This is a genomic window from Mucilaginibacter sp. P4_E8, from assembly GCF_056401495.1.
In genome coordinates, this window is the sequence record NZ_JBFUJG010000026.1 from 1 (window position 1) to 57,671 (window position 57,671).

At 42.7% G+C, this 57,671-nt stretch carries 37 protein-coding genes (1 of these 37 running past the window's edge); 12 read left to right on the top strand and 25 right to left on the bottom strand.

What is annotated here, in order from left to right:
- Nucleotides 1-425 (top strand): DinB family protein (locus AC1DRQ_RS12720; protein ID WP_477424869.1); only part of this gene is annotated, 425 nt, incomplete at its 5' end.
- An 18-nt stretch (nt 426-443) separates the two neighbouring features.
- On the opposite strand, the gene AC1DRQ_RS12725 is transcribed toward AC1DRQ_RS12720, so the two are convergent.
- Nucleotides 444-1,172 (bottom strand): esterase family protein, encoded by a 729-nt coding sequence (locus tag AC1DRQ_RS12725; protein WP_477424871.1) that lies wholly within the window; start codon nt 1,170-1,172, stop codon nt 444-446.
- 35 nt (nt 1,173-1,207) lie between these two features.
- Nucleotides 1,208-1,819 carry a GDSL-type esterase/lipase family protein gene (locus AC1DRQ_RS12730; RefSeq protein ID WP_477424873.1) on the bottom strand — a complete coding sequence of 204 codons (612 nt, stop codon included), beginning with the start codon at nt 1,817-1,819 and terminating at the stop codon, nt 1,208-1,210.
- A gap of 159 nt (nt 1,820-1,978) precedes the next feature.
- On the opposite strand from AC1DRQ_RS12730, the gene AC1DRQ_RS12735 reads away from it, so the two are divergent.
- Nucleotides 1,979-3,091 (top strand): metallophosphoesterase family protein, encoded by a 1,113-nt coding sequence (locus AC1DRQ_RS12735; RefSeq protein ID WP_477424875.1) that lies wholly within the window; start codon nt 1,979-1,981, stop codon nt 3,089-3,091.
- 63 nt (nt 3,092-3,154) lie between these two features.
- Here AC1DRQ_RS12735 and AC1DRQ_RS12740 read toward each other — a convergent pair whose 3' ends face one another.
- The gene (locus tag AC1DRQ_RS12740) at nt 3,155-4,246 is read right to left on the bottom strand and encodes a phosphatidylinositol-specific phospholipase C1-like protein (RefSeq protein ID WP_429393014.1); all 1,092 of its coding nucleotides are present in this window, start codon (nt 4,244-4,246) and stop codon (nt 3,155-3,157) included.
- 463 nt (nt 4,247-4,709) lie between these two features.
- Here AC1DRQ_RS12740 and AC1DRQ_RS12745 point away from each other — a divergent pair, with 463 nt between their 5' ends.
- The 3 genes from AC1DRQ_RS12745 (at nt 4,710) to AC1DRQ_RS12755 (ending at nt 8,814) form a co-directional block, all read left to right on the top strand.
- Nucleotides 4,710-6,860 (top strand): xanthine dehydrogenase family protein molybdopterin-binding subunit, encoded by a 2,151-nt coding sequence (locus AC1DRQ_RS12745; RefSeq protein WP_477424878.1) that lies wholly within the window; start codon nt 4,710-4,712, stop codon nt 6,858-6,860.
- A gap of 34 nt (nt 6,861-6,894) precedes the next feature.
- Nucleotides 6,895-7,770, top strand: a complete 876-nt coding sequence (locus AC1DRQ_RS12750) for a nucleoside phosphorylase (RefSeq protein ID WP_429393018.1) — start codon at nt 6,895-6,897, stop codon at nt 7,768-7,770.
- Between the two features lie 144 nt (nt 7,771-7,914).
- Nucleotides 7,915-8,814 carry a glycerophosphodiester phosphodiesterase family protein gene (locus tag AC1DRQ_RS12755; protein ID WP_477424880.1) on the top strand — a complete coding sequence of 300 codons (900 nt, stop codon included), beginning with the start codon at nt 7,915-7,917 and terminating at the stop codon, nt 8,812-8,814.
- A 112-nt stretch (nt 8,815-8,926) separates the two neighbouring features.
- On the opposite strand, the gene AC1DRQ_RS12760 is transcribed toward AC1DRQ_RS12755, so the two are convergent.
- The gene (locus AC1DRQ_RS12760; RefSeq protein ID WP_477424882.1) at nt 8,927-10,120 is read right to left on the bottom strand and encodes a threonine synthase; all 1,194 of its coding nucleotides are present in this window, start codon (nt 10,118-10,120) and stop codon (nt 8,927-8,929) included.
- A 53-nt stretch (nt 10,121-10,173) separates the two neighbouring features.
- On the bottom strand, nt 10,174-11,808 hold the full coding sequence (locus AC1DRQ_RS12765; RefSeq protein WP_477424884.1) for a M28 family peptidase: 1,635 nt from the start codon (nt 11,806-11,808) through the stop codon (nt 10,174-10,176).
- A 554-nt stretch (nt 11,809-12,362) separates the two neighbouring features.
- On the opposite strand from AC1DRQ_RS12765, the gene AC1DRQ_RS12770 reads away from it, so the two are divergent.
- Genes AC1DRQ_RS12770 through AC1DRQ_RS12800 form a run of 7 tightly spaced genes read left to right on the top strand, consistent with a single transcriptional unit; the run spans nt 12,363 to nt 22,011 of the window.
- A complete protein-coding gene (locus AC1DRQ_RS12770; RefSeq protein ID WP_477424886.1) occupies nt 12,363-13,529 on the top strand; it encodes an iron-containing alcohol dehydrogenase in 1,167 nt (388 codons plus the stop codon).
- Between the two features lie 6 nt (nt 13,530-13,535).
- A complete protein-coding gene (locus AC1DRQ_RS12775; RefSeq protein WP_477424888.1) occupies nt 13,536-14,468 on the top strand; it encodes a dihydrodipicolinate synthase family protein in 933 nt (310 codons plus the stop codon).
- Nucleotides 14,465-15,511, top strand: a complete 1,047-nt coding sequence (gene pdxA, locus AC1DRQ_RS12780; RefSeq protein ID WP_477424890.1) for a 4-hydroxythreonine-4-phosphate dehydrogenase PdxA — start codon at nt 14,465-14,467, stop codon at nt 15,509-15,511. The genes AC1DRQ_RS12775 and pdxA overlap by 4 nt, the downstream gene beginning before the upstream one ends.
- Nucleotides 15,508-16,665 (top strand): four-carbon acid sugar kinase family protein, encoded by a 1,158-nt coding sequence (locus AC1DRQ_RS12785; RefSeq protein ID WP_477424893.1) that lies wholly within the window; start codon nt 15,508-15,510, stop codon nt 16,663-16,665. The genes pdxA and AC1DRQ_RS12785 overlap by 4 nt, the downstream gene beginning before the upstream one ends.
- Nucleotides 16,666-16,678: 13 nt before the next feature.
- On the top strand, nt 16,679-18,280 hold the full coding sequence (locus tag AC1DRQ_RS12790) for a sodium:solute symporter family protein (protein WP_477424895.1): 1,602 nt from the start codon (nt 16,679-16,681) through the stop codon (nt 18,278-18,280).
- Nucleotides 18,264-19,697 carry a sialate O-acetylesterase gene (locus tag AC1DRQ_RS12795; RefSeq protein ID WP_477424897.1) on the top strand — a complete coding sequence of 478 codons (1,434 nt, stop codon included), beginning with the start codon at nt 18,264-18,266 and terminating at the stop codon, nt 19,695-19,697. Before AC1DRQ_RS12790 ends, AC1DRQ_RS12795 begins: the two co-directional genes overlap by 17 nt.
- The gene (locus tag AC1DRQ_RS12800; protein WP_477424899.1) at nt 19,615-22,011 is read left to right on the top strand and encodes a DUF5703 domain-containing protein; all 2,397 of its coding nucleotides are present in this window, start codon (nt 19,615-19,617) and stop codon (nt 22,009-22,011) included. The genes AC1DRQ_RS12795 and AC1DRQ_RS12800 overlap by 83 nt, the downstream gene beginning before the upstream one ends.
- Nucleotides 22,012-22,189: 178 nt before the next feature.
- Here the strand turns inward: AC1DRQ_RS12800 and AC1DRQ_RS12805 are convergent, their stop codons facing one another.
- The 20 genes from AC1DRQ_RS12805 to AC1DRQ_RS12900 all read right to left on the bottom strand — a co-directional run.
- Nucleotides 22,190-24,226: an aceric acid hydrolase gene (locus AC1DRQ_RS12805; RefSeq protein ID WP_477424901.1), complete on the bottom strand. Its 2,037-nt coding sequence runs from the start codon at nt 24,224-24,226 to the stop codon at nt 22,190-22,192.
- Between the two features lie 10 nt (nt 24,227-24,236).
- The gene (locus AC1DRQ_RS12810; protein WP_477424903.1) at nt 24,237-27,638 is read right to left on the bottom strand and encodes a glycosyl hydrolase; all 3,402 of its coding nucleotides are present in this window, start codon (nt 27,636-27,638) and stop codon (nt 24,237-24,239) included.
- Nucleotides 27,639-27,642: 4 nt separating this feature from the next.
- Entirely contained in the window at nt 27,643-30,930 is a 3,288-nt protein-coding gene (locus AC1DRQ_RS12815) for a glycoside hydrolase family 2 TIM barrel-domain containing protein (protein ID WP_477424905.1), read from the bottom strand.
- Nucleotides 30,931-30,939: 9 nt separating this feature from the next.
- Nucleotides 30,940-33,135, bottom strand: coding sequence for an alpha-L-rhamnosidase-related protein (locus AC1DRQ_RS12820; protein WP_477424907.1), 2,196 nt, complete (start codon nt 33,133-33,135; stop codon nt 30,940-30,942).
- A 2-nt stretch (nt 33,136-33,137) separates the two neighbouring features.
- Nucleotides 33,138-34,739, bottom strand: a complete 1,602-nt coding sequence (locus AC1DRQ_RS12825) for a sodium:solute symporter family transporter (protein ID WP_477424909.1) — start codon at nt 34,737-34,739, stop codon at nt 33,138-33,140.
- Nucleotides 34,736-35,815, bottom strand: a complete 1,080-nt coding sequence (locus AC1DRQ_RS12830) for a Gfo/Idh/MocA family protein (RefSeq protein WP_477424911.1) — start codon at nt 35,813-35,815, stop codon at nt 34,736-34,738. Before AC1DRQ_RS12830 ends, AC1DRQ_RS12825 begins: the two co-directional genes overlap by 4 nt.
- Before the next feature lie 84 nt (nt 35,816-35,899).
- Nucleotides 35,900-36,607 carry an L-rhamnose mutarotase gene (locus AC1DRQ_RS12835; protein WP_477424913.1) on the bottom strand — a complete coding sequence of 236 codons (708 nt, stop codon included), beginning with the start codon at nt 36,605-36,607 and terminating at the stop codon, nt 35,900-35,902.
- Nucleotides 36,604-38,526, bottom strand: coding sequence for a hypothetical protein (locus tag AC1DRQ_RS12840; protein WP_477424915.1), 1,923 nt, complete (start codon nt 38,524-38,526; stop codon nt 36,604-36,606). Before AC1DRQ_RS12840 ends, AC1DRQ_RS12835 begins: the two co-directional genes overlap by 4 nt.
- 4 nt (nt 38,527-38,530) lie before the next feature.
- Nucleotides 38,531-39,382 (bottom strand): sugar phosphate isomerase/epimerase family protein, encoded by an 852-nt coding sequence (locus AC1DRQ_RS12845; protein WP_477424917.1) that lies wholly within the window; start codon nt 39,380-39,382, stop codon nt 38,531-38,533.
- 44 nt (nt 39,383-39,426) lie between these two features.
- The gene (locus AC1DRQ_RS12850; protein WP_477424919.1) at nt 39,427-40,827 is read right to left on the bottom strand and encodes an acetylxylan esterase; all 1,401 of its coding nucleotides are present in this window, start codon (nt 40,825-40,827) and stop codon (nt 39,427-39,429) included.
- Between the two features lie 11 nt (nt 40,828-40,838).
- A complete protein-coding gene (locus AC1DRQ_RS12855) occupies nt 40,839-41,975 on the bottom strand; it encodes a sialidase family protein (protein WP_477424921.1) in 1,137 nt (378 codons plus the stop codon).
- 13 nt (nt 41,976-41,988) lie between these two features.
- On the bottom strand, nt 41,989-42,705 hold the full coding sequence (locus AC1DRQ_RS12860; protein WP_477424923.1) for a DUF3826 domain-containing protein: 717 nt from the start codon (nt 42,703-42,705) through the stop codon (nt 41,989-41,991).
- Nucleotides 42,706-42,728: 23 nt separating this feature from the next.
- Nucleotides 42,729-45,482 carry an alpha-L-rhamnosidase gene (locus tag AC1DRQ_RS12865; RefSeq protein WP_477424925.1) on the bottom strand — a complete coding sequence of 918 codons (2,754 nt, stop codon included), beginning with the start codon at nt 45,480-45,482 and terminating at the stop codon, nt 42,729-42,731.
- A gap of 3 nt (nt 45,483-45,485) precedes the next feature.
- Nucleotides 45,486-48,284, bottom strand: a complete 2,799-nt coding sequence (locus AC1DRQ_RS12870; RefSeq protein WP_477424928.1) for a glycoside hydrolase family 2 protein — start codon at nt 48,282-48,284, stop codon at nt 45,486-45,488.
- A gap of 7 nt (nt 48,285-48,291) precedes the next feature.
- Nucleotides 48,292-49,728 (bottom strand): sialate O-acetylesterase, encoded by a 1,437-nt coding sequence (locus AC1DRQ_RS12875; RefSeq protein WP_477424930.1) that lies wholly within the window; start codon nt 49,726-49,728, stop codon nt 48,292-48,294.
- A gap of 29 nt (nt 49,729-49,757) precedes the next feature.
- A complete protein-coding gene (locus tag AC1DRQ_RS12880) occupies nt 49,758-51,596 on the bottom strand; it encodes a sialidase family protein (RefSeq protein WP_477424932.1) in 1,839 nt (612 codons plus the stop codon).
- Between the two features lies 1 nt (nt 51,597).
- Nucleotides 51,598-52,542 (bottom strand): glycoside hydrolase family 43 protein, encoded by a 945-nt coding sequence (locus AC1DRQ_RS12885; protein ID WP_477424935.1) that lies wholly within the window; start codon nt 52,540-52,542, stop codon nt 51,598-51,600.
- A gap of 19 nt (nt 52,543-52,561) precedes the next feature.
- Complete coding sequence (locus AC1DRQ_RS12890) at nt 52,562-53,947, bottom strand: glycoside hydrolase family 140 protein (RefSeq protein ID WP_477424937.1); 1,386 nt, start codon at nt 53,945-53,947, stop codon at nt 52,562-52,564.
- Between the two features lie 6 nt (nt 53,948-53,953).
- Complete coding sequence (locus tag AC1DRQ_RS12895) at nt 53,954-57,049, bottom strand: DUF6298 domain-containing protein (RefSeq protein ID WP_477424939.1); 3,096 nt, start codon at nt 57,047-57,049, stop codon at nt 53,954-53,956.
- An 89-nt stretch (nt 57,050-57,138) separates the two neighbouring features.
- A protein-coding gene (locus AC1DRQ_RS12900) for a pectate lyase family protein (RefSeq protein WP_477424941.1) crosses the window boundary here: on the bottom strand, nt 57,139-57,671 show its final stretch. Its footprint extends 1,120 nt past the window's final position; the window shows 533 of its 1,653 coding nt (coding positions 1,121-1,653); the start codon falls outside the window, past its right edge — the gene reads right to left on this strand; it ends in the stop codon at nt 57,139-57,141.

Sequence of the window (57,671 nt, forward strand, 5' to 3'; positions counted from 1 at the left end):
AGCATGAAACAATCAGTGAGATCATTTTTGATCTTGATGAACAACAATTATTTAAAAAACTTCAGCCCGATAAATGGAATATACATGATAACATAGCGCATTTAACAAGATATCAACTTGTGTTTATGGATAGGATCAATAAAATTTTATCTACAGAGAACCCTTCATTTGGCCGCTACAAAGCGGAAGATGATCCGGAATTTGAAGGCTGGAGAACCAGGCCCACAAAAGATCTGATTAAACAGATCAAATTAAACCGTCAGGATATACTCCAATTAATTGAAGATATTTCAGAAACAGAGTTGAATAAAACAGGCACCCACCCGGTTTACGGAAATTTGAATATCTTGAAATGGATCGAATTTTTTTTACTGCATGAAGCCCACCATCTTTTAACTATTTTTCAACTGGCTAATTATAAATGAGCTCTATTTTGCTGAAACCTATAAATAATTAATTACCATTTGGCGCCATGCCCGGGCCTGATGTGCTTCTTTATCCCAGATATATAATGAGCTGTTTATCCCCTTTTCCGATAACATCCTGCATAACGTACGGTTATTTTCCAGCAATACATCCTCTTGCCCAATAGCTATTACAATGTGCATTTGTTTTATATTAAACAACCGGTCTTCATCCATTAAATTAGGAATATATTGCAGGGGCATGTTAAAATAAACATTCTCATCCCAGTAACCTTCTAACAGATCTTCATAATGCCCAATTTTACTTGCAAGGTCATATCTGCCACTCATACCAATCACCTTATTAAATACATCAGGGTGCCGCAGTGAGATATTTACAGCATGATAGGCCCCAAGGCTGCAACCGGCGGCAATTTTAAATGAACCGGGATTTTTCTTATGCATAAAAGGCATAACTTCCTGCAGAATGTACTGTTCATATTGAATATGGCGCATTACTTTTGCCGATGGATGGAATCCTGAGCTATAAAAACTTTCGCAATCGCAGCTGTCAACACAATAAACCTGAATATAGCCCTTTTCAATCTTATCACGCATGGACTCTATTACCCTCCAGTTTTCGTAATCATAAAACCTTCCCATCCTGGTTGGGAAAAATAAAACAGAGGCTCCGCCATAACCAAAAATAAGCATCTCCATATTTTTTTGAAGAGAAGGGCTATACCACTGAATATATTCTCTATTCATATTGTGCATTGCAAGATGAGGCTATCGTATGACCTTTATATTAATTCTGCATGAAAATTTTCTAAAAGCCTGGCATACACCAGTTGTTTCCACAATGCATATCCTTTAGGACTTAAGTGAAGTCCGTCCTGCAGAAAATAGTCTTTTTCAGGAGATCCATCCTTATTTAACATCTTGTTATATATATTGATGAATTTCCAGTTATTATCCCGCTTTATGATCTCGTTTTCAATTATGTTATTGGCATACTTTAGTGAGTTGATCAGGTCCCAACGGGCAATGCTGGGTTTAATAGAAATAAAATAACAGGGAATATCACCAAACCGGTTGGAAATTTGGCTGGCTAACTGCTCAAAAAAAATAAATATCTCTTCAGGATGCCTTCCATCTCCCAGATCATTATCTCCTGCATAAATCACGATGGATTTAGCATCATAGGGAGCAACAATACGGTTAAAAAACCAGGAACATGCCGCAAGTGTAGCCCCTCCAAAACCCAGGTTAACCGGTTTAAAGGGCCTGAAATCATCAAATAGTTTATCCCATAGCCTTATAGACGAACTTCCATAGAACAATGTTGATGGCTCATAGGTTAATTGCAACCTTTCCTTTTCGAGTCCTTTAACCTCTTCTTCGTACCAAAACATACAATACTTATAATATAATGCTAAAAGTAGAAAATTATGGGGTAAAATAGAGAACCATTGCATGTTTCCTATTACATCAATTAAATTTTCAGGGTAATTATGATGTCAACTTTCATTTATTTAATCAAGGCTTAATACCCGTTTGGTATTTTTGACAACATGACAACATTTAACACTTTGCAGGCAAAACCGGTGTTTAAACTGGATCAGCCTGATGATACCTATAAATTTCAACCTTTACCTTCCCCTACTGGTTTGTACCCTTATCATCTATCTATAAATAAAATACTGCCCGGAGTTGATGACCAGAAAATAGTTTTCCACATGGTTGGCGATACCGGCAGTGTACGCCACCCTGAAAATATTGAGTTAGTTGCCGCAGAAATGTCTAAACAATGTGAAATGGCAGCAATAACTGATAAGCCCCAGTTCCTGTACCATTTAGGCGATATTGTTTACAATCATGGTGAATCAGCCTGTTATAACCAACAKTTTTTTTCACCGTATAAAAATTATCCGGGGCCTATTTTTGCAATCGCGGGCAATCATGATAGCGATGTAAACCCGGCCAACCCGGTTCCTTATCATAGCCTGGACGCTTTTACTAAAGTATTTTGCGACACGGTTTCAAACCCGGTTAATTTGGGTGGAGATACTGATAGAATGAGCATGATTCAGCCTAATATATACTGGACATTAAAAACGCCGCTCATCAATATTATCGGTTTGCACAGCAACGTACCTAAATTTGGTGTTATTACGGCCGAACAGCGGAAATGGTTTGTAGAAGAGCTTAAAGCCAATGACCAGGAACGCCCGCAGAAAGCTTTATTGCTTTGTTTACATCATGCCCCCTATTCTGCCGATATTAACCACGGTTCGAGCCTCCCTATGATTGAATTACTGGAAGGGGTATTTGAAGAAACGGGCATAAAACCCGACATGGTTTTGAGCGGCCACGTACATAACTACCAGCGATTCAATAAGGTATATTCAGATAATAAAGTGTTGACCTATATTATTGCAGGAGCAGGCGGCTTTGATGAGTTGCATGCCGTAGCGCAGCCCGATGATGAACGGTTTACCAATAAAGATCCGTTATTTGATCATATTCAGCTGGTAAACTATTGTGATTCCAAACATGGTTTTTTAAAGATAGCTGTAGAAAAAACCACTGAAGGATTAACCATAACCGGTCAATATTACGCGTTAACCGCTCAGGACGATCAAGCCACCTTAACCGACCAGTTTAGCCTTAATATTACTAACTGATATACTTGCGAAAGTATGCAATATTACAAGGGACCGCTGTTTAGCAGTCCCTTGTAATTATCCTTAATTGCCAGTACCGTTGTTTACTATGCTATTATTAAGTACAGGATTTAAGCGGAAATATTTGTTTCCTCCATCAAAGTTCACCACATAATCAGACTTAAAGTGCGTGCTTTTTAAATAATAATCTGTAGTTATAATTTGCGCACCGGAATTACAGGCTGCTGTAAAATCTGTTTTATCATTGGCACGGGCTTGTTCGGTATCTGAATCGGCCCTGGTTCTGATGATGTATCCTTTTTTAACCAGCTCTTTTATATCCGGATTTTGGGGATTGTTCAGGATCATCATGGCAGCCTCAGGATTGCCAGGATCAGTATTAGTAAACAATACCCTTCCTTTTAAAGATGGATGCCCCTGAATGTAAAGCGCCCGGTCTTCCTTGTTGTTATCCATTATAAATATAAACTTACCTTTTGCAGCTTTTAAAGTTGGCCAGTTGCCATGCAGCACAGCGCTTTCAAGGGTAGCATATTTACCCCTAACCATATCAGGTGTAATGATAGAATTACCTAAACCATCTCTGATATCCTGATCAAGTTCATCAAGCGTTTGCGTGGTAAATTTTTCAGGAACGGTAAGCTTGGGATCTTTGGGTTTTCCATCTTTAGGCTCTAAAGTAATAAAGATGGGATTATGATCAGGATGGGCATCTGACCATGTTTTTAATTGTTTTAAACCATCTTTAAAAGTTAAACAATGGCTCCTAAAATCAAGATCAACAATGTGAAATACTTTAAAACCAGGCTGTTTCATTTCACCATCCGGATCAAATGGTGGCTGATCTTTTACCCAATCCAAACCTTTGGGGTGCGCGTATTTGCCTCCTTTTGAATCTGCATAAACATCAATTTCAAGATTTAGCAAGCCCATATTAAGCTGATCTGTAAGACTGATGTGTTCATAATCAATTTTTTCGGCGGCCTCAGGATTTTGTTTTTGAAAAACTTTAAACAAAGCTGGGTCAATAGCTTCTTTATAGCTGTTGTGCGAACCTATTACCTGGATCTTATTAATTGGCAGATCATCATTATCACCACTCCACTTATAGCATGGTAAAGCCAGTATTAAAATTACGCCTAAAAGAGTTTTCATATTTATTATCATTATTATAGTTCAAAAGTATTAATTAAAATGCCTGGGAAATATGATATTTCTGATACAAGAGATGGAAATAAAACATACAACTTGAATCATTGTTGATCATAATATTATTAAAAGCGGGCGTTTGCTCAAGATTACATGTAATAAAGAATCAATTACATGTTAAATAGAATACTATAAACGCTTTTAAAAATTGTTGCAAAATTGCGCCTCGAATGTTGCATTTAGGTTAACTACCTATTAAGAATAATATCAACCCGGTAACTTTTCAGTTGCATAAGATCGGTTATCCTGGTAAAAACGATTGTTTTTACCAACACATGAAATTATAAAATATAACGATATATACATTACCGATATTTGATGACAGAATTATTAAAATAACAATGTGGTTACACACTGCTTTTTTAATATTCAATTGTTAACTTAATGGCAGTATTTTAAATTTCATTCTATGGAAGAGATACAATTAAAAAACGATGGTGCGGTTACCACTTTGAGCCGTGTAGATGGCCGATTGAAAGTAACTGGCGCAGCAAAATATTCGGCAGAATATAAAGTACCTGGCTTAACTTATGCGGTGTTGGTACCCGCTACAATTACAAGCGGCACCATTACTGATATGGATACAAAAGCTGCTGAACATGCTCCGGGGGTGCTTGCAGTAATGACCTATCTTAATGCGCCGCAAGTGCCTGGCTATCAACCTGACCCATCCAAGCCGGTAAGAAAAAGTTTAAAATTATTCATTGACAATAAAATATTTTTCAATGGCCATCCCATAGCACTGGTAATAGCCGATACTTTTGAACGTGCCACCTATGCCGCATCCCTGGTTAAAGCAACCTACCAACAGCAGGCTTTTGAAACTGATTTTAATAAAAACATTGATAAAGGCGTTACACCAGGGGGAGGCCGCTATACTGATTATGTACGCGGTGAAGCCGATGCTTATAAAAATGCACCTGTAAAAGTGGAACAGGAATATACACTGCCATCAGAAATGCATAACCCAATGGAATTACACGTTACCACTGCTATATGGGATACGGCTGATAAAGTAACCGTGTATACAAAAACCCAGGGAGTTAAAAATACCCAAAGGGCCATTGCAGACGCGTTTAAACTGGATATAAATAATGTGCAAATCAACTCGCGGTTTGTTGGTGGCGCATTTGGTTCGGCTTTGCGTACATGGCCGCATGAAATTGCAGCGGTTCAGGCCGCTAAAATGGTTAATCGCCCGGTAAAATTGGTATTTACCCGTGAGCAGCAGTTCACGCTGGTGGGATACAGACCGCATACCGTTCAAAAAATTGGCTTAGGCGCCACCCCTGATGGTAAATTAGTTGGCATCACCCATGAATCACACTCTCAGACAGCGGTTTATGAAGAATTCACAGAGGGCTCTGTTAATGTGTCCAGATTTTTATATGCCAGCCCCAATGCCAATACCCGTTATAAGGTAGTCCCTCTGAATGTAGGGGTACCAGCTCCAATGCGTGGCCCTGGTGAAGCAACCGGGTCTTTTGCCCTGGAATCGGCCCTTGACGAACTTTCTTATGCTTTAAATATTGACCCCATAGAATTAAGATTGCGTAATTATGCTGATACAGATCTTGAACGGAATTTACCATGGTCAAGTAAATATTTAAAAGAATGTTACCAATTAGGGGCCGAACATATTGGCTGGGATAAACGCCCCACCAAACCCGCTTCTATACGTGATGGCGAATGGCTTGTAGGTTATGGTATTGGCTGTGGAGCTTTTGGCGCCCACCGGGGTAAGGCTTTGGCAAAAGCTAAACTAATGCCCGATGGTTCTGTAAATATTCAAAGTGCGGCAAGCGATATCGGGCCGGGTACTGGCACAGCTATGGTACTTATTGCATCAAATGTTTTAGGTATCTCCCCAGGCAAAATTACTTTTGATCTGGGCGATTCATCTTATCCCCAAGCTCCAACACAGGGTGGATCAGCCACGGTATCTACAGTAGGATCAGCAGTACATGATGTTTGCATTGCGCTTAAACAAAAGCTTAACATATTAGCAGGCAAACCCGAAGGTGATACTGCACCAATTGCTTATGATAATGTATTAAAACAGCTTAATTTGCCATACCTGGAAGTGACCAAAGATTCACAAGGTGGAGATGAGGGCCAAAAATATTCCATGTATTCATTCTCCGCACATTTTGCACAGGTTCATGTACATCCGGCAACAGGTGTTGTTAAAGTAAAAAAAGTAGTTGCCGTTGTTGATGCCGGTAAAATTGTAAGCCACAAAACAGCCAGCAGCCAAATGATTGGCGGAGCCGTTGGGGGCATTGGAATGGCACTCACAGAGGAAATTCTATTTGACGACCGTTATGGCCGGTATGTAAATAATAATTTTGCCGATTACCACGTACCCGTTAACGCGGATATACCCCAAATGGAAGCCATCTTTATTGACAAACCAGATCCATATGTTAATCCGTTAGGAACAAAAGGTATTGGCGAAATATCACTCATCGGGGTAGCCGCGGCAATTGCCAATGCGGTTTATAATGCCACTGGAAAAAGGATAAGAACGTTGCCTATCACTCCTGATAAATTAATTTAAGTATCGGTAATATACCCCAAATCAACATAAACTATTGGAAAGAATTTCAGAAACCGACCTCATCTTAAATGAGGACGGCAGCCTTTATCATTTAAATTTGCATCCTGACGATATAAGCGACCTTGTTATTCTGGTTGGAGATCCGGACAGGGTTGCACGGGTAAGCAAATTTTTTGATCATATTGAAATAAAAAAAGGTAAACGTGAATTCATTACACATACCGGACGAATCGGTAATAAACGCCTGACTGTTATCTCAACCGGCATCAGTACAGACAATATTGACATTGTATTAAACGAATTAGATACCCTTGTAAATATTGATCTTAAAACCCGGCTCCCCCATTCAAACCTTCGTAGTATTGATATTATCCGCATTGGCACTTCCGGCGCATTGCAGCCAGAGATCCCGATTGATAGTTTATTGATCTCGTCTGCCGCACTTGGCATGGATTCGCTCATGCATTTTTATGAGTATTCAATAACTTTAAAAGATCAGCAACTTTTATCAGAATTCCGCTCATCCATTCCGGGTGGCTACAACCTTGATCCTTATTTAGCATCTGCCAGCAATAAGTTACTTAATCAATTTAACTATATGGCGCCACTTGGTTTAACCCTTACTGCTCCCGGTTTTTATTCACCCCAGGGCAGGCAGGTAAGGGCAAAGTCATCAATGCCCCAACTGTTATCCATACTTTCTGCTTTTAAATCGTCAGGAGGAGAAAAAATCACCAATCTTGAAATGGAAACCGCTGGAATATACGGCCTTGCCCAATGTCTTGGTCATCATGCGTTATCTTTTAATGTTATCCTTGCTAACCGGTCAACAAATAAATTTAGTGCAAACCCGGCCAAGGTAATGGATGGTTTTATACAATCTATCTTAACCGGATTATCCGCCAAATAGTTCATTAAATTTATCAATTTGATAATAAACCTCCAAATCCAACTTAACAACCCTACCCTACTTTCGCCCCTGATTAACTACATTACAAATCAAGCAAAATTTAAGAAAGTTAATTTTTAAATAACCAGTCATCAAAATTTATCTATGAAATATTTATTTGTACCCTTGTTCAGTTGTATTATATCTTCAGTTTTTGCACAGCAAAAGTTAGATGTGGAAGGCCATCGCGGCGGACGCGCCCTAATGCCTGAGAACACCATTCCGGCCATGCTTCATGCCGTTGACCTGGGAGTTAAAACGCTGGAGCTGGATTGTGTGATCTCAGAAGACAAACAGGTAGTTGTATCGCACGATGTTTATATGTCGTCCGATTTTATGCTCAAACCTGATGGCAGTTTGATCAGCAAAACCGAGGAAAAACAATTTTTATTGTACAGGATGCCTTACGATAGTATCAGGCGTTTTGACGCGGGTACTAAACCACACCCTCAATTTCCTGAACAAAAAAAAATGAAAACATATAAACCGTTACTGTCAGCATTGATAGATAGTGTTGAACAATACGTTAAAGTTCATCATTTGAAGGCCGTATATTACAATGTAGAAATTAAAAGCTCACCTGCGGCTGATGATATCGCGCATCCACAACCTGCGGCTTTTGTTAAGCTGGTAATGGATGTTTTAAAGAAAAAAGGCGTTCAAAAAAGGGTAATCATCCAGTCGTTTGATACCAGACCGTTAGTATTGCTGCATCAAAAATATCCTAAACAACCGCTGTCATATTTAGTACAGAATAAAGACAGCTTTGATGATAATATTAAGAAACTTGGCTTTTCTCCGGCAGTCATCAGCCCTAATTATGCTTTAATAGATGCTGATTTTGTAAAAAATGCCCATCAAAGCAATGTTAAAGTAATACCGTGGACTGTTAATGATGAAGCCTCCATGCAAAAAATGGCAGAGTGGCAAGTAGATGGTATTATCTCCGACTATCCTGATAAGTTGGTAAACTTGTTTGGAAGCTTTCAGGATCAGATTAAATAGAGCATATTTTCATCAATATTGTGGTGGATTCTTATTCTATAAGATACAAAAAAGTCGTTTTGTAAAGAAAACGACTTTTTTTGCACCCTCTTAAACCCGAAAGACAAGAGACCTATATATTAATGTTCTCCAGATATTTATATCCGCTCCCTGTATTAATAAGCAACACTTTTTCTTCGGGCTTTATCCATTGAGTGGCTTTCAATTTTTTATAGGCTTGCCATAACGCGGCCCCCTCAGGCGCTATAAGCATACCTTCATATTTCGCAATTTCTTTTAATGCAGTGCTCATTTCTTCATCGCTAATGGTAAGGGCAAATCCTTCACTTTCGCGTAAAACCTTCAGAATAACTTTATCAGCATAAGGTTTGGGCACGCGCAAACCATTAGCTATGGTAAATCCGCCATCGGCAAATTCAGAAACATACCGCCCTGCATGAAATGCCTTTACAATACCATCACAACTTTGCGATTGTACAGCCACCATGCGCGGTCTTTTGCTGCCTATCCAGCCTAATTGCTCCATCTCATCAAATGCTTTCCAGATCCCGATAAGCCCTGTACCGCCGCCTGTCGGATAAAATATTACATCAGGCAATTGCCAGTTAAACTGCTCGGCTATTTCATAACCCATGGTTTTTTTGCCTTCCAACCGATAGGGTTCTTTCAGCGTTGATACCTGGAACCAATTATTTAACAGGGCATGTTCATTTACCAATTTACCGCAATCACTTATATTGCCGTCAATCTCCACCAGTTCGGCGCCGTATAAATGGCACTCATCTTTAAAAACCTTGGGTGTTTGTTTGGGCATATATACAACCGCTTTCATTCCCCCGCGGGCCGCGTAAGCAGCCAATGCGCCCCCGGCATTTCCGGCGGTAGGTGTGGCAATTGTCTGGATGCCCAGTTCTTTAGCTTTGGATACGGCTGCGCTTATGCCCCGCGCTTTGAATGAACCAGTTGGGTTACCAGATTCATCTTTCCAGAACACTTCATTATTACCAGTAAATTGTTTTAAATTTTCAATTGGTATTATAGGGGTAAAACCTTCTCCAAGCGTAACAATATGTCTTTCATCAGTAACAGGTAAAAATTCCTTATACCGCCACATTGTTGCCACCCTTCCCTGTAAAACAGCTTTGTTGATACCCGTACTTAAATTATACTGCGCAAATAAGGTAGATCTGCAGGTTTCATTAATACAAACCGTATTGATAACCGCAGCATTATGTATAGTGCCGCATTCGGGGCACTTTAAATTTATTAACAAGGAAGTTTCTGTCAATTCAATATTATTAACCATTAGATATGATAAAGTTATTAAAACCTAAACTGCGAAAAGTAATTTCCGGGTAATTACTTCTGCTCAAATATATCCCCTGCGTTCCATGTTGGCCGGGCAACATCCTGCGCTACAAGATAACCTATCAAAAAATTAAGCTGGGCGTATTTCTTTCCGGCTTCAAAATCAAATATCCCATTTATATCATCCTGTGGTTTATGGTAATATTTTTCGCGCCATGATGCCACTATTTCGTTCATATTATTTTTACCATCGGCTGTCTTACTCCCGTATTTAATATGCAAGGCCGGAATACCCTGCAAAACAAAGCTATATTGATCGCTCCGTGTAAAGCGGGCTTGCTTAGGTTCGGGGTCTGGTTCCACACTTAAATAGCCCAGATGATCTGCTGCCTCAGCAACCTGGTTAGCCAGCGATGAATGTTCGGCCCCTAAAGCTGTAATTGATAATAAGGGAGCAATAATAGTAGGCATGTCAGTATTTATATCTGCAACCATACTTTTAGCAGGTACTGTTGGATGTTTGGCAAAATAACCAGATCCCAGATCGCCTAACTCTTCGCCGGTTACCAATACCATAAGGATAGAGCGTTTAGGCTTCAGTTTAATACCTTTATATATCTTAGCAATGGCTAATAGGCTGGCTACACCCGAGGCATTGTCATGCGCCCCATTATAAATGGAATCGCCCTGTACCGGTGTGCCGATACCCAGGTGATCTAAATGGGCACTGTGCACCACATATTCAGTTTTCAGGTTAGGATCTGTGCCCGGTATTTTTCCGATAACATTATAGCTGGTAATATCCTGGTAAGTTGAGGTATACGAAACTTTAGCACCTACATTTAATGAAAATGAATAAGATTGACCCGCTTTTAAATGGCTCATAACTTCCGGCAGGGATCTACCTGAATTACTAAGCAACAAATTAAACAACGCATAGTTCATATTACCAAACACACTTATCTGATCAGAATAATAAACGCGTGAAACAGCAACTTTGCCTTCGTTATCCATTACACTGTAAATGCCTTTACTGACATTGTTCAAACGAGCTGTAGAATCGGCCAAACCAATAATAACACCTACTGCCCCATGTTCTGCCGCTACTTTTAATATCTGGGCGGAGTTCATGGTATGCGCGGCAACCGAGGATGAAAATTTTTCAGGAGCGCCCCGGGTAATCAGTACGATCTTTCCTTTTACATCCAACCCGGCATAATCATCATAACCAAGGCTGGGTTCACTGATACCATATCCGGCAAATACCAAATCTGCAGAGGTTTTAACCTCAGGGACAGAAGGATTAGGGTAAATTACATAACCATCGTCTCGTACAACCAAATTTTTTAACTGGCCACTATTTAAAGATAAAACAGCATTATTGGTAAATGCTTTGCGCAGCTTTACCTGTTGCAGCCAGGTATTATTTTCGCCGGCAGGTTTAACATCAAGTGATTTTAGCCGACCAATAACATAGTCAACCGCCATTTGATAACCTTCCGTTCCTGGTGCACGCCCTTTTAACTTGTCATCAGCCAAATATGTAATATCTGTTTTTATTTGTTCGGGGCTAACCTGTTTTAATGACTGTTCCACATTTGCGCCTAATTTAATTTGTTGCGCAAATACAGTACTGGCAAGTGAAATAATTGAAACGAGAAATAAGAACCGGCAAATTTTAATCATTACTTATATGGATTAATAACATACAAGCCCGCAAGTTATTAACTAACGTCTTTACGAGCAAGTTTTTATCGATAATGTTACCTTGTGCCCCTAACATTAAAGACTTTTGTATAACAAAAACAGCTTATTTCTCTATAATAAATTGTCCTGATATTTAATTGCCTTCCTATAAATGTTTATACCCTAATAATGAAGTAAGTGTTAAATTCAGATATAGTGAGCAATAAAATATGGTTGGTTGCTAATCCTGTCTGCATACATAGGGCTTTAGATAATATCGTACAATAATTTGATAACACATAGGTAAAAACGAGGTGTGTCTTTGCACATCTTTGTTCATATCAACCAATTGACCAAACCTCTATTCTATTCATTATAAAATATATGCAGCTTAAATCTATTTATTCTTTAAAGTTTACAGGAATATTTAACCCAGGACTAATTAATAACCTGTCCCCCATGTCAACAATACCGGTAAAAAATGAGGCTTCGGTTAAAGAAGTTAATAGAAACACTGCAATGAGATTCATTTTAAAAGATCGCATTTAATATATATGACACAAACAGATATTGCTTACCGGGATATCACTGTCAGATTTCCTGCTCAAATAATTATCGGGAAAAACTCGTACCTGAAATTAGCTGATGAAGTAGCTGCAGCTGGATATTCCAATGTATTGATCGTTACTATAAATGTGCTTTTAACAAAGCTTGATCCCCTTATACAACAACTTAAAACACAAGGCATAACCGTTAACGTAAATACAACTATAGTTCAGGAGCCATCATTCTGTGATTTTGATATTTTGATAAATTCTGTTGCTGATAAACCAGCTGATGTGGTTATTGGCATTGGCGGTGGCAGCGTGCTCGATGTAGCCAAACTATTAGCGGCACAAATTGATAATGACCAAACTCTAAATGATATAACAGGCATTGGTCTGCTCAAAAAACGCAACATCAAATTAATATGTGTGCCCACTACAGCAGGTACAGGCAGTGAGGCATCACCTAACGCTATATTGATTGATGATGCTGATAACCAAAAGAAGGGTATCATAAGCCCTTACCTTGTTCCTGATATGGTGATCATTGACCCGGCCCTGACCTATAACCTGCCGCCTGAAATAACCGCAGCAACCGGACTTGATGCATTAACACATTGTTTGGAAGCATATACGAACCTGTTTGCACATCCATTTATTGACATGTACGCCTATGAGGGCATGCGGCTTATAGCAGCAAATCTGATTAAAGCAATTAACAACGGAACCGATGAAAATGCCCGTACACAGTTGGCCATAGGCAGCCTGTTAGGCGGGTTTTGTTTAGGCCCGGTAAATACAGCTGGCGTACACGCTTTATCATATCCATTGGGTAGTATGTTCCATATGGCACACGGTTTATCAAACGCGCTGCTGTTACCTTACGTAATGGAATTTAATATACCATCGGCGCCTGCGCGTTATGCTGATGTTGCCCGTGCATTGGGTTGTAATAGCGGAAAAACAGATGTTTACACAGCGTATGCCGGAGTTGATAAGATCAGGGAGCTGATTGAAAAATGTGGTATCCCTTCTCGGCTTAGCGAGGCTGGTATAAACAAAGAAGCTATACCGGCTATGGCGGCCGATGCCATGAAAATTGCCCGACTACTTAAAAATAATCCACGTCAGATAAATCTTAGCGACGCTATCTACATTTATGAAGCAGCTTATTGAAATAAAATGAAAATAAAAAAGAAATATAATGGTTTGGTGGTGCCATCAATTACACCGCTAACAGAAAATTATAAGTTGGATCATGAAGCTGTTGAAAAGATTTTTGACAATATCTTTAATTATGGAGGCGTCCCGTTTATCCTGGGTACAACAGGCGAAGCATCTTCATTATCAAATGATGTAAAGCTCGATTTTATTAAACTGGCCACAAAACTTAAGCAACCAAACAAATTGCTTTATGCGGGCATTTCATCTAACTGCGTGGCAGATTCAGTGGCTATAGCCAAACTGTGCGCTGATGAAGGGGTTGATGTAGCGGTGGCCCATTTGCCGGCATATTTTACATTAACTGAACAGGAAATAAAGCAGTATTTTGAAGCCCTGGCCGATGAGATCCCGCTGCCGTTAATCATTTATAACATACCGGCAACCACCCATACTTCTATTGATTTGTCCTTATTGAATGAATTGAGCTTTCATGATAACATTGTAGGCACTAAAGATTCTGAACGTAATCATGAGCGTTTAAAACAATCGCTGGGTTTGTGGGCCAACCGGTCTGATTTTAGCCACTTTTTAGGATGGGGGGCGCAATCTGCCCACGCTTTGTTTACAGGTGGCGATGGACTTGTACCAAGCACCGGCAATTTATTTCCTGATATTTATTATAAAATGCTGGTAGCTGCAGATAATAATGATGAGCAGGCTGCATTGGCCTTACAAAGACATTCTAATATGCTGGGTGATCTTTACCAAAGCAAACGTTTATTAGGCGGATCATTGGCAGCGCTCAAATCATTAATGGAAAGTGCAGGTTTATGCCAGTCATACATGATGCCGCCACTGCAACAGGTATCACAACCCGATGCAGCCGAACTCAGACAAACCCTGCAAAGTATCATTACTCAGGAAAATCTTAACTTGCCTATATACCAATGATAACAAAAAAACCAATTATAGGGATTACCATGGGCGACCCGGCCAGCATTGGACCGGAAATAGCTGTAAAAGCACTGCTTACCCAACAATTGTTTGAAATATGCAACCCGGTGATTATTGGCGATGCAGCTGTTTTTAATGATATTGTTAAAAGATTAGGATTTAATGCCCGGATCAATCCCATAAAAAACATACAGGATGCAAGGTTTATTTATGGCGAGCCCGATGTATTTGATCTGCAAAACGTGGATATGAGCGAGTTGCGCTTTGGTGAGATATCAGCAATGGCAGGTAATGCATCATTTGACGCAGTAAAAAAAGTGATCGATCTGGCACTTGCTGGCGAGGTTGACGCTACAGTTACGGGACCTATTAATAAAAAATCAGTTAATGAGGCCGGGCATCATTTTGCCGGCCATACGGAGATATACGCCCACTTCACCAACACTAAAAAATATGCTATGCTGCTGGTGGAAGAAAACATGAGAGTGATCCATGTATCAACCCATGTTTCGTTAAGGCAGGCCTGTGACCTGGTGAAAAAAGAAAGAATTATAGAGGTGATTGAACTGCTGCATAACGGATTGATCCAGTTAGGTGAAACAAATCTGAAAATTGGCATTGCCGGGTTAAACCCTCACGCTGGTGATTCAGGGTTATTTGGTACCGAAGATGATCAGGAGATATTACCTGCTGTACAGGAAGCACTGAAAGCTGGCTATGATGTGGAAGGGCCTATTCCTGCCGATACCTTGTTTTCTAAAGCTTCAACTGGTTATTATGGTGGCATAGTAGCCATGTACCATGATCAGGGACATATTCCTTTTAAACTTACCGGCTTTAAATGGAACGCCCAAAAGCAGCAGATGGATAGTGTAAAAGGCGTAAACATCACCATGGGATTGCCTATCATCCGCACATCTGTTGATCATGGGACTGCTTTTGAAATAGCCGGGAAAGGTGTGGCCAGCAGCGATGCTATGATATTGGCTATTGAATCGGCTGTAAGGCTTAGCAAAACCAGGTTAAATCAAAATATATGATAGCGGTAATTGCAGATGATCTTACAGGAGCGGCCGAACTGGCCGGTATTGGATTAGATTATCAGCTAAAAACCGAAATTAATACCATTGTTGAACCGGATTGCAAAGCTGATCTGCTGATCATCGCAACGGATACGCGTTCGCTGCCCGTAGCCGAAGCCGTAAGAATAACCTATGAGCTAACTCATCAGTTAATGGCCCTTAAACCAAGGGTACTATTTAAAAAGATCGACTCCGTATTGCGAGGACATATTTTAGATGAAGTTAGCAGTCAAATGAAAGCATCCGGGTTAAAAAGGACATTGATCATCCCGGGGAATCCTCTGCATGGCAAAAAGATTATTAACGGCATTTATTATTTTAATAATGTGCCTGTGCATTTAAGCAATTACTCAGTTGATCCGGCGTTCCCGGTAACGTCGTCAGATGTAAGGCACATGCTCAGGGCTGATGATGATCTACCTCTGCTAAAAACCCATGAAAAACTACCAGATACGGGTATAATGATATGTGAAGCGGCAGATGAAAACGCCCTCACACACTGGATTAAACTTGCTGATGATAACACCATTATTGCCGGCGCATCAGGTTTATTCAATTGTTTACTTAATCGTTTAATCCCGGCAAAGCCAGCTGTTGACACTACTATTATTTATCAAATTTCGCCTTCCCGCTTATTTGTATTCGGCAGTACATTTCATCAGGACATACACTATAATCATAACGGTTTTATTAATGATATCCCTGTGGTTTATATTCCTTCGTCCATCATTGATAGTGATGATCCACAGACTTCCGAATATGAGTGCTATGCTAACAAGGTTGTTCAAACGCTTACAGAACACCACAACGCTATAATGGCCATACATCCTGATACTACTAAGGGACTTAACATTGATCCCGTTCTGCTTACTCATAAAATGGGTACCATTGTAAAATATATAAACTTAAAAACACATCTGCACGAACTGCTGATTGAGGGTGGCGCTACCGCGTGGGCAATATTAGCACAGCTTAATATTTCAAAATTATATCCCCTGGAACAAATGGGCCCCGGGGTTATCCGTATGAAAATAGCAGGCAATAATCAATTATATTTAACTTTAAAACCCGGCAGTTATGACTGGCCAGCATTTGTTTGGACAACCAATTAATATATAGCTATTTATGAGACATGAAACCCTGCACCTGGCAGATTATATTATTATAGCAGTAGCATTGGCTACTTCATTAACCATCGGCCTAAGGTTTTCAAAAGGACAAAATTCAACCAAAAAGTATTTTGTATCGCGTGGATCTATACCGGCCTGGGCCATTGGCATGTCGCTCATGGCTACGCTCATCAGCAGTGTAACCTTCCTGGCCTACCCCGGGGAAGGTTTTTCATCAAACTGGATATTGCTGGTACAAGGGCTTATGGTGCCCATAGTATTGCTCCTGATGGTATGGTTCATTGTACCCCTATACCGCGAGGTAATTGGTGTAAGTACTTACGAGTATTTTGAAAAGCGTTTTGGCACATTTGCCCGGTTTTACAGCTCCATTAGTTTTGTGTTGACCCACTTTTCAAAAATGGGTACTGTGTTCTTTCTGTTGGCCCTCGCGCTGGCCAACATGACCAATACCAATACTTATGCCATTATCTGGATCATTGGTTTTGTAATTATTGTGATTACGCTGATAGGTGGTATCGAGGCCGTGATCTGGGCCGATGTGGTTCAAGGCTTCCTGCTGATAGGTGGCGGTATAGTATCATTCGTTATCCTCATTTTTTCTATAAAAGGTGGTTTCCCTGAGCTTTGGCATATTGCCACCATTAATCATAAAAATAACTTCGGCCCTTATTCGTGGGATTTTAAAAAGCTCACATTTATTGTGATGGCTATAAACGGCGTTTTTTATGCCATACAAAAATACGGTACCGACCAAACCATGGTACAACGTTACCTTACCGCCAAAACGGATAAGGCAGCGATCAGGGCCTCCATAATGGGTGTGGCCTTAACTGTTCCTTTATGGGCGCTTTTTATGTTCATAGGCACCGCGTTGTTTGCATTTTACCAACAAAACCCTTTGCCCACCGGTATTAAAGCTGATGCTGTTTTCCCTTATTTTATCATGAGCAAACTGCCTACCGGTGTGGTAGGTTTGATACTGGCGGCATTAATATCGGCGGCTATTTCAAGTCTTGGCGCTGATTTGAACTGTTTGTCGGCCATTGGCGTGGAGGATTATTATAAGAAATTCCGTCCCAATAAAACGGATGAAGAATATTTAAAAGCTGGCAGATGGATAGTTGTGGCTGCTGGCCTGGGTGCCATACTTATTGCTACGCTGTATCTGTTGGCCGGTGACGAAGGGGCATTGGGTATTGTATTTACTTTATATGCTATATTTTCGGGTGGTATAGCAGGTATCTTCCTTTTAGGGTTATTTAGCAGCCGCGCTAACAGGCAGGGTGTTAACATTGGCATTACGGCTTGTATCATATTCACCGCTTATGCCTTTTTAACCTCCACAAAAATTGGATTGGGGGATCAAAAACATATATTGCTTGATCTGGGTAAATACAACTTTAACCAACACAAATACATGCTGGGTGTTTATAGCCACCTGGTAGTAATTATTGTTGGTTATGGTAGCAGCTTGTTTTTCCCGAAACCAACGCTCAATAAAAATTTACTTTTCAGCGGATGGCTCGAAGCCAAACGCGCCAATAAACTGAATAAATTAATTAGTGTAGATGAAATTAATGCAGATAAAAATTAAATCACTGACCTTATTAACATGCAGCCTGCTTTTTAATATTGCTGTGCATGCACAAGTAAAATTAGCATCAATATTTACCGATAACATGGTATTGCAGCAGCAAAGCCAGGTGCCGGTTTGGGGCTGGGGTAAAGCAGGTAAAAACATCACTGTAACTACTTCGTGGAATAAAAAAAGTTATAATGTAAAAACAAATAGCGGTGGTAAATGGCTGGTAAAAATAGCTACTCCGGTTTATGGCGGCCCCTATACTGTAACTATTAAGAGTGACACTACCATTAAACTGCATAACGTGTTGATAGGCGAAGTATGGCTTTGCACGGGACAATCAAATATGGAAATGCCAATGAAGGGTTTTAAAAGTCAACCGCTTGTTGGTTCAACTGATGCCATATTGAGATCGGCCAACAATAATATACATATCTATACAGTTCCACGCTCATCAATAACCGAAGCGCAGGAAAACAGCAAACCATCTGAATGGCATGTGGCATCGCCTGAATTTGTTGCCAACTTTAGTGCTACAGGTTATTATTTTGGGCGGTTATTAAACGAAATGCTGCATGTGCCCATCGGATTAATCAGTGATTGTTACGGAGGCTCAAGCGCCGAGGCCTGGATGGATCCGAAAGGATTAAGTGACTTCCCCGAAATAAAAATTCCAGCAAAAACAGATTCCCTTAAAGTTGTATCGCGCACCCCTACTACTTTATATAATGGTATGCTCTATCCGGTTATTAGTTATGGTATAAAAGGTTGTATCTGGTATCAGGGCGAATCCAATTATGAACATCCCGACCAATATGAAAAACTATTCCCGGCTATGGTAAAACGCTGGCGCGAATTATGGGGACAAGGCAATTTCCCTTTTTATTATGCACAGATAGCACCTTATGATTATACACAGTCCCCTCCCTACAATTCGGGTGGTAAATATAACTCGGCCTACCTGCGCGATGCACAGCGTAAATCATTAACCGTAATACCCAACAGTGGTATGGCCGTATTGCTTGATGTTGGTGAGCAAACCACCATACACCCTCCGCGTAAAGAACCTGCGGGAACCCGCCTGGCCTATCTGGCCCTGGCACAAACTTACGGTATTAAGGGTTTTGATTATGCCAGTCCAATCTACAAATCCATGACCATTGAGGGCAGCAGAGTTTCTATCAGGTTTGATCATGCCGAAAACGGATTAACCTCCTGGAACAAACCTTTACAAAGCTTTGAAATAGCAGGGAAGAATAAAATGTTTTATCCGGCGCAAGCCATGATCTCAGGCAGTACAGTGGTGGTATCATCCCCGTTGGTTCAGGAACCTGTGGCCGTTCGTTATGCTTTCAGGGATTTTGTGGTGGGCGACCTGTTCGGCACAAATGGCTTACCAGCTTCATCATTCAGGACTGACGATTGGTAATATGAAACTTACGCTGCTGCTGTTAGTATCCTTGTATTGTGCCTCCTCCCTTGCACAAACCAATAATATAGAGCAATATAATGTAACCTGGACAAGCCAGAGCAAAAACTCAGGCGAATCCATGCCTTGCGGCGGCGGCGATATTGGGCTCAATGTATGGGTGGAGAAAGGCGAACTGCTTTTTTACATAGCCCGCAGCGGTACATTCGACGAAAACAATGCCATGCTCAAACTGGGCCGCGTAAGGGTTAGGCTCTCCCCTAATCCATTTGACGGTAATGATTTTAAACAACAGTTAACCCTGCAAAACGGGGCTGTGCTCATCAACAGTAAAAATGGTGATATCACTGGGCAAATTAAGCTTTGGGTTGATGTTTACAGACCGGTGATTCATCTCAGCATCAAAAGCAATAAAGCCATAAAAACCGAAGCTGCCTTTGAAAGCTGGCGATATCAGGACAGAGTGGTAAAAGGTACTGAGAACAATCAGGGCTCCTGGAAATTTGCTCCACAAGGACCTGTAAAAACATTGAAGGATGAAATCGCCTTTAAGAACGATGGGATCCTGTTTTATCATCACAACCTTGATTCTACCATATTTGATGTAACCGTAAAACAGCAGGGTATGGATGCGGTGAAGCAGCAAATGTTTAACCCGCTTAAAAACCTCACTTTCGGTGGCCTTATGCGCGGCAAAAACCTAAAAGCTGCAGGTACTTATACCGGTAAATATTTAGATACTGATTTTGAGGGCTGGAAACTGCAAAGTATCAGGCCTGCCCGTGATCAGGATATTGAGATCTACCTGAACACCGCACAGGTTGCTTCTATTGATAAATGGCAAAACGGACTTAACAAAATCATTCAGGAAGCCCATACTTATCAAAAAATGGCCTGGCAAAAAACTGCTGATTGGTGGAAACAATACTGGGAAAGAAGTTTTATTTATATCAACCCCGATAAGCCCGAAGCCGACATAGCCGCGTGGCAAACCGGTAAAAACTATCAACTATTCCGGTATATGCTGGGCTGCAATGCATATGGAGAATACCCAACAAAATTCAATGGAGGCTTGTTTACCTACGATCCTGTTTTTGTAAATCCTAAAATGAACTACACACCCGATTTTCGCAATTGGGGTGGCGGATTAATGACGGCCCAAAACCAACGACTGGTGTACTTTCCAATGCTCAAAAGCGGTGATTTTGACATGATGAAACCGCAATTTGATTTCTACCTGCGCTCTTTACGCAATACCGAACTTCGCAGCGGGGTTTACTGGGAGCATAAAGGTGCCAGCTTTACGGAGCAGGTAGAAAACTTCGGTCTGCCTAACAGTGCCGAATATAACTGGAAACGTCCGGCAGGTTTTGATAAGGGCGTGGAATACAATGCATGGCTGGAATATACCTGGGATACCGTATTTGAGTTTTGCCTGATGATGCTGGAAACAGAACGTTATGCTGATAAAGACATTCATCAGTATATCCCGTTTATTGAAAGCTGTCTGACTTTTTTTGATGAACACTATCAATACCTGGCCCGCCAGCGTAGCAGTAAAGCGCTTGATGGTAACGGATATTTAGTTTTATACCCCGGCTCGGGGGCCGAGACTTTTAAGATGGCTTATAATTCCAACTCCACTATCGCGGCTTTGCAAACTATAACCCAACGCATGCTGGCCTTGCCGGATGCTTATCTGAGTAAGGATGAGCGTTTGAAATTGGCAGGCTTATTAAAACGCATCCCTCCTATTAGCTTTGGCGAAATAGATGGTCATAAAGTACTTACCCCTGCTAAGTCATGGGAACGTGTTAACAATGTAGAAAGTCCGCAGTTTTACCCGGTATTTCCCTGGGGAATTTATGGCATTGGTAAGCCCGGATTGGATATAGCCCTCAACAGCTGGCAACTGGATACTCTTGCCATTAAATTCAGAAGTGGCATAGGCTGGAAGCAAGACAATATATTCGCGGCCCGTTTAGGCTTAACTAAAGAAGCTGCCGAATTGACCACTTTTAAACTCAAAGACTCCGGCAGACGTTTCCCTGTCTTTTGGGGGCCGGGTTTCGACTGGACGCCCGACCATAACTGGGGAGGCTCGGGCATGATCGGTCTGCAGGAAATGCTGCTGCAGGTTGATGATAAAAAGATCTACCTGTTCCCCGCCTGGCCAAAGGATTGGGATGTACACTTTAAGCTCTATGCACCTTATAATACCACTGTTGAAGCCACATTGAAAAATGGAAAAGTGGAAAATTTGAAAGTATTACCAGAGGAAAGAATGAAGGATGTGGTTAATATGTTAAAATAAGAAAAGTGTCATCCTGAACTTGTTTCAGGATCTCACAGGATGCTTCTGGCATGTTGGTATACCTTGAATATTGCGACCTTGCAAGTGGGATCCCGAAATAAATTCGGGATGACTTATCAATTAATGATTTACTGATTTATAGGAATGGGCCTATTTTACCTTTTGCTTTTAGCTTCCCCTACCTATCCAGCGGTATCCAGGTTTCCATATCCACATGGCCGCGGTTGCCCCAGGCATAATAAGGGATCAGCCTTATATCAACAGCATTTCGCTTTGGGGTAGATACCTCTTTATACAATTGGTTTTTCCAGCTGGCTTCATTACGTACATCTGCTTTACCGGTAAGGCTCATGATGTTGCTGTTGTCTATTTTAATCATTTCAGGCTTCAGTTCATTTTTAGATGACAAGGCAATATTGAACACCCTTTGCCCTTTAGCCAGATCAGCAGATTCCAGGCAGTAAACAACCGGGCCGCGTTTAACGGCTACCTGATTTCGGGTTTCCTCTACCAATGGATTAGCTTCCATCATTGTTACTGGCATAGGCAGGTTAAGTTCTATTTTATCTCCGGTTTTCCACTCACTGTTAATTTCTGCGTAATCGCCTGGTGATAATATAGTAGTAACTGCTTTCCCATTAATTGTCAAAACCGCGTTTTTGCTCCATCCAGGTATCCGGAAAAACATGGAAGTTGCTTTGCCCGGCGCCTGATCAACATTGATACTGATCTTACCATCCCAGGGGTAATTGGTTATCTGTGTAAGTTTTATTGAAGAACCATCTTTCAATTTGGTCGACAGTACATTACCACCATACAGGTTAAACCAAATTCCCTTATCAGACACACTATAAGCATAATCACTGATCTCGGATATCGTTCGCACCACATTGGGCGGACAGCAGTTAGACAGTTTGATATATCCCACCCTATCCTTTGACCATCGTTGGCTAAAAGGCTGATCGTCCGAATAACTCAGCGGATTGGTGTACAGAAAATCACGTCCGCTTAAACTGATCCCGGAGAGTACACTGTTGTATAATGCCAGCTCCATAACATCGGCATACTGCGCTTTACCGGTAATTTGCAGCATGCGCCAGTTCCAAAGCACATTACCAATATTGGCGCAAGTTTCATTATGCGCGGTAAAATTAGGCAGCTGATAATCGCGCCCGTAGGCCTGGTGCACTTTCTGCACATCATTTGGGTTATATGATGTACCATCGGGCGATACCCCATCATACAATGAGCCACAGCCACCTGTTATGTACATTTTCCGGTTCACCACATCGTTCCACATCAGGTTGAGGGTATGCATCAGGGTAGTATCCCCAGTTTCGGCATAAACATCGGCCGCGCCGGCAAAAAGATAATTGGCCCTCACGGCATGCCCCATAGCCTGGGTTTGCTGCCTGAAGGGGATGCGGTCCTGGTTATCATCAGTCCCGTTTTCCATCAATCCGCGGATATTGATCAGATTTTTAGCAAGTTCCAGATATTTAGGATCACGCGTTGTGCGGTACATTTCTACCACCCCCATATAATGTGAGGGACAAATGGCATTCCGTGCCAGTTCTGGCGATGCTGTCTTATAAAAATTGTATAAATAGTCCGTTGCTTTTACAGCTACTTTCAATAGGGTAGTTTTACCCGTTGCGCGGTAATGTACACAGGCGGCCGTCATTAAGTGGCCCAAATTATAGGTTTCAAAATTCAGACGATCATTAAACGCTTTTTCTTTACCCGTATTTTTACGTTCCTCAATAATGGTTGGGGTATGAATATAACCATCTGCACGCTGGGCTTTGGCAATCACCGCAATAGTTTTATCCATCAGGGCATCCAGGTTAGGATCATGAGTGGATGCATACATACTGGCCACGGCTTCAAACAGCTTATAAAAATCGCCATCATGAAACGGTGGTCCTTCATGCGAACCGGTATCCAACCCGGCGGCAATCTCAAAATTACGATAAGCGTGACTAATTTTAGGATCTGTATAAATCCGCCATAAATTAGGGATCATGGTATCGCGGCAAACTTTAAAGCGATCAGCCCAAAAACCGTTCGTCCAGGTCACATTACCCATATCCACACTACTCAACTTGGCGTAGGTGCTTTTGCCGGTATTCACTAACGCTTTATTCTGGGCATTAACGTTACCTATTACTAATACTATACTAACGGCTAACAGTTTTAAAGTTTTACTCCACATATCTTTTCAGTTATTTATAATTAAGTCTGATTAATTTGACAGGCCCTAACAATCCGGCAGGCAATAAAGGTTTACCCTCGAGTCGATAAGGCGCATTGGTCCAGGTAACGCGCTCTTTTTCAGGTAGTGCACGATCACCTATTAGCCGGTTGGCCCAGGTATTGCTCACTTCTATTTTTAATTGATTAGTGCCCTTTTTTAGTGCTTTGGTAATGTTTACCCGATAAGGCCAGGTCCAGGCTACGCCACAGTTTATACCATTTACGTATACTTCGGCCAGATTCTCCACTCTGCCCAAATCAAGCCAGATCTCTCCCTGTATGATATCGTTCCATGTAAAAGTTTGGCTGTAACTGGCCGTACCCGAATAGTATTTAATACTGCTTTCCCCACGTTTTGACCAATCATCTAATTGATTAAAAGTGATTGCGTCTTTTGGTCCGCCATATTTGGGATCAAAGTTCACTTTCCAAGTTTGGGCAAGCGTTTGAACCAGATTCTCAACCGGCCGGTTTTTACTTTTCCTATCAGTGATCGTAGCTTTTTTACGGAGAATAATAAACACAGAACCATTTGGCGCTAAACTAACCGGCAATACTGTACGCCCTGATATTACCTGCCAATCATTTATAGCATGAATTTCACCAGTAAGCGGATTCCAAAGCTCAGGCACATAACCCGTAGACCTTAACGATAAATTGATAGTACGCTGTTCGGCCTGCTGATTAGATATAAAATACAATTCAAAAGCTGGTGATTTGCGATGTGTCCAGGCAATGTCTTTTGCTATTTGCCCATTCTCCCGGCTTATAAAATCCCTTGCTATACCCAGCTCATCAAATGTGTCTTTTTTATATGGCCCGATAATGACTTTGCCCTTTTTACCAGCATCAGCAAAAAGCTGCTTGCCAGCCTGTACAACGTCTGCATCATTGGCCATGCCGGGTACCCGCATGGGTTGATTATTAATTAACACAGTAGCCCCATCACTAACCAATCGCTGCAACTTCTTAACTACCTCCGGCGACATTAGTCCTGAATCCGGCGACATGGCATGTGCACCCGGTATCACCAGTATGGCATAGCTTGCACCGCCGGGTAGAATGACCCTGCCGTTCTTTACTGTAGCTAATCTCAATAAAGCATCGCGGTTAAAGGAATCATAGGCATAGCCGTGCAATGGGTCTATCCAGTTTTCGGGCAGGGCCATATTGGCCGAGTGGCTGGCATCGGAGATGGAACTTACTACAGGTTCACCTTTATTGGTTAATCTTTCAGCTTCCTGTTTTACCCGTTCTGCACCAAATATACCAGGCAACGTGTTAACCAATCTATCGGGCAATATAGCCCGACGAGGTGTTTCTTCGCCGGTAAATACAGCAATATCAGTTACCGGATGCCCCTGCTGTAATAAAGCCTGGCATCGCTGTATATAATCAAACCATGCCTTGCCCGGTTTCCACCAGGTTTGGTCACGCTGAAAAAACATGCCGATACCATCCAGTGTCATACCGGGTTTCCGATCAAGCCAGGGGTTATGCACATTTACATGGAACACATAACGGTTAATACCAAGAGCAAAATTACGGTCGGCCATAGTTTTAAGCATAGCCGGGTGTTCGTCCCATAATAGCCGCAACTCGGTAAATGCCTCGGCCTGAATAATATTTTTACCATAAATGTGCCCACCCGAAATAGCATCCAGCATATCATTTGGCTTATCATGTGTAGGGCTTCGGAACCAAAATTCGCCCATTGGTATGTCAGCTAGTTGATAATGCAGCATACCGTCGCTTACCATAGTTGGCGCAACGCTTTCGGCTGTGAAAGTGCAGTCTTGCGCATGGGCCAGCTTAGCCATGGTACCATAAAAATTATCGACCAATAGTTCGGCGATAGTTTGCCGCACATCACTTAATACTTTTTCGGATACATCCACACTTTGCACCGGTACGCCCGCCATCACCGGCAAGTAAGGCAGCAGGTCATATCCTCTGCGCTTTTTAAACTCTCCTGCAAATACCGGCGACCAATTTTGGCTCCCGCATTCCCAGCTATCAATATGAAATATCTTTAATACCCGTTTCGCCAATGCAGGGCCGCCCTGCTTCACCGCCTCCCCAAACCAGTTGTCAAACTGTACTTTGGCTGCTGTAGGGTTAAACTTATCGCATTCCAAACCACTGCCCGCGCCACCTGTTGCATTAGTATGCCCCGTGGAAGTATGGCCTATACGTAGTATGGTCCATTGCCCGGAAGGTACATTCCAGTTTAAATGCCCGTTGGCATCTACTTCATCTGTTAAATTGAGGAATTTATCTTTTGGAATACACAGCTCATCTGGCAGTTGATTTTTATTAGTTCGCTTGCTCACCCGCCAAACTTCGCCGGTTTTACTTTCATGCTGGTGAATACGTGGTTCGGCAGATAACTCGATACCTGAAAGCTTCAGTGATGGTTTCCATTTAGCAAAATCAAGATCTTCGGCGCCGGGTTCGGAACCTGTTTTATCATATACAAACCTGAAATATTTGGCTGTAGTTGGCACGATATCATTGGTGATCTCCGCATCGCCGTCCTGCCAGCCGTGCCGTGGTGGTTCTAACCTTCCCACTGACTTGAAATTTTTTCCGTCATCACTTACCTCTACAAGCAAACGCTCCGATTGGTAATTGCTGGCCGCAGTATGGATCACTAAAGATCGGCAGGTAAAAGGCTTTTCAAATTCCAATTGTATCCAGCAAGGTTCACTGCTTGCAAAACTCTTTTTATTACCTTTTTCTGAAAGATACTGTACATCTGTATTGGCTATGCTGGTAGTTACTTTAGGATAGGCATCATAACTGCTTGAACCTTCACCGGGTAATGAGGGATAGGCCAGCACCTCAATGTCCTTGTAATAGTTTTTATAATGCGCTGGCTTGGGTAAAGTATCCCTGTAGGTTTTACCGCCTGTAACCAATGTTTTTGACCATACCACTTTTTGCATGGAAAGCTCCGGCGTAATCCACGGACCACCAGCCAACGCAAAGCCATCACAATCATGCATGGCCAGTTTAACACCTATCCTGTTAGCCTCTTGCATGGCAAATTTTATCATGGTCCACCATTCCGGGCTTAGCTGCTCAACCGGCGGGGTTAAGTATGGGGGATTTGCCGCTCCTTTTATAGGCATCAGGTAGGCACCACCAATGCCTGCCTGTTTCATAGCCTGTAGATCGGCAGTAATACCTGCGCGGGTCACCGCGGCCTGCATCCAGTACCAGAACACCCAGGGTTTGGCAGATTCAGGCGGATGCAGAAACGCCTGTTTTAATTCATCTTTTGCAGAGAAACTGCTCCGTACCTGAGCTGTCCCCTGCAAGATCAAGCAGCATATGCAAATAGTGATTATAAAGATGAACTTCTTCATGTTGTTACTTGAACTTTATTTTACGGACCACTTCACCAGCTTTATCAACAACTCCATTGTACGGCATGATATAAAAACTATAATGATAATTTTTTGCAGGTATTCGATACTGTTCCAATGGAGCTGCCACTTCACTCCAGCTATCATTGCCGCCCACCCCCATCTGTATCAGATCAATATTCAGGGTGATATACTCTGCATCCTTCAACTTATTGGTATGCTTGGCATGGAGTATATTGTCTTCGGTGTAGGGCCAGGCACTCATACTCAGCAAGCTGTCGGCTACTACCAACAGACCATCATTTTTCTGATGCAATAACATCCAGCGCACATCGGTGCGGTTGCCATTTTCCTGCGGTACTACATAAGGTTCCATAAACTGATTGATTGGCTGCGAATAAATGCCCGCTTCAGAGCCAGTACGCCGGTCGATATAATTTTCGTAAGGCCCACGACCGTAATAAGCGATATTGCTATCGGCACGTAAAATGCCCATTTGCATACCTACTTTTGGCAGATCGGGCAAGCTTTTATCAGCTTGTAAACTGTAATCTACTTTGACAACCCCATTGCCGTTTATAGTATACATTACGCTTACTGATGCACTGTCATTGATCAGATTATAAGTGTTATTAATTTTGACTAAGCCATTTTGAGAACGGTCAATACTGATACTTTTTAATTTTGGCTGTGTGTTAAACCAGCGTTTTAATTTTCTTTCGGCCTTCCATCCACGATGGTCATTATCTGTAACCGGACGGGTAAAATGGGGCATCAGTGGTGCAAACACCTGTTGCTTCGTATTCCACAAATAAGAGGTTAATGCCCCGGTAACCTTATTGATCTGGATGTTGAAATTATTACCACTGATGCTGATTGATGCATCATCCGTCACGGTGATATTAGGATAATTTTGAGCTTGTGATTTAATAACCGGTACTTCAGTCAATGCAAACTGATCGGCAGCTATTTCATAACCTTTCCCGGCCCAGGGTTCATCCTGCGTCAAAGTGAAATGGATGTCAGCCAGATATTCGTGCCCGGATTTTAAAGCAGGTAAATAGGGGTTTATGCTGATTACCGTATCGTGACCTGCCGCGAGGTTAATATGCGGCAACTGTTTTTTAGCGATGATATTACCATCCTCACGAACCAGCAGATACACATCATATTCATTCAGATTAGTCACGCCATGCCAGTTTTTAATATGAATAAGTCCTTTACCGGAATCAACCAGTTTACATTCTGCAGGTTGAAAAACATGCTTGCACTCATAAATAGCAGGTTTAGGCCGCCCGTCTGACGCTACAATACCCTTAATAGTAAAATTATCAAAATAACGTTCGCCATAATCGCCGCCGTAGGCATAGTATGGTGTTCCAACAGAATCTTTTTTCAGCAGACCCTGATCTTTAAACTCCCATATAGCGCCACCGATGATGCGTTTGGTTGATCGCCATTGATCCCAAAGCTCTTTCAAATTTCCGTTAGAGTTTCCCATAGCGTGCGAATACTCCACAAAAAATATTGGCCGGTTATCGCCATTTTGTTGATTGGCCAGTAATGGTGCAGTATATAAACCCGGATACATGCGGCTCACAATATCCACATAAGGTTGATCGATTGGGTTTTGCAAGCGGTGTGAGTGATCATTTGTTTTTGGATACCGGGGATCAGTTGGGTCGATATAACCCTCGGCCTGCGGCGTTCCCTGGGCGGGTTCATAATGTATGGGTCGGGTAATATCAAAATCATGGATCCAACCGGCCATAGCAGCGTGATTGGGGCCTCGCCCGGCCTCATTACCTAAACTCCAGATAATAATGCTCGGATGATTTTTATCGCGCATGACCATGCGTGTTGCCCGGTCAAGGTAAGCGCCGGTCCACATAGGATCGTTACTTAGTTTAGAACCCAGGCCATGCGTTTCGAGATTGGCTTCATCAATCACCAGGATACCATACTGGTCGCACAGATCATACAGGTATGGATCCATCGGGTAATGACTGGTGCGGATACAATTAAAATTAAAGCGTTTTATAGTACGCACATCATTTAAAATATCCTCACGGGATAATGCCTTACCTTTTACAGGATCATGATCTGGCCGGTTTACCCCGTACAGGTAGGTTACCTTACCATTGATGAGCAGTTTGCCGTTATCCTTGCCAAACTCAATGCTCCTGATACCCACCTTGCAGCTTTTTACCTCCAATATGTGCCCTGTGCTGTCTTCTAATGATAACGTCAGCGTATATAAATTTGGTTCTTCATCGCTCCACTTATCCGGATTTTTCAATTTAGTTTCCAGCAGGCCGAACTTTACGTTATCCAGCCGCGGATAGATCTCATTGATGATACTTTCCACACTGCGCTCCAGTGGTTTCTGCAATACCTCTTTATTATTCTTATCAAAAAGCCGGGCTTCAATCTTATATCCTGGAACAGCTTTGCCTGTCAGGTTTTCGATACGCGGGCGAATGCTGAATATGGCATCCTTGTATTGTTTATCCAGTTTGGCCTGCCATTGAAAATCAGCTATCCTAAGTTTTGGTTCAGCCAGCAGCATTACCTCACGATGAATACCACTCATACGCCATTGGTCCTGGTCTTCTAAAAAGTAACCATCACTCCATCGGATCACCTGAACAGATACCACATTTTCGCCGGTCTGTAAATAGGGAGTTATGTTAAACTCAGACGGCAAAAAGCTATCCTCGCCGTAGCCTAAAAACTTACCATTCAACCATACCTTAAAGCCTGAACTTACGCCACCAAAATGCAGGGTAATGTTCATATCCTTCCAGTTTTGGGGTAAGGTAAAAGTGCGTTGATAGCTGCCCACCCCATTATAATCCTGCGGAACGTGTGGCGGGTTAACAGGACGAAAGGGATAAACCGCGCTTTTATAAATTGGCTTATCGTAACCCTGCATTTCAATGCTCGATGGTACAATGATCTTTTTCCAGCCGCTTACCCTGCTTTTGTAAAAATCCTTAAGCGCATCGGCAGGTTTGCTGGCATAGCTAAAATCCCAATACCCATTTAACGACAGCATTCGTCCCGATCTTTCACGATCACCTTTTAAAGCATCCTGCACACTGGCATAGGCATAAGCCGTAGCCCTTGCCGGGTCGCGGTTAATACCATCAACCAGTGGGTTTTCCCATGGCTCCGCGTCATAAACAACTGGCACGTTGGGTATAGGCGCAGGGGTTTTATCAACCAGTTGCGCGTAAAGCTGACTTAACGGCAATCCTAAAATAAATAAAACACAAACTAATCTCTTCATTATTATCCTTTACAACGCGCTATAATCAACAGTATATTTTTTGCCTTTGGCGATACTCAATTCGTAAATATTTTTACCTTTTGTTGTTATTTTACCTTCTTTACAAACTGGCATAGTACTGCTGGTAAAATGTAAAATGCCAGTGCCTGTATCCCCGCTTACTTTTATCTGTTTGATGCTGCAATACACTTTAATATCACCCTTAGGGGTTGGCACACTGCCTTCCATCCATTGCAAGCCGCCCAACTTAGGCTCTATAACATATTGCTGATAAGCCGGTGCTGTGGGCTTAACACCCAGATAGTACTTACCTAACAGATAAATAGGACTTGCGCCCCATGCATGGCAAAGGCTTTTACCAAAAGGACGCCCATACATGGCATAGTGCGCCGCACCGCTTTTATTCGGATCATATTCTTCCCAAAAGGTGGTAGCGCCCAGGTTAAGCATGCCACCCCAGTAATCTTTCATTTCTTTAAGCACATAGCTTTGTTCGCCCATGGCACAAAGGGCTTCCAGTTCATAAAAGCGCATGTATGGGGTAGTTATCTTTTGGATTTTATCATTCAGCAGCACATATTTTTTCACGTCCTGTTTTTGTGCTTCAGTGAGGTAGTTGAAGAATATGGAAAACATGTTAGCATAGCGGGTTACATTATCCGTTTGCTTGCCGTTTACACGGCTGTGCACCAAAGCATGTTTCTGATTATTCCAGTAATAAGCGAATATTTTTGATTTTAACCCGGTTGACAATTGATTGTATCGTTTAGCTCCAGGCTTATCCTGCATGATATTGGCGCACAGGGCCATGGTTTCCAGGCTACGGCAAAGCAGTAATTGTTCAAAGCTTACTTCGCCTTGCTTGCTCAACTTATCGGCCCAGTCAATAAATACCCAGTCGCCGGGCAAGCCCTCCATCAGGCCATTTTTATCCCTGCGCGATAGGCAATAGCTCATCATGCTTTGCATACGGGGGTACATTTGTTTTATGAAGCTTTTATCGCCGGTGTACTGGTAATAATCATAAATACCCATGAACCAGTAAAAGGTATAATCCATAATGGTATTAATGTGGCTGGTTACCGGGTCTTTTCCTCTCAAAGCATACAGTGTACGGGTAACCGTAGGCGAGTCAAAATAGAGGTAATAGTTCATCAGGTAGCTCTGGTAAGCATCACCCGACCATACCCATCGATCGCGCTTAATGCCATCAATAAAAAATTCACGGGTGTTCAGATGCAGTGTATAAGCTGATACATCCCAAATTTTATTGATCTCCTCATCAGAACAATGAAAACTCCCCCGCTGCTCTACCGGCGAATATTCATATAGCATAGATATATCATCGGCACTCACGTTATCATCAAACAATACATTGATATACCGAAAGGCACGCGAGCCTTCCATTGTAAGATCTGCTTTTTGTGGCTGATCAATATGGATACTGTCTAACAGTTCGCAAGTGGTGGTTGCCAATGCCTCTTCCTTTGATTCGCCATAACAAAGCCTTACATTGCCTGTTCCTTTTAAGCCATTCAGTTTAGCGTAGCCAAAAGTCTCCTTACCAAAATCAACCAGTATGGAGTGTTCTTTTCTTTCTGTTTTTTCAGGGCGATGTTCTTCTGTAGGTAAGCGGAATGTTGATGGAGTTTTATCAGCCGAATCAAAATTCCAGGCTCCCGCAGATACATATTGCGTAGCCGATACATCAGAGGTTTTACCGGATGCATCTATCCATTCCTTATCTTCATAAGTTACCAGCCATGAGGTATCAGATGCAAGATGCGCACCTTTTACGTATATAGCAGGTACACTACCTGAGTTGTATACTTTTAAGCTTAACCGGTGCTTTCCTGCCGGTATATTGATAGATTTAGGAAATCCTGACAGTGCTTTACCATCAAGCTTTACATTATATTGCCCTTCAACGGCCAGATCTACTTTTTCAGGGTTGGGCAGCACAAAATCTTTATGAAAATCAATTAGTGCATAATGACTGTCCAGTTTCCAGAAGGGTGGAAAAAACGCACCACGTTCAGTACGCCTGTTTTGCATTTTATTACTCAGCCACACTTCATAATCGCCGGGATACCAAATCCAGGTAGCTTTTTGAGCCTTTGCTACATCAGCAAAAAACATAAAACCTAAACATAGCATAGCAATCAGCCAGTTTTTTAATTTTTTACAGGTAAAATTTTTATTCATGGTTAATGTCCGTTAAAAATGAGGTATAAGATGATCATCACTACAGTTAGCAACGCCCAGGCTAATTTCACACGTTTAGTAGGTTTGGCTATGCGACTGATCTCCTGTGCATCAGGTTGATATACGTTGGGCGAAGCATCCAGTAATGAAATAACAATTGCCAAAACAGTAAGAAAAACAAAAATGTAAAACGACAGCAACAGGTAATGCGGCCAAAAGTGATATTTGTCAGAAGGAAATACCCACAGATACATTACTCCTGTGCCCAAACTAAAAGCCGAACCGGCAGAAAGAATTGTATTCACGGCTTTACGGGTGGTACGTTTCCAGTAAACGGTTAATAAAAAAACTACAGCCAGCGGCGGGGCAATAAAGCCTAATACCGATTGAAACACATCAAACAGGTTAAGCCCTTTAATACTGTCAATAGCCAGCGCCATGCCTATGGCGAATAAACAACCGGCTACTACAGTCATTCTCCCAACCCTGATCAGGTCTTTGTTGGTAGCATTGGGATTTATCTTTTCGGCATACACATCCATGGTGAACACCGTGCTTAATGAGTTTAACGATGACCCTATAGTGCCAACCAAAACAGCTATCAATACCACGATCACCAGCCCGTTCATCCCCGGAGGGAAAAGATTAGTCACCATGGTCATGTAGGCCAGAGACGGATCGCTCAGGTGTGGGTACAGGATAAAACATAAAATACCGGTAAGGATAAATAAGGGTAAGGATAAGATCTTGAGCCAGCCGATAAAATTAACCCCCAGTTGCCCCTGCTCCAGGTTCTTAGCCCCCAATACCGATTGCACCATGGCCTGATCAGTACAGAAAAACGCAACTGCCGAGACCGGATACCCCAATAAAATAGCATACCAGGGATACTTGACATCGCTGGCCGGATGGATCAGGTTCCAGTAATTACCTGGTACTTTATGAAAAACAGCAGAAAGACCGCCGGCTTTATTTACACCCAAAACTGTTAAGGTTAACGATACGCCTATAAGCAGCAACATCTGAAACACGTTTACTTTAGCAATAGCTTTTAATCCACCGGTAAAGGCAAACAAACCCGCGAACGACACCAATACAATAACTGATTGCCACATGGGGATACCCAGGATCTGCCTTACCAAAAAACCGCCTGCAAACAAGCCCAATGACAACCATGAAATGAGCATTTTGATAAGCGCGTACCAGGCCAGGATATTGCGGGTAGAATCGCCATAACGGTTGCCCATAAACTCAGGCATAGTGGATACTTTGGCAGCGATATACTTTGGCGCGAAAACAAGGGCCAGCAGCATCAGGAACACAAAAGCATACCAGTCAAAATTTACAGCTACAATGCCGGTGCTATACCCAATACTGGCAAAGGCCAGCAGCATGGATGGCCCTACGTTGGTGCCCCACATATTGAATCCAATACTGGCCCATCCCAATGATTTATTGGCCAGGAAAAGTGTTTCGTTGGGTTGCTTTTTATTGCCGAAGCTGGCGCGGTAACCGATCACCATTAAGATCACCAGATAAACGGCCACAACAGCATAATCCAAAGTAGTCAAACGCGACACGATATTGCTCATGGCGATAGTCATGCGCTTAACTGGTTAGGGATTAATTGATATTCTGCCAATATATCGTCAACTTTTACCGGTTTGCCTGTTTGCAGCGATCGGTCCATAGCCTGCAGCAGTGCTATGGTGCCTATACCCTCTTTAATGTCCGGATAAGCGGTATAACCATCGGTAAGACTGTCGGCAAAGTATTCGAGGTAGTTTTGATATTCGCCTGCATGGTGGCTTTTACCCTCGAACCTGAAATAGTGTTTCAGTTTATGTTCCCAGGTAAGCATCCGTTCCTCGCCTGTTTTATCGGTTATGGCATAGCGCAGGTCCATATAATCGCTCTGGCTGCAGCCTTCGGTACCTCTTAAAACACAACTCATCTCACTGTCGCGGGTTGCAGGCTGCACCGGGCCGGTGTAACAACCACTCACACGGGCTATGCGGCCATCTTTAGCTTTAAAAATAAAGTGCATGGTATCCGGGTTCTTTAAGCCACCTTTTGCGCCGTTAGAACTAAGCATACCATAACCCATCACTTCTTCAATGTTGGGCAGGTACCAGCGTATAAAATCTGTAGGGTGACTTAAACCGCCATACAGCCATTTAAACGCTTGTTGCAACGACCACGGCTTTTCCAGAAACCAGCGGTGATCAGCATGGTAATACGCTTCTATCGTGATCAGTTCACCAATCAGACCATCTTCATAATCCTTACGCTGCTTTTTCATGGGTTCAAAAAAGCGGGAACTTTGGCCAATAAATACCCGTTTACCGCTCTTTTCAACCAGTGCTAACAATTCAGCGGCTTTACTCAGCTCATCAATAAAGGGTTTGGTACACACTACGTGTTTGCCATGCAGCAGGGCTTGTTTAACATGTTCAGCATGCAGGTGATCAGGCGTATATATAGCAATAATATCAATTTCCGCATCATCAAGCATATCCTGATAATCGGTAGTGTAGTTATGAAAGTTGAACTCTTCGGCCCGGCGTTTGCACATTTCTATATTCATATCACATACCATCTTCAGCTCCAGTTTATCGCTTTGTAGTACTGCCGACATGGTACTGCGGCCTTCGCCTAATCCTAATATTCCTATCTTCATTAATTTTGACTTATTGATTTACTGAACTATTGACTTTTGTATTTCTATTTACTGCTTTATCAACCTAACTTATTCATTCCCCCTTCATGGGGTTAGGGGGCTAAAAAACACCCACACCTCTCCCGGTTTTGTACCCGGTATACCCTCCTGATATTTTGCCATCAGTTTGTTCCATTCATCCACACGGGGATTGTTCTCTGTTGTTTTAGGATTCAGTTCATCTAAACTTTTTCCTTTTGGTATACTGATAACCAATAACAGTTGCCTGCCATTTTTAAAAACCAGCAATTGCTGAAAATCTGCATTGCAAAAACCGTTGGCTACTTCGGGCCATTTTTTAAATTGGGTAGCATGGTAGTTTAAATATTCCTGCTGCAGTTTAGGGTCTTTCACCAAATTGGCTGTTAGTATAATGTTGTCCCATTGCGGCGTTAAAACTGAGTTAACGCAACGTTGTTGCTTATTGAAAACATAAAAGGGATGACTATATACCTTTATTGTTAAGCCTGGATACGACCCTTTAATTATTTTATATAAAATATTTATATTCAGATTATTACCATAAATAACTAAATGATTACTCCACGCATAAATTGAAGATAATGGCAATCCCTGGTCCTTTATAAGACTCAATAAAGGCCGGTGATTTATGGTTTTTCCAACCGGTGCGGTAATTTCAATGGCAGTATATGAGGTATTTATTTCACCTGCTTTTACTATATTAAGCAGTAATACAGCTATGGTTAATAGTCCAAAACTTTTCCGGGTGATGTGGTTAATTAAAGCCTTCATTCCAACTTATGATTAATGGGCTGGCCTTCCCGGTTAACAGTTTTATACTTTAGCAGGTACCGGTAAGGTGCCTCTACCCCTGCCGCGTTTCTAATTTCAGCAGCTACCTGCGGACCGTTATTTTCCCACACATTCCCCGGGCCGTTTGCGTTCTGCAGGAATTTTTCGGCAGGGCACCAGTTATTTTTCAGGGTAATGTATGATGAGCCTTCATCGGTGTACAGGTAAAACCAATGTTCGGGGTCATGCGCGTAAGGGGCCTTATAAATACTATCCACATAGTTATTACTGATCACTGTACCCGGTTGCGCCGATAAAGTATAAATACCGGCCACATCATACATATTACGGGCGTAGTGATGGATCTTATTGGCAGTAATACGGTTATCGCTCATGGCATTGGTGGTTTTTGTCCAGCCCCAACCCATGCTGATACCGGTATAGTTTACATCACAAATCTCATTATGGGCTATGGTAATGCCTTTTACATATCCCGCTCCTATGCCCACGCATCCCCAATCCTCGTTGGTAGCATCCGTGATCAGGTTATTTTCAATATGCTCATTAGTGCATATTTCGTGTTTATCTGTCGGGTTATAAGGTAAGTGCACTTCCTGCGCCTCATCAGAGTACACCCCAGCAAGAATGGCTGTGCCGCCGATATCCTTAAACAGATTGCCCATTATTTCATCATCATGTGTACCACGCTGATAATCCAACCCGGTTGAAGCTATGTGCTCAAAGCGGCATCCATCAAAAGTGGTATGAGAAGCATAGGCTACTTCAACCGCCGCAGCTGGTCGACCAACCCAGGCCTGGTTTTCCAGTCCTTTTTTATCAGGTGTACCGGGTATTTTCAGCTTATAGGCATCCAGCATGTACATACCATCCTGGTGGGGCACCAATCCGGTTTTGGATGGGCGCAGCCAGCTGCTATGCTGAAAGGAAATATTTTTAAAGCTGACATAACTTACCGGACGATCTATCGTTCCCTCAACCTTTATAATATTTTCAAGGATAGGAACAGTTACGGTGGCAGTTTGCAGGTTCTCACCTTCACGAGGTATGTAATAAACCTTTCGATGTTCTGTATCTAAATACCATTCGCCGGGTTGGTTCAGGAGCTGAATGGAATTGCTCAGATAAAAAGCCGAATTGCCTGTCTTTTTAGACATCCAGGGAGCGGGCCAGGGATGTTCAGACTGGATACGACTTTCGGGTTGATAAAAGGATAACCTTGCACTATCGCCTTGCATCTCAACAGATCTGATCCGCAAAATGGCAACGGCCCACCACTGGTGGATAAACATTTCCATGCCTTTAACTCGGGTTAAATCAATCGATTTTGGCTTAGGGATCCAGCAGGTTTCAGTTTGATGATCCCAGGATAAAATACGGTTCATCAATGGCGCATCTGTTCCACGGGCACGGGTAGCTTTATGATCATTTACCCAAAGCTGCCTGAACTGCAGCGCTTCATTCCCGATTAACGGCGCGTCGGTTACCCAAACTTTTCCTTTGGCTTCATTGGGCAAACCGGGGATATTGCCTGTGGCTTTATGCCATCCGCTTAGATTCATACCTCCGCTTAAAATAGACTGCCCTTCAGTAGCGCCTTCAATGATAGTGGGACTATCAGCCGTACCAGAGTCTTCGGGACGGATAAACAGCGTTTCTGTTAATTGATAAATGCCTTGTTCAACCCTGATGTATATACCACCTTTTACAGCAGGATCACTTAAACGGCGCAACTCACGGGCTTTTCTTAAGGCCATGGCCACGGTTGCTAATGGCCGCTGTTGCGTACCATTGTTCTTATCTGATCCGTTTGGAGCAACCCAAATTTCAGCCGCGAAAACGCTATCTGTTAAAATTATATTTAACAGTAAAACGAAAACAATTATGCGGCTAATGTTCATTAACTTATTCGTTAGGGCTTTGAAAAACTGATTTCAGGTATGTTGTATTGGCGCTAAAATTCCACTTCACATTATGTACATCCTTGATATCCCTTGACCGCTCTATCACCAGCCAGCCGCTCCAGCCCATTTTATCAAGGGTAATTTTTACTTTTTCCATGTCTATCTTAGGATCATTTTGCAGCCATTGGCCGTCGGTATCGGTGCAATGGATCATCACTATGTTTTTCTTTCCCAATATTTGCAATTCCTTTTCCAGATCACGACCATTGTCAAGCGCATTCTGAAAGTTGAAATAGCTTTTTATAGCAGGTGAGCCTATATCTTTCAATAATTGTAATTCATTTTTAGCATCCAGAGATGTTTCAATACCGATCACCACGCCCGCCCTTTCTGCAATTTTCCCTACCTCTTGCAACCGGGTTACAATGGCCGGACGCAGGTTTGGATACTTAACCAGGTCGCTTTTTATACCCATTGGTAAAAAACCTACTTTAACGTTCATTTGCTTCATGGTGTTGATGCAGTCAGTTACTGCCTTTACAGCGGTTGGACGCTCGGCAAATGACTGCGCAAAGAAGCCTGTCATGCCCATTGAAGGGATTTGAAGGTTCAGTTCCTTAGCTTTGTTTAAAAATTGCTTACGGACCGAATCTTTGGCTAATTGATTATCAAATGTTTCACGATCGCCCAAACCGCCCATATCAACCTCAACCCCATCGGCCCCAATATCTTTGGTGAGTTGAAAAGCGCCGAGTTTTTGCCTTTTCAGGATCATCAGATCAACCACAGCCACTTTGTACCGTTGATTATTTACAGAAGTTTGCGCAAATACTTGCCCTAACGGGGATCCCATCAAGAACATTAAACCTAAAATCCATATTGATCCTTTCATATTTTTCATTTTGTAGCTGCCGCAAAAACTTTCTGTAACTGGTCAAACCCCTTTATTGCACCGGCTGGCAGTTTTTCACCTTTATCACCAAAAACATACATGGCAGGTTCTTTCTCTATCGTTACTTTTGATTCCTCAATCTTGCCACTTTTATCTTTTATAGAATTGATATCTAAATGAAAATTTTTGGCAATGAATGTGTAGAGCGGGTAACGTTTGGAGGGGCCAAAATCATGGCCTTCATTAGGTATATGAACATTTTCCACCAGATTCTCGGCTCCATAATAGCCGTACATTTTTTTCAGGTAAGGGAAATCATGCTCCGGCATGTTAGCTGTCCAGTCCTGCCCGTCAGATATCAGCAATTGCGGGCGCGGGGCTGCCATAGCGGCAATTTCCACATTATCCGTTCCGCCGCCGCACTGATGTATGGGCATACCGCTTTCGCAAGGGCAGCCGCCGTAGAAGTACGATGATACAGATACCACAGGCGCACTCAACTTGATGCGGTCATCCATCGCCGTCATTAAAACAGTATGGCTGCCACCACCAGAACCTCCACTAATTCCTACCCTTGCCGGGTCAGTTTCTTTTAGCGCGAGCATATAATCCAAAATCCTGATAGCCCCTAAAGCTTGGATAGTTTGCGCCAAACTACGACGATGATCTGCCACTTTAAATTGCAGCAATGATTCGCCCCAGGCAAAAAGATCATAGCTATAAGCCATTGCCCCCATACGGGCCAGTGTAGCACAGCGGATCTGGCAATCGGCACGATAGCGCTGATGTTCCCAATGCCCATCAGGACTTAATATAACCGGTATTTTTCCTTTGATCTTCAATGGCTTATATAACGAACCATTGATATATAAGCCGGGCAATATCTCAATAGCAATATTTTCAACTGTATAGCCGTCAAATACTCTTTTAGGAGTTATAACTGGTTTTGATGCAGGCTTAGCAGGTATTGGTGATAGTTCTAAAGCTTTATACAATTGTGGTTTTAATATAGCTTTGCGCATTTCCCAACTGCCCTTATCATGATACTGTGAGGCAATACGATCCAGCTCTTTCCAGCCATCAGTCACCGACCAGCGGAAATATTCATATTCTTTTAATTTATACTTGCCCGGGCCTTCCTTATTCACTTTCAGATCAAGTGGTGCTAATACATTGGCCAATGTAGTATCTACATCCGGGCGAAAGCGCCACTCAGCGTAGTTTACCCACTTATCCTTAACCGTATTCGGGCTGTACTTAATCGTTACATGGTATTTTTCTTGTATTTCATCCAGTACTTCCTTTAATGACTTTTTATACAAGCCATCTGTAGTTTGTTGAGCGTTAGCACCAAAAAACAACAGTGTTAGGCAAGTTAGCAGGCCAAAGAATATGCTTTTTCTCATCGCTCTATTTTTTATAGATCCTTAGTATCACCAGTTGCCACAGGGGCCGTATAACCATTCACCTTAGGCCATTCGCCATTTTTAATCTCTTTTAGATCCAGTTTTGCAGGATCGATCACCACATGCTTGATCCGCTGCCTGCGCCAGGTATAAACCACATGCACTAGGCCATCTGATGATTGGATCACCGACGGATAAGAATACTGGCTGATAGGTGAATCTTCCAGGATCGAAGCCGCGTACCAGGTAACACCATCTTTTGAAACAGCCACATTCAATGGCGTACGTGCGCCTTTTGCAAGGGTACCCGGAGGCAATACATGGTTATATACCAGCAACTGACGCCCATCTTTAAGTGTTACCGCATCAGTACCGGAGTTATTATTGGGCAGGTTTGTTTTTTCAAGGGGCGACCAGGTTTGCCCGTTATCCTTTGACCACGATGTTAATATTGCCCTGTTCTGGCTGCGGCAAAGTATCTGCAACCTGCCATCCTGATGAAATAAAATGCTGGGTTGTATTGCTTTCATCAGATCTTTGGCGTCATTAATAGGCCCTATCATTGTCCATGTTTTGCCGAAATCTTTACTCGCCTCAAAATGCACCTGCCAGCCTTTACCTTCGGTACTTGATGGACTTAGCAGCGTACCATCCTTCAGCAACACAGGTTTGTTTTTTATCGGCCCCAAAAAACCATCAGGCAAAGCCTTTTGTGCCGACCAGGTGATACCTCCATCAGCCGATGTTTTCATATACCCTCTCCACTTGGAAGGACTTGGGCCTATCTTATAAAACAAAAGCAGGTCGCCACCCGGAACCTGGTATAATACAGGATTCCAGCAGGCATAGCGTAAAGTATCGTTCTGTATACCATTAGCTACATTAATACCCTCTGTCCATTTACCTTTAACCAACCTGCTTACCCAAATACAAACATCAGGGTTGCGCTCCTTAGTACCACCAAACCAGGAAGCCACCAGGCCCTTTGGGGTTTCGGCAATGGTAGCTGCATGACATTCTGGGTATGATGCTTTTTCGTAAATAAACTCATCCGTCAAGATTCCTTTACGCCACGGGTTGGTTTGAGCAATACTATTTCCTGTCAATAAACAGAAACTTAATATAATGATCGAAATTTTCTTATACATAGGTATTTATAATTTATTGTGCCGATTTTTTTGCGGCCGCATCGACAGCTTTTTTAGCTTTTACAGCGTCAACATAAGCTTTAAATAATTGATGCCAGTTGCGACCGTTAGTATTCAGGTATTGCTCATTTTTAGTTTTGTAGATCTCGAATATGGCCGATATCTGTTTGATATTTTTAAAATCAACTGCCTGCTCACGTGCTTGTTTCAGATTGGTCAGGATGGCTGCTTCTTCCGTCGCTGTCAGATCAGGAACTATGGCTTTGTAGCCCGCCAAAGTAAAAGCCACTTTACCTATGGTATACTTATCCAGCACCAATTCAACCTGTTCTTCAGTCAAATCTTTATGTAAGCCTGCCATCAGGTTTTCATGTACCGATTTTGGCAGGGATGAATTAACGATGATCTGGCGATCCATAGTACTTAATGTCTTACCTGTTGCCGGATCAATACCTGCCGGAACTGATTCGTATGAATGGCTGTTATTCCAGTCGCGGATAGCTTTCAGGTGTATAGCTACTACATCCTTTACCCTTGCCTCTTTTGCCGCATCATTAAGCGCCAATGAGCTTACCCAATCGGCAGCCTTTTTATCTACATCAGCATCTGCTTTAGCCTGCGCTTCAGGCGATGGCGCTGGTTTTGTCGCGGCTTGATCCTGCCCTTTACTTATGGTTGATACCAGGAGCAACGATGCTAATGCTATACCCGCGATGTTTAATCTTTTCATAATCATATAATTTTATAAATCATTTAATTTTTAACTTCAAAACCATAACTACCTGATCCGATTTTAAAAATGGCTCTCCCATTTTCCATTTTAATCAGTTTAATATTTTTTACCCCTATTACTTTTTGGTTGCCTTCGGTTATATTACTGGTTGAATTTGCCGGTATATAAACCAAAGCTTTACTATTAGGTGGTATGGTTATATGCCAGTTAAAATTGGTTTTATCGCTTGTCCAGCTACTTTTCACTAATCCATAAGGGGTTTCATACGAGGCATCAACCTTATCCAGATCTTCAATGACCGGGGGAATCATCACTATTTCTTTAAAACCCGCATTTATAGTTTTTATACCAGCCAGGTCCTGATAAAACCAGGCTATCAGATCGCCAAGAAGCATAATATGGTTGTGAGAGTTCATGGCCGGGTTAGCCGTATCGCCATTCCATAATTCCCAAATGGTTGTAGCGCCATGTTTAACCATGTAACCCCAGCTTGGGTAATCACTGTTGGAGGCTATACGGTAAGCCAGATCAGGCCGGCCATATTCTGTGAGCCCACGCATGAGCCATTGGGTACCGATAACACCTGTGCTGATATGGTCATTGGCTTCATTCTGAATTTTATCAACTATGTTTTTAAATACTGCCTGGCGATTTGCAGCCGGGGTAATACCAAAGTAAAGCGGCAGCAGATTAGCTGTAACCGTATTGTTATCGTATTTAAAATTCTTTGTATCCAGGTATTTTTGATTAAAGGCCTTGCCAATGCTCAATTGCAAAGCTGCGAAGGCTTGCGCGTCGGCAGGTTTATGAAGCAGTTTGGCAAACTTCTGCATCAGACCCGAGAGGTGGTAATAATATGCAGTAGCAATAAGCTGACCATCGGTATTACGTGCAGGGTCTTTGGAGTGGATCATTTCCGGCGATTCAGGGGGAACACACCAGTCGCCATATTTATCTTTGGTCACAATATAATCCTTCATGTATTTTAAGCGCATATAAGCCATCCATTTTTTCATGGAGACATAGTGCTTCTCAATGGGAGATCTATCGCCAAACTGACGATAAAGCATATCAGCTACCAGGATATAAGTACCAGGCCAGGTCATGTTATTGCTGTAATAGTTCCAGTAAGCCGGAGCCACATCGGGTATGGCGCCATCTGGCTTTTGTGAGTCGGCAATATCATCCAGCCATTTGGCGTACAGGTTGCCATTAGCAAATACAAAGCTTTCGCCCAGCGAGCCCACCGCGCGGTCTCCCAGCCAGGGCATACGTTCGTTACGCTGCGGACAATCAACCGGCATACCTTTATAGTTGCTCAGTATGCCCCAATAGGCGTTATGATAGATTTGGTTAATGAGTGGATTTGATGTTTCAAAGTGCCCGATAGTAGCCATGGCATCATATACTACCTGCCCCTCAAAATCTGAAAGTTCGGGTTTACCGGGATAGCCACTGATCTCTACGTACCTAAAGCCGTGATATACAAATACCGGGTGCCAGGTTTCCTGTTCCCCTCCTTTTAACGTATAGATATCGGTTACTTTAGCATCCCGTAAATTAGCAACGTATAGTTCGCCATTGGGTTGTAGTGTTTCGGCATAGCGCAGGGTCACCTTATCGCCCCGGTTACCCTTTACGCGCATTTGCAGCCAACCGGCCATGTTTTGCCCCATATCCATAATCCAGGTGCCGGGTTTAAGCTGGGTAATACCTATAGGTTTTACTACAGCCATCACCTTGATGGGTTCATTCATCTGCGCCTCTACCCTGCCGCCGGGTGATTCAACCAGTTCTGCTTTTAGCCATTTGCTATCATCAAAACCACTGTTGTTCCATCCGGTAAACTCTTTGGTAGCGTCATATTCTTCGCCGTCATATTCGTTATTGGTACGGATGGGGCCATCGGCAGTAAATTTCCAGCTGCCATCACTTACTATGAATTGTTTGGTGCCATTGGTATATTCCACCTCCAACTGCAACAGCATTTTGGGAAAACCAAACTCCTTGATCTTTTTGGGTTTATACTTTGGGCGCATAGTAAAAAAGCGACCATTTCCCAATACTGTAGCAATAGTATTTTCACCTTGTTTAATATTTTGAGTAACGTCAAAAGTGCTGTATTTCACAGATTTGGTGTAGTCAGTAGGCGGCTCGGCCAATACCTGATCGCCTATAGATTTCCCATTTACATATAGTTCGTAATGACCCAAGCCAACTATATAAGCCATAGCTCTTTTTATACCTGATTTAATATTAAACTGTTTACGGTAATAACGAGATGATAAACGGGAGAATTTAGAAACACTGTCCCAGGGAAAGCCATGATCATAACCTACCCAACGGGCTTTCCAATCGGCAGTGTTCAGCAAGCCTTCGGTCCATTTGGCGGGTTCGCTCCATTTGCTTTCGCCGTTGTTGGCCCATACCCTAACTTTCCAGTAACAGACCGTGAGGCTCATTAGCGGCTTACCTGTGTATATAACCATGATGGATTGATCAGAATTTATCTTGTGCGAATCCCACAGATCGCCCTGATTAGCCGCCAGCTTTGCAGCTGTTGAAGCAACAATCACCTGATAAGCTGTTTGATTAGTATTACGCGCATCACTCATGATCTGCCAGCTTAAACGTGGATGAACGGTGCCGATGCCCAAAGGATTTTCCAGCATTTCACACTTCAGGTTCTGCAAACTGATATCGGCATAGCAATTTAAACAGCAGCTTAAAACGGCGGTGAACATGAGGGTGATATGTACTAAAATCGTCTTCATCAATTATTTACCCGAGAAATCAAAGTATAAAGTGAGCGGCAACGCATCCTCAATATTCTTATCGTAATTGAAATATTTATTCTTTTGTCCGCTTGCACCCAGGTATTCCGGCTTTTGCGATTTGGTGCCTATTGGCATGATACCGTGCATAAATGATATATCGCCTGATGGAAATGCAGGTGCAACGTTGTAAGTTTTTTGAGGATTAGAGGGTGTAAACAGGCGCATGAACACATCCTGGTTATTGCACACTATAGTTATAGGCTGACCGGTAGTTTCCAGCTTCATCCAGTACAGGTTAGAATAGTATCCTTTAAACTCTGGATAAACTACATTTCCCTGCCCGGTAATGGTATTATTATAAGTTTTATTCCAAACACCCAATGAGGTTCCCTTCATCCTGTTTTTCCAAACGCGGTATGGGCCATCGCCTAAATAGGTTACGCCTTTTACTTCCTTTTCGGGGAAAGAGAAATTAACACCCAATAATGCAGCCTCTTCGCCAATGGGCCAGTATCTTACATCCAGTTGCACCCAACCTGATGGGTAGATTATCCATTTGAGCATAGGTTCGGTTTTCTTGGGGGGAAATTGTGCTTCGACAATGAGGTTATCACCATCGTAGCGGTGGCTAAGCTTTTGAAACCCTGATTGGTCTTGCCCTTCGATCAATACAGGTCCGTTATTAAAAGGGATGTTTCCCTTCGCGTTTTTTACTTTTACCAATATACCCGAGTTACGGTTAAATTCCAGTTCAATACCATTGTTGGTTTTTACCTTATAAAGAGAATCAGTTTCCTCAATCAAGGCTTTGCTGCCACCTGTTTTGGAAATCATACCTCCGGTAATTTTATCATGGCTGCTGATTGGAAAACTCCAGGTATACAGCTCATGTTTAGTAATGTCATAAGCAGTTACATACAGTACATCAAAACTTTGCCAACCGGCAGGTAATTGCAGTTGCAGGTTACCATACTGCCCCGGCGCTACATCGGGCGAAGCAATAATTCCGGTTTTAGGTGCGATGCCCGCTTTGTGATATGGATTATCCAGCCTGGTCAGTTTATAGCTAAAACTGCATTGTTTTAAGTTGGTGTAGAAAAACCGGTTCTCTAATCTTATCGTCCCGTTAAATGCCGGAGTTATTTCACGCGGCTCTAAATACACCGGGCTCCAAACTTCTTTAATGGTGTAATAGCTTCCTTCTTTTTCATGATATGGGCCTACAATGCCATCCGGGCCATGATCTCCGTCTGTATCCAGTTCGCCATTCTTATCAGTACGCACTACAGCTTCATCAGCAAAATCCCAGATAAAACCCCCTGCCGATATAGGCGTATGCCACATCTGATCCCAGAAATCATCTAAACCCGCGCCTGCACCGCCATCGTAAAGGCCATGTAGAAACTCAGTCGGGAAAAATACATCGTGCCCATGTATTCCTGTACCCGTCCCGTAATCATAGTTGACATAATGCTGGGTATTTGTACCACGGAAAATACCCCAGGGATGTATTAGCGGACGTTTCTGTATATCCAACTCGTCAAATAAATGGTCGAGATCAAAATTAAAACCACCCTCGTTACCGTTATCCCATAATACAATGGAAGGATGGTTAGTATCTTTTTCAATCAGCTCTTTCACCAGTTTGGAGCCTACCTGTGTATCATAATGTTGATGCCAGCCGGTTAACTCATCCAATACAAATAAGCCCAATGAATCGCAGGCATCCAGGAAATGATCATCGGGCGGATAGTGAGACATCCGTACCGCGTTCATGTTCATATCCTTCAGCATCTTTACATCTTCGATACTTATTTTTTTGTTTAGGGCCCTGCCGGTAGTCGGCCAAAAGGAATGGCGGTTAACGCCCTTAAACTTGATCTTTACGTTGTTTACGTAAATACCGTCATGCACGCGCAATTCAACCGTTCGAAAACCAAACCTTTGTTTTACACTATGCACAGCCTTGCCATTCTGATTGAGGGTAAACACCACGTTATACAGGTTAGGAGATTCGGGTGTCCATAATTGAGGAGATGTGATGTGCGTACTGATATTAACCATCGTGTCGCCTGTATTTACCTTAGCAGTAAACGCAGTACCTACTTTCTGGCCGTTGAGTGCATATACCTGCCCGGTTATGGTGCCTGTTTTAACCGATGAAAGTTTTAAAGCCGCTTTCAAATTACCATTGGCCTTGGCATCAACGGCGTAATAATTAATATTTGTTTTGGGAGAAACTTCGAGGAAAACCGGGCGAAAAATGCCACCGAAGATCCAGAAATCTCCTTTTCTTTCAGCCGCGTTCACAGACGCGTTGGCCGAGTGTTTGGAAACTTTTACCTCCAATAGATTTGATTTGCCATAATTAAGCAAACCGCTCACATCATATTTAAATCGATAAAACGAGCCCTGATGGATGGCCCCTGCCGATTTGCCGTTGAGTTTAACTTCAGTATCTGTCATGGAGCCATCAAAAACAATGTTGATAGCTTTACCCTGCCAGGCAGCAGGCACCGTAAATTCGTATTTGTATAATCCTTGTTCCTTTCCCCTTAAACTATCCTTAGCCAGGCCGTAATTATACTTGCCAAAACCTTGAAATTCCCAGTTTGATGGCACTGGGATAGTAGTCCATTTACCCGAGTTACGTCCCTGGGTACAGAAAAACTGCCAGTTAACGGTATGATCGCTGCCTGTGCCTGATAAATACATCTTTTGTGTTTCCTGCGCATAGGCTTTTAATCCGCTAAGTATTAACAGTGCACTTATACATATTTTGAAACAGGCAGATCTCATAGATTTGTTAGTTTGAGGTTAAGGTAAATTTTAATGGGTTATCTGTGCGGAATGGCACTGCTGGTAATCCGTTCTTATTATAAAAATTGGGCTGGGCCGACTCTGACCAGGCAAAACGTGCAGCTGCCGGGGCGCTTATCGATGAGGCTGAAACTTCCACTGTATTACCTTTGATCACAGCTTCGGCAGCTACAAATTTGCCATCTGATCCGGCAATGGTAAAATCAGTGAGCGGTTTGCCATTATGACTAACCAGACCATCACTCGCATACTTAAAATCAAGAATGATCTTATTGCCGCTGATCTTCATATCCTTGTACATCGGCCCTGAGAAAACCACATTCTTTTGTCCGTAAGTAATGGCTAAAGCCAGTAATTCCAACCGGCGGCCAACTTCCCATTTAAAAGGAGGATGGATATTTTTCAGATCATCGTTCAGATCGGTAGTAACAATCATTCCGGTATGAGGGATCTGCAGGGCCAGGGTTTGGGCCTCACGCAATTCGGGTTCTGTAAATTCTGTAAAAGGTACCTGTCCTTTACTTTGCGAGTAATAAAATGGCGCTATTTGCACATAATAAAAGGGCATGTTTTTGTTGTTCCAAAGCCTGCGCCAGTTATTGATGAGCGCCTCCATTTTGTAGGTATAAGTAATGGTTTCGGCCAAAAAACAACTGGTTTCTCCCTGGTACCATAAAAATCCTTTAATAGCAAATGGTGCCAACGGCGCTATCATTTTGGGGTAGAACTTACCAGGATCATTTTCAATTTTGATATTGTTGGCTTTAAAATAAGGAATGGCATCATAGGCCTCCTGTGGTGCCCATGGTTCAATATGGCTGCCGCTTACTGCTGATGAAATGATGCCAACCGGCATATTCAAATCATGATTAAGGTTTTTAGCGAAGAAATAACCTGCCGCTGAAAATGCCCGTAAAGCCGAATCCTCTGCAATGCTCCAGCCTGAGTGCATAGAATCGGGCTTTTGTAAATTCTTTTGGGTAACTAAAAAGATCCTGATTTGCGGGTTATGCGCCCGGTCGAGCTCATCAACCGGTGAATTTATTGTACTGGTATCGGGCTTTTTTACCTTGCTGTTCTTACGCATTTCATACTGCATATTTGACTGGCCCGAGCACAGCCACACCTCACCTACCAGAATATTATCAAGTTTTATGATATTGGTGCCGGAGATAGTTAAAGTTGCCGGTTTAGATGATGCAGGCATAGGCTTAAGCGTTACCATCCATTTACCTGTGGCATCCGTTATTGTGGTTTTGGTTTGTCCGTTAAACTTAACGGTTACCTTTTCGCCAACAGTAGCGGTTCCCCAAATTGGCACATATTGATTACGTTGTAACACCATACCATTGCCTAATATTTTAGGTAAAACTACCTGGGCATTGCTGTTAGTAAAGCAAAACAGACCTATTATCATCATCATCCAGCAAAAAATCGCCCCCCTCTTCATCCTTAATAATTGCTTGTTTTAAATGATTTAATATAGAATATAGCCTGTTTAGCAGCTTCACCGGGTTTGGGTAAGTCATAATCCTGATCGGTTGGGGTATCCGAATTAGGGAAACGCCTTACATCACCGGTTCTGAAAACTACACGGTTAACATGGAGCACAGGTGCAAAAAACAAACTTGTCAATACATCCTTACCATTTACGTTCACCGTATAAAAGCGGGTATTAGTATGTAGTTTTAGGATGATGTGGTAGGGCTTACCTGCCTCATACTTCATAATGTTCTTATCGCGATAGCCTGCTTTGGTATAGAATCTGCCAGCCGAATCAAGTGTAAGCCTGATAGCGGCATCTCCCTTTTCGTTCTGGAATTCAATATCCAGCTTACCGGTATTATTTTGTCCGGGGATGATGGTAAAATCGGCCAATAACTTTTTAGATGCAGGTACAACCCGTTCCGCTTTGGCATAATCAAACGGGTCGCTATCCTTTAGCGTAAGGCTCTTTTCGCCATCAGGGGCTTTTTCAATGGTTACAGGCGCCCATTGCGAACTATAGGTGTTCCACTTTTCAAGTTCTTTACCTGCGGGCATATCATTAAAAACCTCACCGGCATGAGCATCGGCAATTTCTGTTACCGGTACCGGGATGGATGATACCCATATATCCTCCTTATTCATGCTATAGGTTACCCATAGTTTACCATCAGGCGGGGTACCGTTGCCCTCTTCTATGCCCCGCACATACTGCGGTCCGTAAGATTTATAGGCACCTCCATAACGCAACGAGGTAATTTCACCATTCACCAATAAAAGGTTCGTGTAATCCAACCCGTTCTGACTTACGGAAATAGCCAGCGGCCACCGGAACTCCGACGGGTTATAAACTGTGGCATACTTACCATCAGAGGTACGCTGCCCCCATATTTTGGCATTGCTATTTACAAAGCGCGGCGCACGCGCAGCATTTGCGGGCCAGGTTTTACCATTATCTGTACTAATTGCCGTAAGGGCATTTTTCCATAAACCCACCACGCGACCATCAGGCAGGTGATAAAAATTAAATGCTTTATATTCCTTGTGCAATGGTATTAATGGATCTTTTCTGTCGGTTTCTTCAGCCCACTGCATCATCATTAAAGGGTTAGCCATTAGCTCATCACAAGCCTGTACAAAGCCTTTGTCCTTACTGGTTTTATAAAAAGGATAACTGGTATTTTTTTCGTTCCATTTAGGGTTATAATGGATAAAATAGATTGGGCCGTATTTGCCATCAGGCAAAACCTCGCGCACAACGCGGCCAATTCCAAGACCGTCATTGGGGTCGTCGTGGCCATCTAAACAAATACCATAAAAACCCAGCACCAGTAAACGTTTTGATTTAGCGGTATAAAAGCCCATACGCTGGTGCATCACCGAATATAGGTCTTTAGCTACACCGGGATGTCCCTCTTTTGTAGTGCCATCGGGTATTTTATACTGAGGAAATACCACCGCTGGTTTCGACCAGCTTTGACCGTCTTTAGAAGTAATTACCAGTGTTTGGCCCGGGGGAATGCTCTCTCCTACCTTATCGCTCAAATATTCCACGTAAAAAGTATTGTTCCAATAAGCCAGCATCGGGGCATGGTTATAGGTAAAACCAAAGCCATCGGCCAGTTCTGGATGTTCGCGATTAGCCCGGAATATCTGTTGACTATGAACTCCCATTACAGGGCTTAACTGCCCATGATGATAATCTACATTAACCACCGTATTACCGGTATAGTGCACGGTATCCTGCGCTTGCGCGGCATAAGTAATTAAGGTAAAAAGTAATATATTGATGATGATCTTATTCATATTAGCTTCTGTCGTTTTTCAACTGCGTTTCTTTTAACAATAGGCTCAGTTGTTTTTTGGTCACTTTAAATATGGTACCATGCTTATGCCCTTCGGGCACCTTTACGCTATCTGATATATCTGTAAAAGTTTTAAAATCGGTTGTGCGCATGGCGCCATATCTTTTTAACCGGTACGAATCGTAATAAATAAGCCAGTTGTTACCTGACTTGGTCATGGATGGCCCCTCGCTGTACATTTCGGTAAAACGTTTGGTATAATTGGTGTATGGGTCAAGCGGTTTATTGCCGAAAGCTATCAGTATGTTGCGGTTTGGCCTGGTGTTATCCTTCATCACCAGCACATAATCATTTTTTGCCCTTTTAACAATTTCGGCGTCAATTACGCTGAAACCGGGATCGAGGAATAATTTTGTTGGAGCGAATGTTTTGAAATCTTTAGTGGTAGTGTAATACAAACGATGATTGTTGTTTTCAGGCTCCTGCCCTTTAGGAAAACGGTTTGGTATAGTTGATGCCCATACAATGATAAACTGATCTGCTTCGTCATCATAAAACAACTCCGGAGCCCAGGCATTAACCGCTGTTGGCTCATAACTCATTACATTGATGTGCTGCTGCGCCGACCAGTGGATCAAATCTTTTGAGCTGGCATAACCAATACCCTGATCATCTTTCCAGCCGGTAGTCCATACCAAATGATAAACGCCATCAGGTCCCTGGGCTATGGATGGGTCACGCATGATCTTAGCGTCGCCGGCTTCCGGCTTTATGAATATGTGGTTCAGATCTGTCCAGTGATAAGCATCATAGCTGTATAAAAAGCGTAAGCCCTCATTAGCCGGTTCATGAAACGAGGTGAATAAGTACACGTTTTTACCTGTTTTGCATGATAACATCAAAACAAGGGCAAATCCTAATAACATGTATTTAACAGATCGGTTCATTTGTACTTTATTTTCAGGTTTATATTGCGTCAATGACCAGTACCCAATCATTGCCATTTGCTTTTTGGCCGGGAGGATTAAATTTAAGCGTTTTTGCCTTTGCAACCGTTCCAATAGCTGTAACTTGTCCGTTACGCGGGTTATACCATGACGCTTTTATCTTAGTCCCTTCCAGTTTTTCGGTATTGATATTGATGTCCCTGCCGGTATAAGTATATATAAATGCATAGTTTTTACCCCTTGTTGCGATAAGTCGATCATACTTTTGCCCCTGCCCACCGGCAATTAACGACTGATCCGGTACCCGGTCAAAAAACGGCCGGGATAACATGAGTTTTTTCAGATAGATCATCTGTTGGGCACCGGRGTCATTGATGGAATTATACCAGTATCCTTTTGAACCGTAAGCGGTTCTCTTCTCGCCAGGCTTATGCATTTGCATTACATCGTTGTTGCCATAAGTATATCCGCAGGCACCCGCAAATACCGACCAGTAACCATAACGTCTTACATCGGCAGCCGTCCACCGGGGGAGGTTAACATCATGCAACCCATGAGGGATCCTTTCATAAGATGGCTCGGCATCGAGCGTTGGTTTTACGGGTGTTTTAGCGTAGTCAACCTGCACATATTTCCAGTTATCTTCTCCATAATTAAGATCTTTTTTAGAAGTGTCCTGCGCATAAGTACGGTGACCGGATTGGAAGCAGTTAAAGCTTAACCATGACTGGTCATGAAACCAGGTAGATGATTGTGTGCGCCCGCGGGGATGAAAGGTAATTAAATGTGTGGTATCCAGCGCATGTAATACATTACCAATAGCATTCCATGTTTTTAGTGAATCTGTGCCTGGGATATCACCACCGTTCATCCAGATAATGTTTGACCGGTTACGGTATCTTTTAGCCAAAAACTCGGCGTATATTTTCGCTTTTGCTGCTCCAATATGACTTCCTTTTACTACTGCGCCCCATACAGGTACCATAGCTATATAAATCCCTTTTTCAGCGGCTTTACTAACTATCCAATCAATATGATCCCAATAATCGTATTCATTGCCTTTGCCAAAGGTATTGCCGGGCGTTATTTTAGGTTGGGCGATATTTTTACCGATCAAAGCCGAATCGCCATAAGCATTCATTTCGCCTATGCTGTGTACCACCATTACCTGAATTACATTAAAACCTTGTTTACTACGTGTATCCAGGTATTGCTCGGCTTCTTCACGCTTCATTTTAGAAAACAGGAGCCACCCGGTATCACCCAGCCAGAAAAATGGTTTCCCATCTGCAGTAAAATACCGGTGATTTTCGGATACTTTTAAGGGCTGCATTACCGGATCACTGCTTTTAAAAGAAAAAAGCAAACCACAAGCAAATACTATTAAAACAACTTTCTTCATCATAAATAATTAGTTACGGCTTAGCCATAAAATGGCAGTCCCAGCTTTCGGGCTTTTTATTTCGACACTATTGCCGCCTTTTATCTGCTCTCCGATTGCAATTTTGCCTGTTTGGGCATCTATCCATTGCGCTTTATAACCACCTGTCGGCAAGTCTAAACGAATGACATTATCAGAACTGTTGTAAACAACATATCCCTTAGCCGACCCTAAAGCGAATTGATCTTTAGGTGCACCTGGTAATGCAATTGATTTCATGCTGCTTGCCGCAGTTAAAAACCCGCTGTCCGTTCCGGAAGGCAATACCGGCAATGAACCTCCTGCCATGAATACAGCCCAACCAAAATGATCATAGCCATCGGCAGAGAATAACACCGCCTTATCCGGGTATTTGGTGCGGTATTCATGCACGGCACGGTAAACCTGTTCAAACGATGCTGCTTTGGGCTTAAAAATACGTGCTTGCTGGCGTGGGGCAAGGCTTTGACCCCCAATAGGTGCATAAGCATCGCCGTTGGCCTGGTAATACCAATACCTGATATCGATCACGTTAATAACCGATGCTTTAGTGGGATCGGCCAGTATCGCATCCTGTACATCTTTAGTGGCGCTAAGGCCTATAATTTCTTTCTTTTTATGGGTGGTTTCCCATTGTTTAATGGTTTCAACCCAAAACTGCATAAAATGAAGCGGGCCGGTGAACTCTGCCCCAATCAACTGAATTACACCGTTGTTGCCCGCAAAATTATCCATGCATTTATTGATATAAGCCTGATGCAGCTTACGCCTTGCCGGATTAGTTTCATCATAAAACTGTTCGGCCATAAACTGGCGCTTATCGCCTGCATAAGGAACAGGTTCGGGGAAACCGCTGCCATTAATGTTATTGGCTGTACGCCATGGAAAATCGGTATAGTGAGCTCCTGCCTCAATAATATTGTGCTGGAAATAATTCTGATGTACCAGTACCAACCCTTTTTGATCGGCCAGATCAGCAAATTTCTTCAGGCGATCCCAGTACCAGGTGTTGTATTTAGTAAGATCATATTTACTTAAGCCATCATAGGCTAACTCTTTACCGCTACGGGCGAAAGGCAACTCGTAAAATGGCGCCCATACATCGCCATCCATACGGCGGATGCGTTCGTGATCGTCACGGCGGCGATCATACCATAAGCCGTAATTATGCTCAAAGGCTACAATATTATTTTTAACCATCCAATTGCCTACCTCATTCAGATCATCGGTCAATCCGGTTCCGGTTTGACCAGGTACCCAGCGGGTAATGGCTGGCTTGGCTGTTGTCGATGTATAATCTGGATGAACAGTACCGCTCCACCATGGAGTTTCAAAATGCTTGCCTGCCAGCACGGTATTACCGCGCACCAGCCATCCATTATCAACACTCATTTTAGGGGCCATAACAGGTGGATCAACCTGCTTATGACCCAACTGATCAATAGCTTTAGCACCTGCTGATGAGGTATTGACCGGTGTTTTTTCAGCAGCCAGGTTAATCAGGTCAACAATGGTTACTGCCGGCTTTTTTGCATCGGCCATTAACGCGGCTGCTTGTTCAACAGTTGGACTGCTTGATGGCTCTGTAGCCGGATATAAAATATTGGCCTGCTTACTTACATCCTTATTTAAGCGGTTTGCTAACTGCGCATAGTAAAAACTGCGCGGATTGATAGTACTGTTTGGTGATTCCCAATAGCCATCGCCTGCAAATTGTGCCCAGGTACCAAAGGCCCAGTTTTGGGCGGTTGGTGGCTGGTAACAATCCACACGGGCAGCAGTACAGTTCCAGAATAAGCTGTTGGCAGCGTTCCATCCTGCTCCCTGGCCATCCTGGCCGCGGTTCATGTAGCTTAATGCTTGTCCGTCAATGTTACCAATATCAAATAAAATTCCTGAAGCCCAGCTGTCGATACTTCCGCTAAAGCTGTAGGATTGTGATGACATGCATTGTACAAAGGCATTTGGGCCAGGAGCACAATACCCGGTGGCAAAATCATGAAAGCCTTGCTCCGAATATAAACGTTGGAACAGGGTTTGCCCGCCCATAGTTAAAAATGTATTACGGCGTTGCCCACCTATTTCGGATATTGGAGACAGAGATTTACAATCTTCAACAGTAATACGGTTTCCTGTTGATCCTACAAATACCGCTGAACCTGCAAAGTGCTCAAATGTAACCTGGCGCACCCAGGCATCAGCAACATTTTCCATAGTGATAGCCATCCAGCGATGAGCTTCATCTTTTGGGTTTGATGGATCATAAGTTGACTGTAATTTTAAATTTTCTACACCCACCTGCACTATTCTACCTGGCCATTTATAGGTTGCTATAAGCCCACCACCATAGGCAGTATCTAAAGCTGTAGTAAGAGGTGCATCAAGGGTGATGGCATTGCCATTAACAGCAACTACCTTTCGATCCCAGTAAATATCACGTTCGCCGGGTTTCCAGGCTAATGCGGTTAGGTCGCCACCAAAATGATCAGTTTTTATAGTGTTGATCCAGGCCTGCGTGCTTGGCCTGTGCACTATAACCATATCACCGGTTTTAATATCAGCACCGGAGGCTATATGCACAATATTGGCATTTACAGGTACATAAGCATCGGTGATTTTAATTTCTTTTTCGGTTTGCCTGTCGTTTTTACCTGAAACATGAATAAAAGTTTCTCTGTCTTTTCCAGCAGCCAATAGTATGGTTCCGTTTGTACCCATTCCACTACCCCGCAAAACAACTCCCGAGGCATTTATTTTAAGGCTACCATTAACATTATATACCCCTTTATTAAGCAATACAGCACCACGAACACCACCCTGACCGGCAGGTAATCCTGCAACATAATCCAGTGCAGCTTGTATCCTCAGGGTAGCATCACCTGGTTTTAATGGAACTACTACACGCACAGTGGCCTCAGGTATTGGTTTCTCCGAAGCCATATATCCGCAATAGGAATAATCAGGAATGCGGTCGCCATTTGAGGCAATGGCATAGATCAACTTCCCTCCTTTATCAGCAGCGACAGGAGACTGAGGTTTAACTGCCTTTTTTTTACCCTGAGCAAATAAGGGTGCATGCAATTGCACACACCCCAGCATTAACCAACTCAGAACATATAAAAGACCTTTTTTAAACTTAAATCCTAACATCACCGTTTGTATATACTTATTTTATGTTAGTTAATCTTTTTTTCGCCTTTTAAGGCTACCGCATTTAAATAAACCTCGATGTTGGTATAACCACCGCCATTTTTTGCTGGCAATGCAGAATCATCCGCGTTTTTAGGGTTTAAACCATGTGCAGTTTCCCAATCATCTGGCAATCCGTCATTATCAGCGTCTTTATAGGGTGATCCTTTATATTCAGGGTATCCGCCAACCTGCCAGGGAGCTGTGATAATACCTAACTTGTAAGAGTCTTTTGGTAATTTACGCACTTTAAACTGATATGCAGTATCGGTTTTCATCTCATTAAAAGTGATCTTTCCGGTACGTACCTGCTCAGTTATACGTACATCAACCGGATCGCGTTTTGGCAAAGTTGCACCTGCATTGGCAATAACAAATTTAAGCGCATCGGTAGCCGGCAGAATAGTTACCGGAGCCATTGGGAAAGGGCTATCAGATTTCATGTAATCTTTATATTCGCCTGCATCTGGCATTTCTTTACCTCCTGGGCCCTCAACCTGGATGCCACCTTTCCAGGGAT

Excerpts from the sequence above, each read along its gene's own strand:
- AC1DRQ_RS12725 (WP_477424871.1), bottom strand. The coding sequence starts at position 1,172 with ATGAATAGAGAATATATTCAGTGGTATAGCCCTTCTCTTCAAAAAAAT.
- AC1DRQ_RS12730 (WP_477424873.1), bottom strand. The coding sequence starts at position 1,819 with ATGTTTTGGTACGAAGAAGAGGTTAAAGGACTCGAAAAGGAAAGGTTG.
- AC1DRQ_RS12740 (WP_429393014.1), bottom strand. The coding sequence starts at position 4,246 with ATGAAAACTCTTTTAGGCGTAATTTTAATACTGGCTTTACCATGCTAT.
- AC1DRQ_RS12745 (WP_477424878.1), top strand. The coding sequence starts at position 4,710 with ATGGAAGAGATACAATTAAAAAACGATGGTGCGGTTACCACTTTGAGC.
- AC1DRQ_RS12755 (WP_477424880.1), top strand. The coding sequence starts at position 7,915 with ATGAAATATTTATTTGTACCCTTGTTCAGTTGTATTATATCTTCAGTT.
- AC1DRQ_RS12760 (WP_477424882.1), bottom strand. The coding sequence starts at position 10,120 with ATGGTTAATAATATTGAATTGACAGAAACTTCCTTGTTAATAAATTTA.
- AC1DRQ_RS12765 (WP_477424884.1), bottom strand. The coding sequence starts at position 11,808 with ATGATTAAAATTTGCCGGTTCTTATTTCTCGTTTCAATTATTTCACTT.
- AC1DRQ_RS12770 (WP_477424886.1), top strand. The coding sequence starts at position 12,363 with ATGACACAAACAGATATTGCTTACCGGGATATCACTGTCAGATTTCCT.
- AC1DRQ_RS12775 (WP_477424888.1), top strand. The coding sequence starts at position 13,536 with ATGAAAATAAAAAAGAAATATAATGGTTTGGTGGTGCCATCAATTACA.
- pdxA (WP_477424890.1), top strand. The coding sequence starts at position 14,465 with ATGATAACAAAAAAACCAATTATAGGGATTACCATGGGCGACCCGGCC.
- AC1DRQ_RS12785 (WP_477424893.1), top strand. The coding sequence starts at position 15,508 with ATGATAGCGGTAATTGCAGATGATCTTACAGGAGCGGCCGAACTGGCC.
- AC1DRQ_RS12790 (WP_477424895.1), top strand. The coding sequence starts at position 16,679 with ATGAGACATGAAACCCTGCACCTGGCAGATTATATTATTATAGCAGTA.
- AC1DRQ_RS12795 (WP_477424897.1), top strand. The coding sequence starts at position 18,264 with ATGCAGATAAAAATTAAATCACTGACCTTATTAACATGCAGCCTGCTT.
- AC1DRQ_RS12800 (WP_477424899.1), top strand. The coding sequence starts at position 19,615 with ATGCTTTCAGGGATTTTGTGGTGGGCGACCTGTTCGGCACAAATGGCT.
- AC1DRQ_RS12805 (WP_477424901.1), bottom strand. The coding sequence starts at position 24,226 with ATGTGGAGTAAAACTTTAAAACTGTTAGCCGTTAGTATAGTATTAGTA.
- AC1DRQ_RS12810 (WP_477424903.1), bottom strand. The coding sequence starts at position 27,638 with ATGAAGAAGTTCATCTTTATAATCACTATTTGCATATGCTGCTTGATC.
- AC1DRQ_RS12815 (WP_477424905.1), bottom strand. The coding sequence starts at position 30,930 with ATGAAGAGATTAGTTTGTGTTTTATTTATTTTAGGATTGCCGTTAAGT.
- AC1DRQ_RS12820 (WP_477424907.1), bottom strand. The coding sequence starts at position 33,135 with ATGAATAAAAATTTTACCTGTAAAAAATTAAAAAACTGGCTGATTGCT.
- AC1DRQ_RS12825 (WP_477424909.1), bottom strand. The coding sequence starts at position 34,739 with ATGACTATCGCCATGAGCAATATCGTGTCGCGTTTGACTACTTTGGAT.
- AC1DRQ_RS12830 (WP_477424911.1), bottom strand. The coding sequence starts at position 35,815 with ATGAAGATAGGAATATTAGGATTAGGCGAAGGCCGCAGTACCATGTCG.
- AC1DRQ_RS12835 (WP_477424913.1), bottom strand. The coding sequence starts at position 36,607 with ATGAAGGCTTTAATTAACCACATCACCCGGAAAAGTTTTGGACTATTA.
- AC1DRQ_RS12840 (WP_477424915.1), bottom strand. The coding sequence starts at position 38,526 with ATGAACATTAGCCGCATAATTGTTTTCGTTTTACTGTTAAATATAATT.
- AC1DRQ_RS12845 (WP_477424917.1), bottom strand. The coding sequence starts at position 39,382 with ATGGGATCCCCGTTAGGGCAAGTATTTGCGCAAACTTCTGTAAATAAT.
- AC1DRQ_RS12850 (WP_477424919.1), bottom strand. The coding sequence starts at position 40,827 with ATGAGAAAAAGCATATTCTTTGGCCTGCTAACTTGCCTAACACTGTTG.
- AC1DRQ_RS12855 (WP_477424921.1), bottom strand. The coding sequence starts at position 41,975 with ATGTATAAGAAAATTTCGATCATTATATTAAGTTTCTGTTTATTGACA.
- AC1DRQ_RS12860 (WP_477424923.1), bottom strand. The coding sequence starts at position 42,705 with ATGAAAAGATTAAACATCGCGGGTATAGCATTAGCATCGTTGCTCCTG.
- AC1DRQ_RS12865 (WP_477424925.1), bottom strand. The coding sequence starts at position 45,482 with ATGAAGACGATTTTAGTACATATCACCCTCATGTTCACCGCCGTTTTA.
- AC1DRQ_RS12870 (WP_477424928.1), bottom strand. The coding sequence starts at position 48,284 with ATGAGATCTGCCTGTTTCAAAATATGTATAAGTGCACTGTTAATACTT.
- AC1DRQ_RS12875 (WP_477424930.1), bottom strand. The coding sequence starts at position 49,728 with ATGATGATGATAATAGGTCTGTTTTGCTTTACTAACAGCAATGCCCAG.
- AC1DRQ_RS12880 (WP_477424932.1), bottom strand. The coding sequence starts at position 51,596 with ATGAATAAGATCATCATCAATATATTACTTTTTACCTTAATTACTTAT.
- AC1DRQ_RS12885 (WP_477424935.1), bottom strand. The coding sequence starts at position 52,542 with ATGAACCGATCTGTTAAATACATGTTATTAGGATTTGCCCTTGTTTTG.